This is a genomic window from Saccharospirillum impatiens DSM 12546, from assembly GCF_000423605.1.
In the GTDB taxonomy this organism is placed as follows: Bacteria; Pseudomonadota; Gammaproteobacteria; order Pseudomonadales; family Natronospirillaceae; genus Saccharospirillum; species Saccharospirillum impatiens.
On the sequence record NZ_AUIH01000027.1, the window covers coordinates 1 to 57,189 of the forward strand.

The following is a 57,189-nucleotide window of genomic DNA, read 5'->3' on the forward strand; positions in this document are numbered from 1 at the left end:
ACCCATTGACGTTGCGGTTGGCACCGTGACAAAGGACGAGTTCGTGCTTGCCTGGCGACGTGTAGAATGCTCGACCGGTGCAAGCCATCCCTTTTTGCGCAGGGTATACCGGTAGTTGTAAAGCGCTTCGATACGGATGCTCAATTGTTCGGCCAGTGCTTTGATGGACTGACCATTGGTCTCGGCGTCTTGGAGCTGTTTCAGGTAATACGCTTGCTTGGGGGTCAGAGTGCTTTTACTCATGATAGTCTCCGTTGAATGAACGAAGGCTACGCTATCGCATTAGGCTGAGCTTTTTCAGATGTGGTTTGTGGATCGCTTACAGCTCTGCTGCGGTTTTCCCCGAGGCGGCGAAATGCAGCTTGTTCTGAATAATACGGAAGAACTGAGTGGTCTCCCGGGCCGAAGGTTCATAGTCAGCCGCCAGCATGAATATCTCGCGAACCCGCAGATACATGCGGCGTTCACTGGCCCGAATATCCCGAATGCGTTCCAGTAATTCGTCGAAATAGTCGGGCACCTGGCTCGCACCCGGTACAGGCGGGTTTCGGAGTCGCTCGTCATCCATGACAAAGCCTTTGATCAGGTATTCCTGCAATCGGCTATTGGCCCACCGGCGGAACTGGACGCCCCGGGGTGACCGAACACGAAAGCCCACGGCCAAGATAGCGTCGAGGCTATAGTGCTTGACCTGCCGTTGAACCTGCCTGCTGCCTTCTTGCCGAACTTGTAAGTATTCCTTACAAGTTGCCGCCTCTATCAGCTCACCCTCCTCAAAGAGGGACTTCAGGTGCAAGGTAATGTTCTGGGGCGTTGTGTCGAACAGCTGTGCCATGAGTGCCTGGCTAAGCCAAAGGGTCTCATCCTCAAAGCGGCATTCAACGCGGGTTGAGCCATCTTCAGTGGTATAGAGAATGAACTCGCCAGTCGGTTCGGGGCTATCAGTCATAGTCGGCTTCCTTGATCGATATTGACGGTTCTCGGGCTTTACGGCTCTCAAGAGGCTTCATACGCATCATCCAGCAACGCCAGCATTGCTTTGACCGGCCAGATAACGGCTTTACCCCGGTTCACCGTGCAAGGCCGGTCTGCAAGCCAGGCGCTGGTGCGGTAGGGTGCCAGGTCGGCCACTGAGGCGCGGTCGTACCAGAGCCAATGCTCTAGGTCTTGTGACATGTGATTCATCGTGCCCTGTACCGAGCGGTTGCACTGGCTGTCGCAGCAAAACGCCGCCAGGGAATGCTGCGCGTTTTCCAACTGGCGTTCACTGACCCCTACTTTCAGTAAGGTGTTGATAAAACCGTCGATGAAGTGATGCTCCAGCTCGGAGAAATCCGGTTTGGTCAGGCACGGAACAAAGACGGGAAAGCGGGTGGCATCGTGAACGAACAGCACGCACTGGCGACGTTGCAAGGTGATGAGATTCGCGTGCCAGCCACTCAGCGGGCTTTCTGGTTCATCGTTGGCAGCAATGGGAGTAGGCTTGCTTGCAACCAAGTGACCCACCTTATCCAGCGGCAGTTTGGCGATCAGTTTTTTTGTGCAGTGCAGGCGTATCATGCTTCTGCTAATGCGTCTTCGACGGCGGCTTGGGCATCGGGGATATGTAGTTCGCCGGAGAGGAGTTTGGGGAGGAGCGTGTCTCTGACTTTAGATAAGGCGTTGATTTGTTCCAGATTTTTATCGATTTTACATGCGATTTGGTTTAACTCGCTTTCAATCAGGTTACGACAGTTATCTTGAGGGGTGAGGACTTTGAGATCTTGAAGTACCTTTCTGCTTAGTTCAGTTTGCCCTGTGCTGCCCTCTCCCATCGCCTCAATAGTTGACTCGATAGAAAAAATAAGCCTTCCAAAAGTAAAAGGACGATAAATATTGGGGTTTGGACGAAGTACCGTTACATGTGAATCTACAACGGTTGTTTCAGTAAGTGAGGTCACTTGTGCCACTCTGCCCAACGTGCCTACTCCTGTGGAGTTAATAACTACATCCCCAGTGTTTAGCTCCCGGCCATCGACCTTTTTTTTACATGGATCATTTCTTCGCGCCAGTTCAAAGTTAATAACGTGATTTCGCACACATTTTTGGTTCAGAACACGAACGCCGCCCTCATCGGTGTACGTCGGTGAAATTCCTCTCTTTATGAATTCTGTTATTTCCTCCATCGAACGAATGGCCCATCCCTCAGGCACCCATCCCATTTCGTCCGTAAACTCAAAACGGTTGGGGAAATGTTGGCGAATAGATTCGGGCAAGGGTTTGCGTTGATCGCCCATCGCTGCCCTTGCGTCGGCTTTGGTTTTTAACTCATCGGGAATGGGGCTGCCAGCGGCAAGTGCGTTGTCGATCACTGGGTCGAAATCTACAAACCAGCTTTTGAAGAGTGCTTGTGCTATTGACTCTAGGGTGGAGTTGATCTTGCGGTTTAATTCGATTTTTTCATCGAGAGACCCAAGTATTTGAGCGATTTTCTTTTGCACTACTAGATCAGGTATTTTTATAGGAAAGTTCTTTAAATAAGCTAAGTTGATTTTTGGTACACCAGTAGATTCTGAGTCTTTAAGTATTTTATTGACACTAGCTGTAGACGAAACCAAGTAGTAGACGAACAATGGTATTGCAGAATTAGTATCCACTGTAAGTTTCATTTGGTTTGAGGATAGTAAATATTCGGACTCGTCTTTTAATGGAATAAACCCTGTCTGTCCAAGCGTTCCTTTTTTTGTGAAAATGATATCACCGGCCTTGCATAGACTTCTTGATAGCCGACGAGCCGTTTCTTCAGAAACATAAACAAACTCTCGTGAATTAAACCGTTCTATACCGCGCGATAAGTTGCTTCCTCGTATTACAGGTACGCCTGTAATAGTGTATGAAGATGCAGGAAGATTAGACCCAAAAGGTCCATCAACAAACCCATGACCTCCATGCATAGAAATTTCGCCTAATGTGGTTGTTTGCCACTCACTCTCCATAACCTAACCCCTCCAAATTCCGACGAATCACCGAATCTAATTTCTCCGCCTCCGCCATCTGGCGATACAACATCTGGCTCAGTTCCGTCATCTTTTCTTCGAAGGGAATGCCATCGTCTTCAATGGCCGCCGCACCCACGTAGCGCCCGGGGGTTAATACGTAGTCGTTGGCTTTAATCTCGTCCAGCGTGGCCGCTTTGCAGAAACCTGGGATATCTTCATAGCTACCGTCTTTGGCTTCTCCGCGCCAGGCGTGGTAGGTGCGGGCGATGTGGGCAATGTCGTCTGCGGTCAGTTCTTTGTGGGTGCGGTCGATCATGCTCCCGATGTTGCGGGCATCGATGAACAGGGTTTCGCCTTCGCGATTGCGGTGGTTGCTGTCGGTGTGGCCGGCGATGGTCTGGGCTTTTTTGTTTTTGGTCATAAACCACAGGCAGACCGGGATCTGGGTGGTGTAGAACAATTGGCCGGGCAGGGCGATCATGCAATCGACCAGGTCGTTTTCGATCATTTTCTGGCGAATGGCGCCTTCGCCCTTGGTGTTGGTGCTCATAGATCCGTTGGCCAGTACAAAACCGGCCACACCGGTTTCGCTGAGCTTCGACATCATGTGCAGTATCCAGGCGTAGTTGGCGTTGCCGACCGGGGGTACCTCGTAGCCGGCCCAGCGCGGGTCGTCGGTCAGCTCATCGGCGGCGCGCCACTGGTCGAGGTTGAACGGTGGGTTGGCCAGAATGAAGTCGGCTTTCAGGTCCGGGTGCTGGTCTTTGAAGAAGGTGTCGGCGGGTACGTCGCCCAGGTTGCTGGCAATGCCGCGAATGGCGAGGTTCATTTTGGCCAGTTTATAGGTGGCCCCGGTCTGCTCCTGGCCGTATATGGATATGTCTTTGGTGCTGCCCTGGTGACTTTCCACAAACTTGATGGATTGCACAAACATGCCGCCCGAGCCGCAGCAGGGGTCGTATATTTTACCCTGGAAGGGCTCGATCATTTCGGCGATCAGGTTGACCACGCATTTGGGGGTGTAGAACTCGCCGCCGCCTTTGCCTTCCGTCGCGGCAAATTTCCCCAGGAAGTACTCGTACACCCGGCCAACGACGTCCTGTTCTTTGTCTGCCACGGTGTCGATGTTATCGATCGAGTCAATCAGAGCCGCGAGCTTGCTGCTGTCGAGCCCGAGACGAGAGAAATAGTTGTCAGGCAGGGCACCGCGTAAGGACGGGTTGGTTTTCTCGACTGTGGCCAGCGCGGTATCAATTTTCAGGGCGATGTCGCCTTGCTTGGCGTGCTTTTGAATGTGAGACCAGCGGGCAGGTTCTGGCAGGTAGAACACGTTCTTCATGGTGTAGAACTCGACCATGTCGAGGTAGCCGCCCTTGCCTTCATCGATCAGCACCTGGCGACGTGCCTCGAAGGTATCGCTGACGAATTTCAGAAAGATCAGGCTCAGTACAACGTGTTTGTACTCGGAAGACTCAACGCTGCCCCGCAGTTTGTCGGCCGTATCCCAGAGGTGTTGCTCGAAACTTTTGGTGTTTTTGGGTGTGCGGGACTGCTTAGCCATATACTGCCTATTGTTGGTGAATTGCCAGGCTACCCCCGTGTTCGCTCAGCGTAGTCTCAGTAATTGAGGTTCGAGTATGGATGTACAGGGGAGCTAAAGGGCCAGTATACCTGCGTCAGGATCGTTGTGAACGGGGTTGCTGGCTCTTTAGTAAACTGCTGGTGAAAAGTGAGCAAGTGAACGACCGAGGATCACTCGGGCACCCACCGTTGCCCACGTTCAGCTCTGGTCAGTTGGCTTACGTTCAATCCAAATCCCACTCTGGCGCAAAACTCGGGTTGGCCAGTCTTAAATCGTAGCCCAGGGTGTCGATGCGCGACGACTCTGAGACGGTTAGCTCCAGGTCCATCGCCGCCAGGTTGCTTTGCAGATGTTCGCGCCGGGTCGATGACGGTATGGTGATGATGCCCCGCTGCTTGATCCAGGCCAGCGCAACCTGAGCCGGCTTGACCCCCTTGTTCTCGGCAATGGCATTCAATACCGGGTCATCGTTGACGCGGCCGACGGCCAGCGGCATGTAGCCGGTGACCAGGATGTCACGTTGCTGGCAGTGTTCGACCAGTTTGCGATTGGGCAGGTAGGGGTGAATCTCCACCTGGTTGGTCAACAGGCTGCCGGGGCCGAGTATCTTCAGGGCTTCGTCAATCTGGGCAATGGTGAAATTGGATACCCCGATGTGGCGGGTCAGGCCGTCATCCTGGGCGGCTTTTAGCTCACCCAGGTAATCTGCCATGGGCACATCCCCTTCGGGTGCGGGCCAGTGAATCAGCAGCAGGTCGACCTGTGCCATGTTCAGACGCGCCAGGCTCTGCTCGACACTGCGCCGGAAGGTATCCCGGCTGAGCTGGTCGACCCAGACCTTGGTGGTCACAAACACCTCATCACGACTGACCGGGCTATCGGCAATGGCCTTGCCGACAGCCGCCTCGTTGTCATACATCTGCGCGGTATCGATGGTCCGATAGCCGAGCTCAAGCGCTGTGCTGACTGCCTGATAAGCGACTTCTTCCTTTAACCGGTAAGTCCCCAGGCCCGGGTTGGTCAGAGTTACGTCAGACATAAGCAGTTCTCCAGTGTTTACCATTACAAGACGGTTGGGGTGGTTCGCGTGCGTTAAAGGGGTCGGGTTAACCGGCACTTGATTGGGCGTTTTCACCCGCTGTCACTTTCAGTGTATCGACTTTAGAATAGTGGGCATGAAAAAACTCACGTTATTGACAGTGACGCTCGGTCTGCTGGGTTGCGATACCGCCAGTGAGCCCGAAGTTGCCAAGGGTTCAGCGGCATCCGGCCAGGGTTTGGCCGAGGTGACACTGGACGCCAAACCCGGAACCGGCCGCTGGTACACGCGTGCGCAAGTTGAGCGGGGCCGGGAAACCTTTGGGCAGTATTGTGCGGCTTGTCATGGCGCCAATGCCGAAGCGACTCCCAACTGGCGAACGCTCGATGCCAATGGCCATTATCCGCCACCACCGCTCAACGGCAGCGCACACGCCTGGCATCACCCGCTGGCGGTGTTGTCGATGGTCATAGAGGAGGGTGGCGAACCGCTTGGCGGCGTCATGCCCGCCTGGGGCGATACGCTGAGTGAGGCCGGGATTGTCGAGGTAATCGCCAGTTTTCAAAGCTACTGGTCGGATGAGATTTATCAGCTCTGGCTGGAGCGCGAACGCGCCAGTCGGGGGTTATCCGCAGATTAATGATCGTACGTCAGGCAAAGTGGCCCCGAAAGCAAGGCGTTCGGGGCCGGTTGCGACTTACTGGCGGCTCAGCCAGTCCCGCATTTCACTGATTTCCCGGTTTTGTTCGCGCACCACGGCCTGAGCCATAGTACGCAGCTGGGTGTCATCGCTGTATTCCAGCACAACCTCAGCCATTTCGATGGCCGCCTGGTGATGTGGGATCATGCCGGTGACAAAGCGAGTATTGATGTCCGCATCGCGCTCGCCGTGCATGCCGCCCATCATCGTCATCATGGAGGCCTGATAGGCCCGAATGATCTCAGCGGCTCTGGCGTCGGGCTGGGGTTCCGGGTTGTCTCTCAGCCAGGTTTCCATAAAGGCCATCTCATCGCTTTGCGCCGTTATGATCTCATTGGCCAGTTCAGCCAGTTCCGCATCGGCCTGTCCGGATTCGAGCAGTATCGTCGACATATCCACCGCACCCTGATGATGAGGAATCATGCCGACCACAAAATCGTAGTCAACATCACCGCTGGGTGGGTTGTTGTGCATGTCCTGCATCATGCGGGCATTGGCGGCGGTGAAGGGGTTGTTGCTCATGGCGCTCATTCCGGACATTTGCGAGCCACCCATGGCACCTTGTTCGCCGTCCGCCATGGTTGAGTGCATGGGCATGGAGCAAGCCGAGAGTACCAGTGTACTCAGTGCCAGCGCTGTGGCCGTCTTCAGAGCGCTGAAGCGGATTGTGTAGGGTGCAGTTCGTATTCTGGTTGACTGATTTTTCATGGTCGTTTTCCGTTAATGTGTACCGATCATTGGCCTTGTGGCATCGACAGTGGTGACCACGCAATACTGCGCTTCTGCGACAGTTGCGGCTGGCGATCACCATAAACACAAGGCGTTCAGGACAGAGTGGCAAACATACCGGGTTTCGGGGGCGGGGGTGTCAGGTCAGCCCGCCAGGGTTGCCAGTGAGCGGGCTGTATTTCAGGGGTCAGTGTCACCTCACGCGAGTGCATCGTAAGGCTGTTTGCAGGCAACATAACGCTCAGGCAGTGATCAGCACACAGGTCATGAACGTGAGGCAGGGAAGGGTCACCGGGCGCACTGGCGACTCCGTTGTGGTGTAGGGCCATGGCGGCATGATGCGCTGCGATATCGGTGGCATTCACCCCGGTCAGGGAGTCAGTCGGTGGTGTTGCCATGAGGGCATTGTGCGCACCGGTGAGACCCCAACTGACCAGCAGAAGGGCAATGAGCAGGAACTGAAACCATCCGTTTGCAGACAACCGGGTACTCAGGCTGTTTACACGCCTGGTATCTGGGGTCTGCTTAATGACGGTTTCAGGGTTCATGCCGTTATCCTCAAACGATCCGGTCTGCCGGGCAAGGCGCCATACACAAAGATTACCCGGTGACCGGCCCTCGGTCAGGTCTTATCCCGATCCAGCGCAGCATCCAGCTTAAGTGTGCGCAGCCGCAACGCATTGCCAATTACCGAGACTGACGACAGGCTCATGGCTGCAGCGGCGATCATCGGCGACAGCAAGGCGCCGAAGATCGGGTAAAACAGACCGGCGGCTACTGGCACCCCCAGGCTGTTGTACACAAACGCGAAGAACAGGTTCTGTTTGATGTTGCGCAGTGTGCCCCGGGCCAGGGTGCGTGCGCGCACGATGCCGTTCAGGTCACCTTTAACCAGGGTGATGCCCGCGCTTTCCATCGCCACATCGGCGCCGGTGCCCATGGCTATGCCGACATCGGCGGCGGCCAGTGCCGGGGCGTCGTTGACGCCATCGCCAGCCATGGCCACGATTGCGCCTTGTTCGCGCAGTTCTTCCACCAGTTTTTGCTTGCCTTCAGGTGAGACTCCGGCGCGAACTTCGTCGATGTTCAGTTCGGCTGCGACGGCTTTGGCGGTGGTAGCGTTGTCGCCGGTGGCCATGACCACGCGCATGCCTTGTGCCTGCAGGGCGCGAATGGCGTTGACCGTGGTTTTCTTGATTGGGTCCTGTACCGCGATCAAGCCGGCCAGTTTGCCGTCGACCCCGAGGTACATCACTGTTTTGGCGTCTTTGCGCATTGCATCGGCTTGTTCTTCAACGTCCGATAAACCGATGCCTTTGTCGTCGAACAGGGCGGCATTGCCCATTAACAGGTCGTGCCCATCGACTCGCCCGACAATGCCCTGGCCGGTGACTGAATCGAAGGTCTCGGGTTCCTGCAGTGTGGCTTCCCGTTGCTTGGCTTCGGCTACTATGGCTTCGGCCAGCGGGTGTTCGGAGCTGCGTTCCAGACTGCCGATCCAGCCGAGCAGGGTGGTTTCGTTCAGGTCGTTCAAGGCGACCAGGTCGGTGACTTTGGGTTTGCCTTCGGTCAGGGTGCCGGTTTTATCGACGATCAGGGTATCGACCTTGGCAAACCGCTCCAGTGCTTCGGCATCTTTGATCAGCACACCCGATTGGGCACCGTGACCGGTGGCGGTCATGATCGACATGGGCGTTGCCAGCCCGAGGGCACAGGGGCAGGCGATGATCAGCACGGAGACGGCGGCAACAATGGCGTAAACCATGGCCGGGTCAGGTCCGACCAGCGACCAGATGACGAACGCGACAATGGAGACGAGTACAACCGTGGGCACGAAATAGCTTGCCACCCGATCGGCCAGGCCCTGAATCGGCGCGCGAGAGCGCTGTGCCTGGGCCACCATGGCGACGATCTGTGACAGCACGGTCTCTGATCCGACGCGCTCGGCGGTCATGATCAGTGTGCCCTGCTTGTTCAGGGTGCCGCCGGTCAGCTGATCGCCTTTGGTTTTTTCCACCGGAACCGGTTCACCGCTGATCAGGGATTCATCCACCGACGACTGTCCTTCGGCAACCACCCCATCGACCGGGATGCCGCTGCCGGGTTTGACCCGCAAGCGGTCACCGCTTTGCACCTGGTCGAGCTCAATTTCCTCGTCGTCGCCGTTGTCGTTAATGCGCACGGCGGTTTTGGGCGCCAGATCAAGCAGGGCGCGAATGGCCGAGCCGGTGCGTTCGCGGGCTTTCAGTTCCAGTACCTGGCCGAGAAAGACCAGCGCGACGATGACGGCAGCGGCTTCGAAATACACCGGGACATGGCCCGATTCCATGCGGAAGGCATCCGGAAACACGCCGGGTATTAGCGTGGCGACCAGGCTATAGGCAAAGGCAGCGCCCACCCCCAGGCTGATCAGCGTCCACATGTTGGGGCTGCGGTTGACGATGGAACTCCAGCCGCGCACGAAAAAGGGCTGGGCGGCCCATAGCACCACCGGGGTGGCGAGTATCAGTTCCAGCCAGATGGCGGGGCCTTCCCCCAGCCAACTGCGAAACGGCAGTCCGAGCATCGGGCCCATGGTGATCAGCAGCAAGGGCACTGCGGCGACCACGCTGATCCAGAAACGACGGGTAAAGTCGATTAACTCCGGGCTGGGGCCGGTGTCTTCCAGGGAGGGCGTCATCGGCTCCAGCGCCATGCCGCATTTCGGGCAGGTGCCAGGGCCATCCTGTACGATTTCCGGGTCCATCGGGCAGGTGTACTGAGTGCCTTCGGGCATGGGTTCGGGCGCTTCGCTCGGGTCGAGGAAGCGTTCCGGGTCTTCCTCGAACTTGTGCTGGCAACGCTCCGAGCAGAAATAGTGGGCCTTGCCCTCGTGCCGAGCCATGCCTTTGGGGCGGTCGCGCTGCACGGTCATGCCGCAGACCGGGTCTTTGGCGGTCTCATAAGTTTCGGGGTCATTATCAAATTTGGTTTTGCAGCCGGCGCCGCAGAAATAAAAGTCGTGGCCATCGTGCTCGCTGTGATGCTTGGCGGTCTCGGGCGATACGGTCATACCACAGACCGGGTCGAGCAATTCCACGGTGTTGGTGTGTGCTTGGCTCATGGTCTCTCCTTCAGGATGCATCGTGCACCAGGATGTATGAGACACAGGCTAGACCTTCCAGTCATGGGAAGGTCAAGTAATGATTTGAGTCGGGTTTGAATTAGAGGCATTGGCCCGCAGCGGCTGCCTGGGGTGTCCTTGCGGGGTCGGGCGGAATGCCGCCCACTCAATCCATCCATGGAGCCTAGGCCGCAGGATATGAATCCCATCCATGGGATTCACCCTTCGGGCTCGCTGCGCTCATGCTAAAACGCTCCCGGCGTTTTAGTCCCTGCTGCGGACTACCCCACAAGGACACCCCAGGCAGCCGCTGCTAGTCATTCAGCGAATTCAGGAATTTGCATTCCAGGACGTAACTGCGTGATTAAACAGCTGGCACTGGCCCCGACGCATTACGCTGGTGACTGGCGAACGCCAGATTACGGGCCAGTCGCAGCAGGTGACGGTCACTGCCGGGAGGGCCGATCAGCGAAAAGCCGACCGGGCCGCGGGCATCGCGTAGCCAGGGCAATGACACTTGCGGTAAGCCAGCCACACCCGCCACGGCGGTCAGACACAGGGTTTGTCCGCGAATATAGTCGACCTCTTCAGCGGGTGCAGCAATGGGCAGGGCTGAGGCTGGCACGGTGGGCATGCACCAAATGGTATCGTCGCCGATCAAATCGCGAACGCGCTGGCGCAGTCCATTGAGGTTAGCCTGGGCGGCTTGGGCTTCCTCTGCGGTGATTTTTGCAGCGGCTTCAAAGCGCTCTGCAACGCCAGGCCCAAACGCAGGTGTGTTTGCTGTTATCCATGCACCGTGTGTTTGCCAGGCTTCATAGGCTTGCACCACCTGAAACACCCGCCGGTAACTCTCCAGCGAACCGATCGAGATGGACCGCGATACCGGCAAGCCCAGTGAACGAATGGCACCGCGAGCCTTGTGCGCCATGATGGAATCAACCAGTTCCACGCCATCGCTGAGCAGGGCCACCTGGCTTGGAATCGGGGTGTCGGTTTGGGGTAACAGCGCATCGCCCACGGCCATCAGAATATCCGCGCGCTGAGTTAACCAGCCGACGGTATCGAACTGCGGTGCCAGGCTGCTCACACCGTCCCGGCTGACGGCGCCATGACTGGGGCGCAACCCGTACAGCCCGCAATAGCTGGCAGGAATGCGGATTGAGCCGCCGGTATCGGTGCCAATGGCGAAATCAACCAGGCCCTGAGCCACGGCCGAGGCTGAACCGCTGGACGAGCCACCCGGGGTGGCATCCGGCACCACCGGGTTCGGGGCGATGCCGTAATGGTGGTTGTTGCCCGCCAGGCTGTAGGTGAGCTCGTCGGTCTGGGTTTTGCCAATCAGTTCGGCGCCCTGTGCCAGGCACTGGCTGATGCAGGCGGCATGTTGGTCAGCGACGGGGTGGGTGCTGGCCCACAGGGGGTGGCCCATGCCCATGGTGGTACCGGCCACATCCATCACGTCTTTAACCGCGAAACGCAGACCGGTCAGGGGTCCCGGGTGAGTGGGCGCCGCATGAACGGGGTCTTCAGTAATAATAGCGCTACAACGTTGCATGGCAGGTTCCTCTTAACGATTAAGGGCCAGCTGTAAATTGGGTTTTGGAGTTCGCTGAATGACTAGCAGCGGCTGCCAGGTATGTTCCTGTGGGGGAGTCCGCAACATGGATGTTGCGGCCTAGGCTCCATGGACGGATTCACGCCGACCCCACAGGGACATACCCGGTAGCCGGTGCGGGCCAAAGCCACCCCAGTTGCACTCCGAACTCCGACACTGGAGCTATAACGTAGCCACCAGACCATCGGCTCTGGGGTCCGCCGCCCCTTCAATCACGTCGTCGGGCCGGTGCACCAGGGCACCGGCGTGGCCCAGGGTGTCGCTGAAAGCTTCATCGAGTACTTCGACGTCGTGTCCGGCGTTGCGCAGTTGGTCTACCAGTGCCGGGTCAAACCGGTTTTCCAGTTTCAGGCGGGTGTCGGTGTCGCCCCAGGTTCGGCCCAGCAGCCAGCGTGGTGCTGTTACGGCTTGCTGCAATGATTGCCCGAACATCGCGTATCGACTGAAAATGGCGGCCTGGGTTTGCGGCTGGCCTTCGCCACCCATGGTGCCGTACACCATGGTGCGGCCATCGTCGAACTCGGCCAGTGCCGGGTTCAGGGTGTGAAAGGGGCGGCGGCCCGGGCTGAGCGCGTTGCGCGAGGCCGGGTCGAGTGAAAAGCTGGTACCTCGGTTTTGCCAGGTGACACCGGTGCCCGGCACCACCACGCCCGAACCGAACTCCCAGTAGACGCTTTGAATAAAGCTAACCGCATTGCCAGCCTTGTCGATACAGCCCAGCCAGACGGTGTCACCGGGTTGAGTCGGGTTGGGCCAGGGGCGGGCGCGGGTCATTGAGAGCGTTTTGACTTGTTCGTCCAGTGCCTCGGGCGTGAGCCAGCGTTGCGGCGAGTCCGTTAACCAGTCGGGGTCGATGCAATCGAGATCGCGCACCGTAAAGGCGGCTTTGGTCGCTTCGATCAGGCCGTGCAGGTGATCAAAGCTTTCGTCTTTTGTGACGTTCAGCCGATCGAACAACCCCAGAATGATCAGCGAGGCCAGGCCCTGAGTCGGTGGTGGCAGGTTGTACAGCGTGCTGCCACGCAGCCGGGTATGCAGCGGTTCGACCAGGCGTGCCCGAAAGCCCTCCAGGTCGCCACGGCGTACCGGGCTGCCGAGCGATTCCAGGCCCTGCGCCAGAGTCCGGGCAAGATCACCCCGGTAAAAATCGTCCAGGCCTGCCCGGCTCAGTTGGGCGAGCGTATTGGCCAGGTCAGGCTGGCGCAGCACACTGCCTTCGGCCGGAGCCTGGCCGTTGCTCAGAAACACCTCGGCAAAACCCGGCTGGTGCGCCAGTTGATCGAATTTGTCGCGAGTCAGGGCGGCCTGGCTTTGACTGACCACGATGCCGTCCCGCGCATGCTGTTCTGCGGGCGCCAGCAACCGGGAAACCGGCATATGGCCACCGAGCTGGTGGGCAACCTTCAAGGCCTGCTGCCAGCCGCCAATGGTGCCCGCGACCGTCAGCGCGGCACGCGGGCCACGGCTCGGAATGTGGGTTTCGCCGTCTTGAGTGTAAAAACCGATATCGGCCGCCTGAGCCGCCGGGCCGCAGGCATCAATCGCGATGGGTGTGCCGTTGGCGGGTTTGATCAGCCAGAAGCCATCACCACCCAGGGCGTTCATATGCGGGTACACCACAGCAATGGCCGCTGCAGCGGCCACCATGGCTTCAATGGCGTTGCCGCCTTCGTTCAGGACATCCCGTCCCGCCTGGGCCGCGCTGTGGTGAGGGGCAACACAGGCGCCACCGAGTGTGCGTTTGGTGTGGATCATGGCGTCTACCTTGGTCAGTTAGGGGCGATCATTGCTGCGCACTTTGCGCGCGAAACGCCCAGCCGGTCATGCGTTTTTCAATGATCACGAACAGGGCGTACATCAGCACCCCTTCGATCGCCAGCGCCAGCAAGCCCGCGAACACCAGCGGCACTTCAAAGTTGGCCTGGGCCATTAACATCATGTGGCCGAGTCCGGAGTTGGCGGCCACCGTTTCGGAGACCACAGAACCGACGAAAGCCAGGGTGATGGCGACTTTGAGAGACCCGAAAAAGTGCGGCATGGCGCCGGGTAAACCCACTTTCAGCAGGCGATCGAGCTTGCTGGCGCCCAGGGCACGTAAAATGTCGTCCATCTCCGGCTCGGTGGTGGCCAGGCCGGTGGCGACGTTGACCACAATCGGGAAAAACGAAATCAGAAAAGCGGTGATGATGGCCGGCACCGAACCGATGCCAAACCAAAGCACCAGAATGGGGACCAGGGCGACTTTGGGAACCGAGTTGAAGCCCACCATCAGCGGGTAGAGCCCCCGGTAGAGTCGGCGAGAGCCGCCAACCGCCACGCCGAGAACCAACCCGAACACCACGGCAAAGCCAAACCCGGCCATGGTGGTCCACAGCGTTTGAATGGAATTGATCACCAGTGCGCGCTGAAATTCGACGGCGGCCTGGGCGATCACCGACGGGGGTGGCAGGAAGTAGACGGGCAGCGCAAACAGATGACACGCCGCCTCCCAGACCACAAAAAAGCCGATGATGATCCAGAACGACATGGCCTCTTCGCGGCGAAACCAGCCCAGCCAGTGGCGCAGTCGGGAGGGGCGGCGCGTTTGGCTTGCCGGCGTTGACTGTGTCGTTGCGGTCATTGCGAGGCTCCTGCGGCTGGCTGTTGAACTGCCTGGGCACGGGTGCCGCGAATGTGCTCGCGCAGATCATGCACATGGCTGACAAAGCCGGGTTCAAACCGGATATCAAGGTCTCTGGGCCGCTCAAAATCGATGCTCTGGCGCACCAGCATACGTCCGGGCCGGGCGCTCATCACGTAGACAGTATCGGAGAGATACACCGCTTCAGTGAGGTCGTGAGTGACCATCAGCACGGTAAAGGTACGATGCTGGCGCAGGGTTTGAAGCACAAACCAGAGCTCTTCCTTGGTAAAGGCATCGAGTGCGCCGAAGGGTTCGTCGAGCAACAGCAGGGGCGGCTCGTGAATCATGGCGCGGCACAGGGAGGCGCGCTGGCGCATGCCGCCGGAAAGTTCCCAGGGGTACTTGCTGCCCATGCCTTGCAGCCCGACTGCGGTTAACAGGTCTTCCGCCTGGCGGCGGTACTGGGCTTTGCGATTGCGAAAATCCGATTTGGTCGCTGGTGATACTTCCAGCGGCAGCAGTATGTTGTCGAGCGTGGTGCGCCAGGGCAGCATGATGGCGTTCTGAAACGCCATGCCGACCTGGCTGCGCGGCCCGGTGACCGGTTCATTATCGATCATGATGCGGCCTTCCTGAGGGGTCAGCAAACCGGACAGCAACTTCATAAAGGTCGACTTGCCACAGCCACTCGGGCCGACAATGGCGGCGAATTCGCCGCTGTCGATGTGCAGGTCGATGCCGTCCAGCACTATTTGCTCCGGGGCCATGCCGCCGTAGCCGAGGCGTAAGCCTTCGATGTCAATCACACTCATACTGCGGGCCTGTCCTGAAAGAGGTTCGGGCGCCGAAACGCCCGTTTTTGGGGTGGTTCACACTTACTGCAGCATGCGTTCCGCATCGCTGGGCAGATAGGCATCGGTGAAGATGTCGTCAACTTCGGGTTTGTTGTTGAAACTGTAGGCAATGCCGATCTGATCGATGGCTTCGCGCATCCGCTCGGGGTCGATATCGCCCATACCATTGGCAACAACGGCATCGGTCAGGATGTTGTCGTCAATCGACATGATCAGCCGTTCCAGTTCAACCTCTTTGCGAGCAATGCTGTTGTGGGCCAGTACGTATTCAACCGCCGCTTCCGGGTCGGCGATGGTGTCGCGCCAGCCGCGAATGGTGGCGCGCAGAAAGGCAGTCACGGCTTCCGGGTTTTCCTCGGCAAAAGTCGGGTTGACGATGATGGCGTTGCCGTAGAGCTTCAGGCCATAGTCGGTCATCAGCATCACGGTGATGTCGTCGGCATCCACGCCCTTGGATTTCAGGTTGATGTAGGACGAAAACGAGAAGCCGGTAATGGCGTCGACGTCACCCTGGGCCAGCATGGGCTCGCGCACCGGGAAGCCAACGTTCTCAATGGTGATCTGGTCGGTATCAAGGTCGTTGACCTGAACAAAGGCTGGCCATTGGGCGAAAGCACCGTCGGTAGCCGGGGCGCCCAGCGTTCTGCCTTCAAGGTCGGAAGGTACCTCTACGCCCAGGCTTTTGCGGCCGACAATGGCGAACGGCGGCGCATCGTAAACCATCATGATCGCCTGAACCGGCACATCGCTGTCCTGGTCCCGGAACTTGATCAGTGAGTTAATATCCGCAAAACCCAGTTGATAGGTACCAGACGCAACCCGGGGAATGGCTTCCAGTGAACCGGCGCCGGTATCGATGCTGACGTTCAAGCCTTCCTCTTCGTAATAGCCACGGTCCATGGCCATCAGGTAGGGTGCGGCCGGGCCTTCGAATTTCCAGTCCAGTGCAAATTTGATGTCGGTCGCAGAGACCGTAGTGGCGCTGAGCAGTGCAACGACGCTGGCAAGCAGAGATGCTTTGTTCATGGTGTTCCCCTATGAATGGCTTATGGTTTGGTCTGAGCCGGTACAGGGATATTGCAAAGGGCAGGCCAGTTGACCGAACAATCATTCAAAACGGCGTAAGCCTGAAACAATCGTTTCACAGGTGCAGTATTATGGGGTTTCCGAGCTGTTGCCGGGAGGCGAGGGTTTTAGAGGTGCACCAAGGCGAACGCCCCAAGCTGTTGGCTGCACTGTTTTGGCGCAACCGGGCTTGCACGATGTATTGCTGTACAAACATGCATGCCCAGGCAAAAAGGGTCCACAGCATCGGCGAATCATTCAAATCAGGCTAAACTTAGTCGATAGGTTTCAAAGAACCAATTTCACTCTCAAGATGTTTGTTGGGTTGTATGGCTACAGATGAAAACACCAATCAGTCGTTGGAACAGCTACCGCTGGTAAAAGCGCTGCATTACGAACGACTCAGTCAGATGTTCTGGGCCCTGCAAATTTTCTTGTTGGTAGCCACGGTGCAACGCATGGCGCTGGGGCGGGTAACAGCGGCACTGGCATTGGCGACAACGGCAGCGTTGCTGTTTTTGAGTCTGTGGCTGCTGCGACAGCAACGGTATCAATTGGCCGCGACCTGGATGCTTGGGCTAATGATGGGGCTGTGCTATTACTTTATGTGGCTCAGCGATGGCCTGAGAGATGAAGCGGTGCTGGGTTATCCGGCGATACTGGTTATCGCCAGCATCATTGGTAACCGAAAAATCTTCATCGGATTGCTGGTTGTCATGGTCGTCAGTTTGCTGGTGCTGGGTAGCTTTAATTCATTGGGATGGTATGAAACCCGGCAGGTTGAAAGCAACATCAATGTGGCCATTCTGCTGGTACTGATCCTGCTCATTACGGCCTATTGCATCCGTTTGCTGATCAACGATATTCGCCGCCTGATGACGCAACTCAATGAAGAAAATCAGCGTCGCCGTGATTCCCAGGCACAGGTTGAGGCCCTGGTAAACCACGATGGCCTGACCGGGTTGCCTAATCGCATTCTGGCCGCGGAGCAATTTGACCTCATGCTGCGCCACAGTCAGCGACAGGGACAATCGGTCGCCCTGCTGTTTATTGATCTCGACAATTTCAAGCCCATTAACGATTCGCTCGGTCACAGTGCCGGGGATGAATACCTGATTCAAATTGCCCGGCGACTGGTGGATGAGGTGCGCACATCCGATGCGGTGTCACGCTTTGGCGGCGACGAATTCGTCGTGCTGATGCCCGATCTGCCACCGGATGAGTCGATCATCGGGCGCGCCGATGAGGTGCTGCAAACCTTGCGTGAACCCATGTTGTTGCAAGGTCACGAACTGAGCACGACGGCGTCTATTGGTATCGCCATCGCTCCGGCTGACGGCACTGACTTCGCCACCTTGCTGGGCAAGGCCGACATGGCTATGTACGAATCCAAACGTGCCGGTCGCGATGGCATTCGTTACTACAACACCAGCATGAACAACGACGCTCAGGCTCAGGTCAAACTCATTTCCGACTTGCGTAAGGCGCTGCAAGCCGATGAATTCTCGTTGCACTATCAGCCCAAGATCGATCTGAAATCAGGCGACCTGTGCGGCTGCGAAGCCCTGTTGCGCTGGCAGCACCCAACGCGTGGCAATATACCCCCGGAAGAGTTCATTGGTCTGGCTGAACGCTCGGGTCTGATCGTTGAGATCGGTATGTGGGTGGTGCAGCAGGCGACGGCGGCGCTGAGTCGTTTTGACGCTCAGGGGCTGCCGGAGCTGACCATGGCGGTGAATGTGTCGTCGTTGCAATTCCGGCGCGGTAACCTGGATCGGGTGGTTGAGCAGGCGTTGACGGAATCGGCTATTGCGCCACACCGGCTGGAAATTGAGATTACCGAATCCATGCTGATGGAGCCGGGCGAAGACATCGATCATACGTTTCATCGCCTGCAGGCGCTGGGCGTTACGTTTTCCATCGATGACTTCGGAACCGGCTATTCCAATCTGGGCTATCTGAACAAGATGAAGATTGGCACGCTGAAAATCGACCGGTCGTTTGTCTCCCAACTGCAACTGAGCCCGCAGGACACCGCCATCGTGACCGCCATTATTCAGATGGCCAACAGCCTGAACCTGACCACCGTCGCCGAAGGGGCAGAAACCCAGGCCGAGGCCGAGTTACTGGCCAAGCTCGGCTGCACTCAGGGGCAGGGGTATTATTGGGCCAAACCCATGCCGGAAGAGGCATTCATCACCTTCGCTCAAGCGCGCCAATAATTGACGCCGGTCATGGTTCGGAGCTCGAATTTGTAGGGTGGCTATCGTCCGCGTCGGAGACCGGTTGCGCCTCTGCAGGGTCGGCGTAAATCCATCCCTGGAGCCTAGACCGCAGCATCCATGCTGCGGACTCCCCCTCAGAGGCGCAACCGGCATCCGACGCTCGAATTGTGCGAACTGTGGTACTGAAGCCTAGGGTGGCGAACACTGAAACTCTTCAAGTGTCCGCCACACCAGTTCAGCGATAGCCCGGTAGTCAGCATCATAAGGTTCAAGCGGACTAGCATTGTGACCAGGTTCCTGATGGGAAGGAGCTAGATAAAGCCGGTGCATCAAATTGAAAATAGTAGTTTCGAAACTAGCCCACGAGTCCTCAGCTCTGAAAATTGCCGAAGCCTTTTCGTCGCCGCCCTCCCGATGACAACTACTGCACTTATCAACCAGCAAAGGTTGCGCGACTTCACTGTAATACTCCGCATTGGAAATGCACTGCCCAAATGTGAGGTCACGCTCAAAGGTCACCGTTTTCCAGGTATTTCCTTTAAGGGCCGTCAGTTCAAATCGTTTGGTGCCGCCGGTCTCAATCATCGTTGCAATGGATTGTTCCAGATCGTCTTCGCACAGGATAAAAGCCGGAAACTCAACGCAGGCTTCGCCGGTATCCCAGCTTTTTTGCAGAACGTCGTTCATGTACAGGTCAATCCGGGCTTCAGTCGGCACCTGCACGTCAAGCACCACCTGAGTCGGCCCCGGGTTGGATTGGGTGTAGTTCAGGGTTCTCACCCGCAGCGCCAGCTCAACTGCCCCGCTGTCGTCGGTATCGACCGGGTCGGATACCTCGTCGTCAGTGTCACTGGCGGTATCCGGTTGGCAGCCGCTGACGGTCAGCGCGACCAGCAGAGTGCAAAGGGCCAGCCTGTAAGGGGCCGGTCGAACGAAGAACGCAGGGGTTATCATAGAATCAGTCTGTTGGTGGAGAACCGGTAGAATGGCACGGTGGCGGGCTTACATCTGCGACAGGCGGCACACTTCACTGTTTTTCCCGGGGGTAGTTTGGGGCTGGCTTTGAAATACTCTGTTAACATTCCAGTGCCTCACTGAAGGGCGCGAATGCGTAATGACAACACCTGGCACCATAACGATAAAAAGCCGGAGAAACCGATGGCCGCAACCCCCCTGGCGCATCACATAGCCATCGTCGATGACGACCCGGACATCTTACTGGTACTGACCGACGCCCTAACGCTTGAGGGCTATCGGGTCACGCCGGTACAAACCGGGCAGGCATTGCTTAGCCTGGTCGACACCGACCCGGCTGATCTGATTCTGCTCGATCTGAAGCTCGAGCACGAAAGTGGCTTGCGCGTGGCTCAGGATATCCGCCGGGACTCGGCGGTACCGATCATGATGCTGACCGGTAAGGGCGATGAGACCGATCGCATCCTTGGCCTCGAAGTCGCCGCCGATGACTTTATGATGAAGCCGTTCAATCTGCGCGAGATCATCGCCCGGGTGCGGGCGCTATTGCGACGCAGCACCCAGTTAAGCCAGACCCCGAAATCCCTGGAGCAGCGGGTGTCTGAAGGGCTCGTTTTTGATGGCTGGTGCCTCGATCTGACGCGGCGCACGTTACTGAACCCCGCGGGCAACGCGGTTGATCTGACGTACGGTGAGTTTAATTTGCTTAATGTGTTGCTATCGTCGGCGAACCGGGTGTTAAGTCGCGATTATTTACTGGAAAAAACCCACGGTACTCAGACTGAATCGTTCGATCGGACCATCGATGTGCTGATTCTGCGGTTGCGGCGCAAGCTGGAACCCAACCCGAAGGCCCCGCACTACATTAAAACCGAGCGCGGCATCGGTTATCGGTTTGAGGCGACGGTCAAACGGCTATGAACCCGCTACGCTGGACCTTGCACACCAAAGCACTGGCGGCGTTTGTCGTCGGGCTTGTGCTGCTGCTGACGCTGGTCAGCTTTTCCTGGCGCGGGCTGAGCGAGACCCGGGCGGCGGTGAATGAATTCGAGGGTTTGCTCATTCCGGAGATTCGCACGGCCCTGAGCCTGTCGGATGAGGCCGCGCAGATTGTGGCGCTGGCGCCTTACCTTGCCTCGGCAGGACGGCCGTTTCAACTTCAGGCAGAGCGACAGCGGCTAGAGAGCCGATACCAGCGCGTGTTTGCCCTGTCGCAAAGGCTGCAAAACCCGGATGTTCGCGCCCGGATCCAGGCCATTCTGGCCAATATCAAGACCGATCTTGATGCCCTGACCGAGCGGGTTTACGACGAACTGTTCATACGCGAAGATCTGCTCGCTGCTCAGTTCCAGGTCGACCAGCAAGCCCGCGACAGCACCGATGCCGGTGGTGCCGTAATGATCGAGCCCTGGCTGCCACTGCAACTGTTTTATCGGGCGATTACCGACCCGGCTGATTACAACCGTCAGACCCGTGAGCGGCTGCGCCCGCTGGTGTTGGCGGCGGCCGAACCCGAGGCCTATCTGAACTGGCTCGAACTGGCCACAGCGGAATATCAGACACTGCAGGGCATTCAACAAAACAAGGCGTTTCTGCTGGCCCGATTGCGCGCGCACTCGGAGCGACTTACCGAGCAGACCAACAGTTTTGCCGCCGACATTCAGCAGATGGTGATCGGCCAGCAAACGGCGGTGACCGACCGGGTGAACGCTTCAAGAGTGCTGACGCTGGGTTTGTCGTTGGTGGTGATGTTGGCGTTGCTGGCTTACTACCTGAATAATCGGCGATTGATTCGCGACCTGGGCACGGTCACCGACGATATGATCCAGTTATCGCGGGGCGAAGAATCTCCGGCGCAGATCCGGATACAACGGCACGATGAAATTGGTGATCTGGTGCACGCCTACGATGTGTTTCGGGAGCACGCCTTCCAGGCCGAGCGCACCAGCGCCGAGCTGGATGCTCAAAAGACCCTGCTGGAAACCATACACAACCAGATTCAGGACGGACTCAGCGTGTTCTCACGAGACGACCACCTGGTGATCTGGAACCGGCGTTATCTGGAAATGTTCGGTTTCAGTGACGGGGATCTGCAGCCGGGCATGCCCTTGGACGACGTACAGGCCCTGATGGCCCGCAAAGCCCACCGTAACCTGAATGTGCAGCAGGAAACCGTCGACATGCCGACGATGAACGTGCAGCGACACCAGAGTCAGCAGAACTTTGAACGCCACTACGACGACGGCCAGATCATCGAGTTTCGCAGTCAGCCCATGCCCAATGGCGGCTTTGTCACCCTTTACCGGGACCTGACCGAGCGACGCATGGCCGAGCAACAATTGCAGCAGGCTCAGAAGATGGATGTACTGGGGCATCTGACCGGGGGCGTTGCACACGACTTCAACAACTTGCTGGCGGCCTTGTCGGGAAATCTGCAGTTACTGGAGCACAGTGGCGCAGTCACTGAAACGGGCCAAACGTATCTGCATCGCGCACTGGACGTCAGTGAACGCGGTGCCCAACTGGTGCAACGACTGCTTGCCTTCAGCCGCAAGCAGCAACTCACGCCGGAGGTGGTTGAGCCCGATAGGCTCATCGACGGTTTGGCTGAATTGCTTGAGTATTCCGTACCCGGCCCGGTGTCACTGACACTGGATCTCGGTGCCCCCGGGCGCAGTCTGTACATCGACCCCTCGCAACTGGAAAACGCCTTGCTCAACCTGGTGCTGAACAGCGCGTCAGCCATTCCCGGCAAGGGCGCCATTACTGTGCGCACTCGTTACCTTGAGACTCACGACAGACTGGAATTGACGGTTACCGACTCCGGTCAGGGCATTCCGGTCGACTTGCAAAAGCGTGTCCTGGAACCTTTTTTCAGCACCAAGCCAGTGGGCCAGGGCAGCGGACTGGGGTTATCGACGGTCTACGGCTTTGTGCAGCAGAGCGGTGGCCAGTTCACGTTGAACTCCGCGCCGGGCCAGGGCACAACCGTGTGTATGGACTGGCCGGTGACCGCCGAGTCTGTCACGCCCGGCCCCCGCGCCAGTGAACCTGCGCTGGCGTTCGACGCGAGCCGCACGCTCGTACTGGTCGAAGATGATCGGTCGGTTCGAACGGCCTTTGCCGCTTTATTGCAACAACGGGGCTATCAGGTCATGGCTTTCGAACACGGTGAGCAGTTCATCGACTGGGCGCATCACAGCGATGAATCGGTCGGGCTGGTGCTCTCCGATGTCAATCTCGGCGGCCTGCTGAACGGTCTCGACGTGGTGACCATGGTGCGCGAATACTGGCCCGACGTACCCTGTCTGTTGATGTCTGGCCTGCCCAGAGACCGGCTTGAAGAAGACCTGGGCTTTGCCATTGAGCATCCATTGTTGCAAAAGCCACTGTCTCAGGGGCATATTGACGCCTTGTTTCCGCCCCACACAGCCTCGGCTCAATCGCAGGGTGGAAATAACTGATACCCGGGAAACGCATGGATGATGCCTGCCCGGACGCGAAGGACCCCAAACTGAAGGAGTGGGTAGCACAATGTTGGGTATAACCAGGGCAGGAGGGCGTATCGCCATTGCATTGCTGGTAGCCATAGGGCTACTGCTGTTGGGAGTGGGTATTTACCACAGCGTTAAGCCGCTGCCGGCCGGTCTGAATTATGATGGCCCGTTGCGGCCGGTTGGTGATGTCCGGTTTCTATCCGATACCTCCTATATCGGGCCAGACGACCAGCGCCATCTCGAGCAAAGCATTTTCGATGAAGTGTTCGCCATGATCGGCGCAGCAGAGCGCTTCGTGCTGATCGACATGTTTCTGTTCAATGCCTTTCAGGGCGAAGTACCGGAAGAGCACCGGGCGCTGTCGGCCGAACTGACCGAACGCCTGCTTGCCCAGAAGCGGCGATACCCAGATCTACAGGCTCATCTGATCACCGATCCGATCAATACCGTCTATGGGGGGCAGCGCGCTGTCCATCTGGACCGGCTTGAACAGGCGGGCATCACCGTCACCGTCACCCGACTGGAGGCACTGCGCGACAGCAATCCGCTGTATTCGTCGATTTGGCGCACTTTTTTATCTTACTGGGGTACCGGGACCGGAACGCGGCTTGAAAATCCACTCGGTGATGGCCGGATTTCTCTGCGCAGTTTTCTTATTTTGCCGAATTTTAAAGCCAATCATCGCAAAGTAGTGATCGCGGACCAGGGCGATGGCTTTGCAGCCCTGGTCACCTCGGCCAACCCCCACGATGGCAGCAGCGCTCACGGCAATGTCGCCTTGCGTTTCACCGGGCCCGCCGTTCTGGACCTGCTGACCACAGAGCAAGCTGTTCTGGCGTTTTCCGGTGGGCCAGCAGAGGCCGTCAACCTGCCACCCCAGGCCGCCAGTGAGCCAGCCGGTGCGGGTTTGAGAGTGGTCACCGAACGCGCCATCAAGCAGGCCCTGCTGAGCACCATTAACCGTGTTAACGCCGGAGACCGGCTCGACATAGCCGTGTTCTACCTTTCCGATCGCGACATCGTCAACGCACTGCTGGCCGCACACGACCGCCAGGCTCAATTGCGTCTCCTGCTCGACGCCAACAAAGACGCCTTCGGCCGGGAAAAGAACGGCATCCCCAACCGCCAGACTGCGCTGGAACTGCACCGGGCCGGTATTCCCGTGCGCTGGTGCGAAACCCGGGGCGAACAGTGCCACTCCAAATTCATGCTGGCGCGGCACGCCGACGGACAGGCAACCCTGATCGTCGGCTCGGCCAACTTTACCCGGCGCAACCTGAACAATCTGAACCTCGAAACCAATATGGTACTGACCGGACAGGCATCGCAATTGACTGCCCTGGCTGAAGCTGCCGAGTGGTTCGAACTGCGCTGGTTTAACACCGCAGACAAACGGTTCAGTGTTGATTACCCGGTCTACGCCGATGAACGGCTCTGGCCGCAGGCGTTGTATCGGTTTATGGAAGCGACCGGAATCAGCACTTTTTAAGTAGAGATTCAAAGGTTGCTGAAAAGAAGGGCGCCGACGGTTGTCTAATGGTTTAATTTCGGCTAAACCATTAGATAAGCCCGTCTATTAACAGGAACTGCCATGCCATTCTCCGACGACCACCTCGCTGAGCTGAATTTGCTCACTCAGTTTCGGGCCTCTTCTTTGCAGGAAGGCATCAAAGTACACAGTCATGAGGCCAACCCGGCCCTGGTAGCGGCCGCTGAACGCTTGCACGTAAAGGGCCTGATTACTCACAGAGATGGGGGCTATTTGACCGACCTGGGTATTGAGACCGTTGACCATACCCGCAAGTTGCTCGGTATTCTGGCAAACGAATAAAGCGCCGGTGCAACGACTGGCGCCAGTTGGCTCATCCTATAATTGAACGCAGGCTGCCTAACGTTGCATGGCAGGCCTGCGCGGCTTCCTGTCCTTTTTTCACAAAATGCTCGCGGAAATAGCGCTGGTGCTCTTCGTGCTCGTGAAAATGGTGCGGCGTTAGAACAACGCTGAACACGGGCACGTTGGTATCCAATTGCACCCGCATCAGACCATCAATAACCGCCTGGGCGACAAAGTCGTGCCGGTAAATGCCACCGTCGACCACCAGGCCACAGGCGACAATGGCGTCAAAGCGGCCGCTGTTGGCCAGGTGTTTGGCGTGCAATGGAATTTCATAGGCACCGGGCACTCGAATGTGCTCGACGTCGGCCGTGCTATCAAGAAGCGTCAGTTCAGATTCAAAGGCAGAGCAGGCCTGTCCGACAATGTCGGCATGCCAGGAGGCCGCGATTACGGCGACGCGGGTAGTGCGGTTGGGTGTAGGCTGATTCATGGGTTGCCCTCAAGGTTAGGGTGATTGCCAGAATCAGGGCGCGCGAGTACGCAAAGACGGCCACACAGGTGCAGCCGACATTGGGTGGTTCGCGATCTCTCTCATCCGGACTCTAACCGTCGGCTCTGGTTTCTCACCAGATCTGCTGACCTCGCCTTGAGCAAACGGAGTTAACCGCTGCCAGGGCGAGCGCTCGCGGGCTCCTGAATAACAATCGTGTTGTCCAGATACCGCCGGTGGGGAATTTCACCCCGCCCTGAGAACGCTGCCAGCACGAAAGTGCCGGACGATCGGCAGTATACTGAAAAAACGGGCGAACGCACGGTCGGCGCCGACCTGGGAGCCAGCGTTGCTGAAAATGGCCCGACGTCGCGCGACACAATGGTTCATGCCGGTGGCGGTGCTTTGTTTGTGTCGGAACTCTTGTACAAGCCGGCTGTCAGCATGAATTGCATGGCATCTTCAAACGGCCAGTCGACGTAAATCAGATCTGATCGGCGCACCAGAATCGTTACCCCGGCGATCTGATAACTGACCTGCATGAGCACCGGCACCCAGCCCTCCTGGTCGTGATGTTCGCTCAGAGCCCGGTGCACTGGGCCGGGTACATCGTCGGCGGTGACGAAGCCGACAATGTAGGAATCGTTGGCCTGTTTTATCAGAACGGTTTGTCGCTGCTGCGTTTTTTCGGGGTCGGTGCTGATCAGCGACGCCATGTCTTTAATGGCACCGTATACCGTCTTCAGCAGCGGGAACCGGAGTATCTGATCTTCCAGTCGCTGGTACAGCCAGGCGATCGGGCTGACACTGAACGCCAGACCAATAATCAGCAGCAGGATCAGAATCAGTACAAAGCCACTGCCGGCCCAGGGCTGATTGATACCCACCACGCTCAGCAACGCGAGGCCAAAACTGTTGAGCCCGCCGCCGATCGACCAGAACAGCCATACCGTTAGCGCCAGTGGCAATACTCTGAGAATACCCCGAGTCATTGTTTTTCGCATGTCACACTCCCTTGGTGATGGTTTGTCGCTGTGATCTTTCGTAAAGCGACCGCTTCTATCCAGAGCACAGCCTATCAGAAAGCGCACCGACCACCCGGTGAGACGCCGAAAAGATCGGTGAATGCCCTGTTTGACGGAGTCTGTTGTGCATGAGTCGACGCACCGGAGGCGATGCTTCTTATCCGCTGCCATCTTCCCGGGATGATCCGTTGTATGTCGAAAACCGGTCACGGCCTCTATACTGTGCGCGATATTGAATCCAACCGGTTAACCATGAGCCCCAGTCCTCCGACCCGATTGAACATTGCACTGACGCTGCTGGCCACACTGGCCATCGGTGCCGTGGGTGCGCTGATCTTCAATGCCCTGTCGTGGCCACTGCCGTGGATGCTGGGCAGCCTGACCTCGACGCTGATCGGCAGCTTGCTTGGGTTCAAACCCTTCATTCCAATGAAGCTGTTCACCGCCATGCTGCTCATTCTCGGTATCTACGCCGGTGCAGCACTCGACCCAAGTCTGCTGTTTACCGTCTGGCATTGGCCATTGTCGCTGATTGGCATGGGGGTGCTGGTGGTGGCAACAACGGCGGTGAACCACTGGTATTTTCGGCGGTTTGCCGGGTTCGATAAAACCACGGCGCTGTTTGCATCGGTACCGGGCGCCCAGTCGCTGGTGCTGATCATGAGCGCGCGCAGTGGCGCTGACGAGAAACAGGTACTGATCCCACAAATCACCCGGGTATTGGCAGTTATCTATTTTGTGCCGCTGATCCTGGTTGGGCTCGGGGACTGGACCGGGCTCGACATGGACCGCATTCGGGGCGTACCCGAAGAGGCCTGGTCACTGCCCGACGGGTTGTCGATTCTGTGGTTACTGGTCGCAACCGGCCTGGGCCTTCTGGTTGCCCGGCGCCTGAATTGGCCGCAACCGCTGATGATCGGGCCGCTGGCCGGCGTGGCGTTGATGCAAATAACCGGCCTGACCGATCTGAACATTCCCGGTCAGGCGCTGGTGCCGGTGCAATTTGTGCTTGGCACCTACCTGGGTACCAAGTTCGCCAGAATACGCTGGCGCACGGCGATTATTCTGTCGGGCCACGGTATCGTCGCGCTGGCACTTACCGTCGTGCTGGTGGCACTGATGACGTTACTGCTAACCCTGGTAACCGACATCCCGCCCGCGGCCATCTTCCTGGCGTTTGCCCCCGGTGGCCTGCCGGAAATGGTGCTGATCGCCGCGACGCTCAATGCTGACCCGGCTTTTGTGGTCATCCATCACGTGGTTCGATTTCTGATAATCGCCATTGCTTTGCCCTGGGTGGCCGACAAGATAACGACCGGAGTGCGCTAACTGTGTCGATCAACTGTGTCGACTAAAAGCAGCGTTCCCAACACCCTGCCGAATTTCACAGCGTCTCTTTAAAGTTGGCCTGAAATATATGGCTATCTATTGGTGAAATAGAGAGTATAAGTTTAGTTAACCAGTCAGTTCTGGTCTCTCCAAACGCGCAAACCAAGCGCATTCAGATAATCCTCTGTGTTTCTCGCATTTCTCTGCACCACACCAGGCTTCCGAGAATGAGTACGTATTGCTCACTTCACTTACCGGTTCTGCACCTCAGGTGTTTGGCTGGTTCAAAATAGCAGGCCATATTATGGGTATTCTTCAACGATACTCGAAAACTTTTTTGACTCTATTCGCATCTGTTTCCATCGTAACCTTAGCTGCCTGTGATGGCAGTAATGGTGACCTCGATACCAGTACAACCGTGATCGCTTCGCTGGCGGTAACATCCAGTGCGCCAGCCGCAGCATCCGCAACGGCGGGTACCAACACAAAAGTTGTCGCAGTTTTTAACCGGGCAATGAAATCCGACACGCTGACACAAAACAGTTTTACGCTGCAGGGTGACGGTGAATCGGGGGTTGTCGGTGCGGTAGCGTACAATGCCGATACCAAGGCTGCTACATTTACACCGAATGGCAATCTTACGGCGAGCACGCTCTACACCGCCACCATTACGACAGCGGTTGAAGATGAAACCGATGCGTCGTTATTGAGCGATTTTGTCTGGAGTTTCACGACAGGTTCATCCATTGACGACAGTGTGCCTACGCCAGTCACCATTAGCCCCGCCGACATCGCGATAGACGTACTGCGCAACACCAAAGTTAGCGTAATTTTCAGTGAAGCTATAGACCCGGAAACCCTGACGCCAAACAGCTTTGAGTTAACAACCAATGCGGGCATCGTTGTCGTCTCTGGCGAGTTGCTATATGTGAACCCGAAGACGGTGGTATTTACACCAGATGCAAACCTGGGCGCAAGCGAACTGCATACCCTGACGTTGAGTACGGCCATTCTTGACCTTGCAGGCAATAGCCTTGCACTGTCGGAAACCAGTTTCACAACAGGTACTGAGGTGTCTTCAAGCCCTGCAATTGTAGACCTGGGCACTGCCGGTAACTACGTGATACTTGCCAAAACCGGAATATCCACAACCGGAACAACGCATATTACCGGTGACATAGCCGTCAGCCCTGCATCGCGCACAACGCTGACCGGTTTCGCAGATACACTCGACTCGAGCGGTATGTTCTCTACCTCACCACGGGTAACCGGCGAGTTGTTTGCTTCAAATATGGAAGTACCGACACCGGATGATTTGACCACTGCTGTCAGTGATATGGAAACCGCCTATACCGATGCGGCTGGCCGTGTAACCCCGGACTTTACCGAACTGGGTGCCGGCGAGATCGGTGGCCTGACGCTGGATCCGGGGTTGTACAAGTGGGGCACCGGGGTGCTGGTTACCTCCGATGTAACGCTGAACGGTTCAGCAAACGATGTCTGGATATTCCAGATCGACCAGAACCTGAAGCTGGAAGATGGCAAGGCCGTGGTACTGACCGGTGGCGCACTGCCTGAAAACATATTCTGGCAAGTGGCCGGTGAAGTAACCTTGCAGGCCGGCACCACGTTCAACGGTATTATCCTGACTCAAACCCAGGTTGTGTTTAAGTCTGGTGCCGTACTAAACGGTCGTGCTCTGGCACAAACGGCGGTCACGTTAATCTCCAACGATATTAACGAACCGGCTCAGTAAGTGTTAACACGCTGAACGCATCGGTCGCTGACTAACCTCGGTGGCCGAATGCAAAAAAACCGCGACGTTGATCGCGGTTTTTTTATGGAAGTAGAGTGGAATAAGCGAATTATGTGAGTGACGAGTTCGCTACCCATTGAGTGTCCGGTACCTAGTATACCCGGCACCTGACACACCGACTTCAGGCAATCAACCATCTATCTTATTCAACGAGGCCGCCAGCGCTTCCACCCGCTGATTGGTTTCATCTACCAGCGTATCAATCTCACCGGCCGAGGCACTCGACTTGCTCGCCAGTGTACGCACTTCATCGGCCACGACCGCAAAGCCCCGTCCTGCTTCACCGGCACGCGCTGCTTCAATGGCGGCATTGAGTGCCAGCAAATTGGTCTGGTCTGCAATGGCGTTAATGGTGGAGACGATACCGCTGATCTTGTTGCTGACCTGCAATACCGATTCCATGGCTTCCTGGGTTTCGCTGAGCGCCTGGAACCGGTCAGTGATGTCGATGCCAAACAGCACGTAGCGACGAACGTCGCCGGTGAACGATTTGAGTGCCACGACCTGGTAATCCAGCGCCATCGTTGGAAGACCCGTCAGTTCCACTGAATCCTTGCCGCTGAATTCGCCGCTGCTGCGCAGGGTTTTGATGTTCTCGGCGGTCAGCTTGGACCAGAACGCTTTGGCGACCTGAGCGACCTTGTCTTTATTGCCGTACTTGGCGTGAACCAGCTTATTGGCAGAAATGAAACTGCCATCGGGATTGAATTCCATGGTCACCATCGATCGTTCAATGGCTTCAAGTCGGCGGGTAAAGTCGACGGTTTCCTGTTTGCTCTGAGTAATGTCGGCTTCAACGGAAATGAACCGTTCTATGCGGCCGCGCTCGTCGAACACCGGCGCAATGGACAGTGACACCCAATAGGGTGTGCCATTTTTGTGGTAGTTCAGAATTTCAACGTAGAAGGGTTCCAGCCGGTCGAGGTTCTCTCGAATTTTTTTCACGGTCTCCGGGTCGGTGCCTTCGCCCTGCAACATAGGCCCCGGCTTTTTGCCGCGAGATTCGGCCAGGCTGTAACCGGTCAGTTTTTCAAAACCGGCGTTGATGTATTCTATGCTGCCCTTACTGTCGGTAATGATAATGCCGCTGTTGGCCTGGTCAGCAACCAGCGAGAGCATTTCCATTTTTTCCCGTTTTTCGACTTCTTCCGTCACGTCTTTGATAAAAGCGGTGTAGGTAATGCGCCCGTCAAATTCAATTTTGCTGATCGCGGCCTGGCCCCATAACTCGGTGCCGTCTTTGCGCACAACGGTCAGTTCACGGTAGCTGCCGACGATCCGGTTTTCACCGGTGGTTCGGTTGCGGTTGACGAATCCATCGTGTTGCGACTGTAAGCTTTTGGGCACCAGCATCTTGACGTTGTTGCCCAGCACTTCTGACCGGTCGTAACCCCAAGCCGCTTCGGCAGCCTTGTTGAAGAAGGTGACGTTGTTGTGCTCGTCAATCGACACCACAGCGTCCATGGCCTGCTCCAGTGTCTGGTTCATCATCTCCCGGTCGTAGCGCTCACGGCTGATGTTGCGCACGAAGAGGGTGTGACTGATGCCCTGGCCCGACTTTATGGCCGTTGACTCCAGTTGTACCCATATAGCGTGCCCGTCGGCCGTTTTAATCTGCGTTTCATGGGACACATCGCCTGTGTTGCCCAGGCGTTTAAGACTGTCTTTGGGAAGTAGTTGAGCCGCTGGTTTTGCCAGCACCGCCTCTCGCTTAACCCCCCAAAGCCGTTCCGCTGCTGCATTAAAAAACACAATGGTCTGTTTCGCATCGAGCGTGACAATAGCCTGGGGGGCATGTTCGAGTGCTAAAGCGGACTGGGAACTGGAAAACCAGCGAGTCAAGAAGCGAGCCATGGTGAATGTATCCTCTGGTGGCACCGGCCGGGGCATCATCGATGAACTACCCCGGGGAAAACAGCCTGGAACGAACGTGGCAATAATATACCGTTTCGGCGGACAGGGTCTTTCCTTTAGGACAAAATGATACGAAGGCCGGGTGGTTTTGGGTTTGGCCAGCAGGCGCTACTGTACTGTAACAGACTAAATGTCCTTACCAGCGAGCCGTCAGGCGGCCAGATTATCCGGTTTCATTGCAAAGGTAGGCTATTGGTCTTCAAGTCGACCGGAGAACGGCTTATCGTCTGTCCAGAAACCGGTAGCCGATGCCGGGTTCGGTTTCCAGATAATCCGGATTGGCGGCATCGTCACCCAGTTTTATCCGTAACTGGCGAACCACATTGCGCAAATATTGGCTGTCGTCTTTGTGGCTGCGCCCCCAGATCTTCTCCAGCAGACTGCTCTGGGTAATCAGACGACCGGGTGACTGCACAAGATGCTGCATGACCGCCCACTCCTTGCGGGTCAGGCTGATGGGTTGGTTATCCAGAGTTATTTCATGGCGGTCCGGGTTGATGGTCAGTCGGGCATCTGAATACACCTTTGTAGCCTGCTCCTCCCGGGTACCGGAGCGTGAGGCAAGAATGCGCCGTACCCGGGCCAATAACTCGTTAACACTGAAAGGTTTGACCACATAGTCTTCAGCGCCCATGTCCAGTGCCGCGACTTTTTCCATTTCCGACGAGCGAACGGATAAGACCAGCACCGGTTGTTGACTCTGGGCCATCAACTGGCGCAACACCTCCTTGCCATCCAGATCGGGCAGCCCCAGATCCAGAATAACCAGATCCGGCTGCCCCAGAACAGCCTGTGCCAAGCCCTGAGCGCCAGTTTCCGCCTCAACCACATCGTATCCCTGAGACGCCAGGCTAATGCGCAAAAAGCGACGGATCTGAGCTTCATCGTCAATGATCAGAATTCGGTTCATTGTTGTGGGGCTTCCTGATGGGGCCGGTTTGCGGAATCTGCTCCGGCGGGTGCCTGCGGAAGCGCCAGCCGCAAGCAGAGCGTAAATCCTTCGGGAGGGTCAACAAAAGCCGCTTCGCCGCCGTGTACTCGCATCATCCCCCGGCAAATGGTCAGCCCGAGGCCGGAACCGGTCGAATAGCGGTCACCCCGGCTGAACGAATAAAATTGTCCGAATACGGCGTCCCATTGATCGCGCGGCAAGCCAGGGCCCTGGTCGAGTACATCCAGCCAGACGGTGGTGGCATCGGCGCCGGTGCGAACGGCAACCCAGCCGTCTGGTCCCGATGCTTTGAGCGCGTTGTCGAGCGCGTTAAACAGCGCTTGTTCAACCAGGGCCGCATGCACCCAGACAGAGGGCACTTCTCCGCTGGGATAAAAGCTGACCCGGGGTGACGGCCGTGCAGCGGCCAGGCGCCGAAACACCACGTGGTACAACTCATCCAGGGATATCCACTGGCGATTGAGCGTCAGTTCACCCTGACCCAGCCGGGTCATGTCGAGCAGGTTCTGAATGTACTGCTCCAGGCGCTCACTTTCGAGAATGATGGAGTTCAGTAATTCCTCGCGGTCGTGGTCATTCAGGTCAGCCTGAAGGTCTCGCAATGATGTGGCCGCGCCCATCATGGTGACCAGTGGGGTTTTCAGGTCGTGCGAGACTGATGATAACAGCGCATTACGCAAAGCCTCCTCGTCTGCACGGCGTTCTGCGGCTTTGCGTTGTTGCCGGGCCTCGCGCCGTTCCTGAACCGCTAGCCACTGCTCACCGAGCGCGCGTACCAGCGATTGCCAGCCCTCGGGCAGGTTTTGAGTCAGGTCCGGGTCACTGCTCAGCCCCCGGGCACCGGTTAACGGATCGATAGTGTCGGGGGTCAGTGTCAGCGCCCGGTCATCAATGCGAATATGACGTATAAGGCCGCGGCGACGATTTCCTCAGGCTCGTGCATTTCCAGACTGAACACCGGCTGCGTAAAGGCATAGTTGAATAACAACAGGCCCAGGCCAGCACTGGTCAGCACGCCCCGCCAGTCGGTCAGCAGGGCACTGAGCACCACGGCCATCAGGTACAACAGCAACAAGGTGGTGTGAGCCAGCCAGGGCAGAGGCAGCAACCCGAGGCCGGTAATGCCCAGCGGCACCAGCACATTGCACAGCGGCCACAGCCAGGCCTGTTTCATCGAGAGTCTCCGCTTTCCCATTACCAGCGCCAGAACGCGGGCGTGAATAAAATCAGCAACGCCATATATTCAAGCCTGCCCAGCAGCATGGCAAGGCACAAAATGGCCTTGGCGGTATCGGGCAATGTGGAAAAGTTTCCGGCCGGTCCAATGATGTCTCCAAAGCCTGGGCCGAAGTTCATCAGCGCCGTAAGCGCGGCCGATCCTGCGGTTACCACATCAAGGCCAGTAAGTGTCAGCGCGATCGAAAACAGCAGCAGGCTCATGAGCATGACGAAGAGGTACGCCAGCGATGCCACCAGAACGCCTTCACCCACCGGACGATGGTTATAGGTGCGCTGAAAATGGCCGGACGGGTGTAGGGATTTGAACAGGTTCTCGCGCAGTAACAGCCCCAGTAATTGAAAGCGAAACAACTTGGTGCCCCCGGATGTTGAGCCCGAGCAAGCGCCACTGAACATCAAAAACACAAACAGCATCAGTGAAAAGCTACCCCAGAGCGTATAGTCCTCAGTGGCATAGCCGGTGGTGGTGACGACTGAGGTAATGTTGAATACCGCGTGCGTCAACGCAACGAAAAAGGACTCGCTGGAGCCGGTCAACAGGCGATGTATGGTCATTGCCAGAGCGGTACCGGCAATCAACTTGAACAACAATTGCACCTGGGCGTCGCGTGCGATGTGCCAGGAGCGGTCGTGCAACGACTGCACATACAACAAAAATGGTAAACCGCCCAGCAGCATGAAGCCACTGCCTGCCCAAATCAGCGCCGGGGTATGGAACTGACCGAACGACGCATCCGAGGTTGAATAGCCACCGGTGGCGAGGCTGGTCAGGGCATGGTTCAGGGCATTGAAACCCGTCATTCCCAACGCCCAGAATAACCCGACCGCCAGTGCCGTAAGCAGCATGTAGACCAAGCCAATTTGAGAGGCCACGGTTCGCACCCGGGTATTCTGGATGTCGGACCATTCCGAACTTTCCGTTTTAAACAGCCGCATGCCACCGACTTTCAGGAATGGCAGTACGGCAACGGCCATCAGAATGATGCCGATGCCGCCGACCCACTGCATCAGCGAGCGCCACAGAATCAGAGTGCGGGGGCCTTCGTCCAGCCCGGTCAGAACCGTAGAGCAGTAGTGGTAACGCCTGAGACACTCTCGAACAGCGCATCAATAAAACTGATCTCCGGCCAGCCAAGGTACAGGGGCAAAGCGCCGGTCAGGCACAGCAAGCCCCAGTTAACAGCAGTGACGAGGAACATCGGCTTTGCCTTCATACGAATCGAGGGCCCCCGGGAAAGCAGCAGGCAAACTACGGCCACGGCCAGACACACCAGTGCACTGAGCACCATGGCACGGACTTCCTGCGCTGTTGACCAGTCGGCCAACAGTACGGTCAGACCCATCAGGCACCCCCAGATCAGCATGATGAAGGTGGCTATTTTCAGGGCGGGTTTGACGTTTTTCACAGTGTGTATCCGGCAGTCAAGGTGACACCGGTAAGGGTAAGGATTGCCCTATAACAAAGCTGTAACGCGACCTCGCGCCGCGTAAGAAAACCATAAGGTTTTGCATTAAGTCGTGCGCTGCCATGCCGGTCCAGTCTGCTCAGGAACACAGGTTGTGGAGGGATGATGGCGCAGATCGCAGTGCCCAGATGTGGCGCTCAACGCACAGTCTGCAAACAACCGAAACCTGGAGTGAAGGTCAGCAGATCGACCGGGTGGAAGACACCATCGACCGGGAGCAACTGGATGACCTCGCGCACCAGGTAGAGGTACGGCGCGAGGACAAAGACGATCAAAGTCCGTCGCCTGATCGTTCAGGCGTTAACGTCACGCATTGGTGGCGTCATTGACCGTGTTTTGTGCTTGGCGGCGCTCACGCAACACGTGATGGCGTAACCAGAAGGTTGTCGCCAGACCCAGCAGCCCCAGCCCAAACGCGAACCAGAATGCCAGATGAATGCCGGCGGCGATGGCGGCGGGTGCATCCGGGTTGGAGAACAGGGCGGCGCGGCCACTGAGCACGGTGATCAGCAGGGCGGTGCCGATGGACGCGCCGACCATGCGCAGGGTGTTGTTCATGGCCGCTGCGTGAGCGATCAGGGGTATCGGCAGCGAATTGATGCCGGCGGTGATCAGCGGCATCATCAGCAGGGTTGCGCCCAGCATTTGCGAGATGGAAGCGGCGACGATCCAGGCCGGGTGCACGCTGTCAGGCACGGTCGCCAGAATGAACATGGCCAGAGAGAGCAACACGAACCCGCTGATGGCCAGCACCTGAATGCCGAAGCGGTCGAACAGACGACCCGCCAGCGGTGAGACAATGCCCATCATGACGGCGCCCGGCAGCAGAATCAGGCCCGCATCAAGGGCGCTCATGCCCCGCACACTCTGCACATAGAGTGGAATCATCGTCTGGGTGCCGATGAGCAAGGTAAACACCAGAACCGATAAGAACGTGGTGACGGTAAAGGTGTGGGAGTGAAACACCTTGAAGTCCAGCAACGGTTGTTCAAGGCTTTGTTGGCGGTGAATAAAAGCCGCCAGTGACATTGCGCCCACCAGTAAACTGACCAGCACACTGGCACTGCCCCAGCCAGCCGAACCGGCCATACTGAACCCGAACAATAAGCCGCCCCAGCCAAAACTCGACATGATCACCGACAGGGAATCGATTTTGCTGGCGCGCTGGCGGGTCACGTTCTTCATGAACAACAGTGCCGCCAGAATCACCAGAGCGGCAATCGGCAGAATCAGCACGAACAGATAGCGCCAGGAAAACTGATCCACAACCCAGCCGGATAACGCCGGGCCAATGGCCGGGGCAAACGCCACCACCAGGCCAACCAGGCCCATCGCTGCGCCACGCTTTTCAATCGGGAACATGATCATCATCAGCGTCTGGATCATCGGCATGATGATGCCCGCGGCCGCGCCCTGAATGATCCGCGCGATCAGCAGCATGGTGAACGTCTGCGCAACCGCGCCAAGCAGGGTGCCCAGGGTGAAAATGACCAGGGCGGCAAGGTACAGCGTGCGGCTTGAGTACTTATCCATCAGCGCGGCGGTGATCGGAATCAGCAGGCCACTGGCGAGCATAAAGGCGGTGGTGACCCACTGCGCCAGACTGGCGTTGGCTTCAAAGTCCTGCATGATCGGCGGAATAGCGACCAACATCAGTGTCTGGTTAAGCACCGATACAAAGGCACCGGCGATCAGGATGACGACGATCACTGTCCGGTTGTAGTCAGGAATGCTGTCTGTGGGTGTCTGTGTCGCGTGAGCAGTCATGAGTGTCCATTCATTCTGTTGTTTCAGTGCGTCGGTCGGGTTCGGTCGCAGGCGTCTGAACCGGGTTGCCCGTCGCACTGAGTTTACTGGCCAGTCGATCGATCACCGACAGACAGATGTCGATGTCATTCGGCTCAATGCCATCGAAAATGTCTTCACGCACACTTTCCACCACGGCTTTGATCCGTTCCAGTGAGGGTTTGGCACCGGGTGTCAGGTGAATCGTCTTGCAGCGTTTATCGCCATTGATAGAGCGGCGCTCGACCAGTTGTTCAGTCTCCAGCCAATCCAGGGTACGCACCAGTGTTGGCCCCTGAACGCCCACCAGATCGGCCAATTCTTTTTGTCGCATCGGCGCATCGGCTTTGTGCAGCGTCAACAATAGGCGCCAGCGTGCCTCGGTGAGCCCGTGTGGTGACAGGCGACGGTCGACCTCGGCGCGCCACAGTCGGGCAATTTGCCCGAGGCGGTAACCCAGTCGTTCCCGGTTGTGTTTCAGGTCGTCGGTCATCAGTTGCAGTGTCAGACAATGGACCAGTAATGATACGAGTTTTTAGATAGATAGCTACCTATCTATTGCAACGAAGCGTTACACCGACAGGAGTCCGACAGACTCCTAGGGTTTGGCCACTGTATTTCAATTGTTTCAGTGCGTACTGCCTGCCTGAAATATTTCATTAGTGTGCGTCCGTAGAGTGAGTGAACAGGGCATGGCCAACGCCATGGTTGACCGGACTACCGGCCCCTGATGATCACTCCCTGAACAACAACAAAAGGCAGGACACCCCATGAACGCAGCTCTCAAAACACTCACCGTCGCACTCGGCTTAAGCGTCGCGTCTGGCGCTGCATTGGCCGATGACATTCTGGTCGGCCTGATCACCAAAACCAACACCAACCCCTTCTTCGTCAAAATGAAAGAAGGTGCCGAAGCTCAGGCTGCCCAGCACGGCAACGTTGAGCTGCGCTCGTTCGCTGGTCGGTTCGATGGTGATAATGACTCCCAGGTGCAGGCCATCGAAAACCTGATCTCCGCTGGGGCCAAAGGCATTCTGATTACCCCGAACGATTCCGAAGCCATTGTACCGGCGGTGCAGCAAGCCCGGGACGCCGGCATCGTGGTGATCGCGCTGGATACACCGCTGTCTCCAGCAACCTCGGCCGACGCCACCTTTGCCACCGATAATTTCAAGGCCGGTGAATTGATCGGCCAGTGGGCCCGCGCCAAAGCCGGGAATCCGGACGATGCCAAAATTGCCTTGCTGGATCTGAACTCCTCTGAAATCTCAGTCGATGTGGCCCGTAACCAGGGCTTTTTGCAGGGTTTTGGTATTGATCTGAACGACCCGCAAGACATCGGCGATGAAGATGACGACCGCATTGTCGGCAACGACGTGACCCAGGGCTCCGAAGAAGGCGGTCGCCGGGCGATGGAAAACCTGATGCAGCGCGACCCGAGCGTCAACCTGGTGTACACCATCAATGAACCGGCCGCCGCCGGGGCTTATGAAGCCTTGAAAGCCGTTGGCCTGACTGACCAGGTGAACATTGTGTCGGTCGATGGCGGTTGCCCGGGCGTTGAAAACGTCGCCGCCGGTGTGATTGGCGCCACCTCGATGCAGTTCCCGCTGAAAATGGCCTCGCTGGGTGTAGACGCCATTGTCACCTACGCCGAAACCGGTGTGAAACCGGGCGCGACTCCGGGGCTCGATTTCTTCAACACCGGCGTCACTCTGGTGACCGACCAACCGGTTGACGGCATCGACTCAATCTCGTCCGCAGAAGCACTGGATCAGTGCTGGGGCTGATGCCGGCTGGCGCAGCATTCATGAAATGAACCGCGCAGGTCGCGCCGTCGTCAATAGGCGGTGCGGCCACCGGGAGGCGTTATGACTGAACACACAACACAGGGCTCCCAGCCACCGAATCATTCTACTGGCCAACCCCGAAACTCGACCGACCATGAACGGGTGGCCGAGTCGGTGGGTGGCTCCATGGCGATGCGCAGCGCCGAAGTGCTGGACTGGCCCCGCCGCATCCACCGCTTCTTTCACGCCAACCCAACCGCCGCGCCAGCGATTGTGCTGATCGCCGCGGTGCTGGCGTTCTCCTTTATCGCCGGAGACCGCTTCCTGACGCCCTTTAACCTTTCGTTGGTGCTACAACAGGTCACCATCATCGGTGCCCTGGGCGTCGGCCAGACGCTGATCATCATGACCATGGGCATCGACCTGAGCGTGGGTGCCATCATGGTTCTGTCGAGCGTGGTCATGGGGCGGCTGGCGGTGGATTTTGGCTTGCCACCGTCTATGGCATTGCTATTGGGCCTGGTTTGCGGCGCGGCCTGCGGAGCCATCAACGGCACCCTGGTGACGCGCATCAAACTGCCGCCCTTTATCGTGACACTGGGCACCTGGAACATCTTTTTCTCGTTGAACCTCTGGTACTCCAACAGCCAGACTATTCGTTCACAGGACATCGAATCGATCGCGCCGCTGCTGCAGTGGGCCGGGAACTCCTTCACCTTGTTTGGTGCGCGAATAACCTTCGGCTCGCTGATGATGATCGCCCTGGTTGGGGCGGTCTGGTACGCCCTGAACTGGACGGCCTGGGGCCGCCACGTCTACGCCACCGGCGACGACAAAGACGCCGCCGAACTGGCCGGTATCCGTACCCAGCGTGTGCTGATGTCGGTCTACATCGTCGCCGGGGTGATCTGTGGTCTGGCCGCCTGGCTTATGATCGGCCGCATTGGTTCAGTCAGCCCTCAGGTCGGCACCATGTCGAACCTCGACAGCATTACCGCGGTGGTGATCGGTGGTACGTCGCTGTTCGGCGGGCGTGGCTCGATCGTTGGCACTCTGATCGGCGCGCTGGTCGTGGGCATATTCCGCAATGGTCTGGCACTGGCCGGGGTCGATGTGCTCTGGCAGGAATTCACCGTCGGCTTGCTGATTTTGGTGGCCGTGGGCATTGATCAATGGATACGGAGGGCTTCCGCATGAGTCAGCAAACCCCGGTTTTACAGGCTAAAGGCCTGGTTAAACGCTTCGGTCGGGTGACCGCACTCGACGGAGCCGACTTCGAACTCTACCCCGGCGAAGTGCTGGCGGTGATCGGCGATAACGGCGCGGGCAAGTCTTCGCTGATCAAGGCGCTCTCCGGTGCCCTGGTTCCGGATGCCGGAGAGATCCGCATGAAGGGGGAGGTCGTGCAGTTCAAGAACCCGATGCACGCGCGCAGCCTGGGCATCGAAACCGTCTACCAGACACTGGCGGTCTCGCCGGCGCTGGGCATCGCCGACAACCTCTTTCTCGGCCGCGAACTGCGTAAACCGGGCATACTGGGGTCGGTGTTTCGCATGCTCGACAAAGCCGAGATGCGCCGTCAGGCGACCGAACAGTTGACCCAGTTGGGCCTGCTGACCATCCAGAACATCAACCAGGCGGTGGAAACTCTGTCTGGCGGGCAGCGCCAGGGCGTGGCGGTGGCACGATCGGCCGCTTTCGGAAGCCAGGTGGTGATTCTCGATGAGCCGACGGCGGCGCTGGGCGTGAAAGAATCGCGCCGGGTACTGAACCTGATTCGCGATGTGCGCGATCGGGGTTTGCCCGTGGTGCTGATCAGCCATAACATGCCGCATGTGTTTGAGGTGGCCGATCGCATTCACATTCACCGCCTCGGCAAGCGCGCGGCCATTATTAAACCGGATACCCACAGCATGTCTGATGCGGTGGCGATCATGACCGGTGCAGTAGAGGCCGACACCGCCGCCTGAACGGTGCCCACGGATCCGCATTGAGGAGAAATCGATGAAACGCACGCTGGCAGTGGTGCTGAGCCTCGCAGGACTTTGGCTGGCGAGCGTCTCGATAGTCAGGGCCGACACCCTTCGGGTGGGTGTCAGCCTGGCGGATCTGGGCAACCCTTTTTTCTATGCCCTGGCGCAGCACCTGCAGGATGCCGCCAACGACCAGTCGACGCTGCCGGTCAGCATGACGGTGGTCTCCAGCGCTTATGATCTGCAGCGACAGCAGGCGCAGATTCAGCAATTCATTGATGACCGGGTCGATATCATTCTGCTGTCGGCCGCCGATTCCACGGGCATTGAACCCTCGATTCACCAGGCACGCCAGGCGGGCATTACCGTCACGGCAGTTGATATCGACGCCCAGGGTGCCGACCTGAGTGTCACTACCGACAACGTTCAGGCTGGCATGGTGGCCTGTCGGTATCTGGCCGAGCGCATGGGCGGGACGGGTGACCTGGGCATTATTAACGGGGCCAGTGTGTCCTCGGTTACAGACCGGGTTGCTGGCTGCCGGGCAGTACTGCAGGATTATCCCGACATTCGATTGGTCAGCGACCGGTTCAATGCCGGGGGCACCTTCGGCGGCGGCCTGGAAGCGATGACCTTTTTGCTGAGCCAGCACCCCGCCATAAACGGCGTGTTCGCCATCAACGACCCGAGCGCACTGGGTGCTGCCGAAGCGGCCACCCTGGCGGGGCGCGATGACATACTGATTACCTCGGTCGATGGCTCCGATGACCTGCTGGCTGCACTGGCCAGCGACCACCCAAATCTGATCGGCACCGCCGCCCAATCACCCGAAGAGATGGCGCGGCGAGCTATTGAAGTGAGTCTTGCACACCGTGAGAACCCGCTACAAAGCCCGCAGAGCATTCGAATTCCCACGCATATGATTACCCGGGATTCCCCTACCCGGTTACCCTGACGCAGGGCCCTGCCTGCGCCATCCTCCCAAAGAACGGCATTCCCGGCCCATAAATCGGTTTACAGTATGAAAACATGAATACTGATTCATGTTTTCTGTTCTGGTGTATTGAACAGCAACCGGAAACGACGACCAACCGATGGGAATCCTCAGCATGAAAACAACAATGAAAGGTCTGAGCCTGATCGCTGCCAGTGGCTTGCTGGTAGCATTGGGAGGATGCAACGATGACAGCAAGTCCCCGCCGCCCGACACGGCTCATCCGCCGGCACAGAATACGCTGCCAGCAGCCATCAGCGGCACGGTAATACAGCGCCATTACGACGGCGTCAGCAATGACCTGCTCACCGCCGGGCTGGGTGCTGATGGTCTGGGCAGTGGCACGGCCCCTGCCTTTGCCGACGCGCAGAATCCGACCAGCGATGAGCTGCGCAAACGCGCCATTCATGGCAATTACCGCGCCCTGGTACCCACAGCAGCTGGCAGTGGCTACGGCGAATTCTTTGGGCCGACGGTGGGAACGAGCAGCACCACGGGCATGATCGGCGGTGACGAGTGGTTGGCCCAGGCTAACCTGGCCAGTGGCACCCGGGTTACGGTCATGGTGCAGGTGCCGGACGGGTTCGACCCCGACAATGCGTGCATGGTAACCGCCCCCAGCTCTGGCTCCCGTGGCATTTACGGCGCCATCGGCACGGCGGGAGAATGGGGCCTCAAGCGCGGTTGCGCCGTGGTCTATACCGACAAAGGCACGGGCACAGGCGCGCATAACCTGACGGATAACCGAACCCAGAACCTCGAAGGTCAGTTGGTTTCCGCCAGCGATACCGATGCCCTGTTCCAGGCGGATCTGACCGACCAGGAACGGACGGATTTTCTGGCCGACACGCCCAATCGCTTCGCATTCAAACACGCCCACTCAGAGCAAAACCCGGAAGCGAGCTGGGGCGCCAGTGTTCTGGAGTCAGTGCGATTCGGTTTTTACGTCCTCAATGAGTTGCATGGCGAACAGAACGACGACAATGCAACACTGCTGACCCTGAAACCCGATAATACGCTGGTCATTGCCTCCAGTGTGTCCAATGGCGGCGGCGCTTCGGTACTGGCGGCCGAGCAGGACAGCGAAGGCCTGATCGACGGCATTGCCGTCTCGGAGCCCAACGTAAACCCGGTCGCGAGCGACAGCTTCAGCATTCAACAGGGCAGTGCGACCGCGCTCACCGGCCACAGCCGCAGCCTGCTCGATTACACCACGGCGCTGGCGGTGTATCAGGGTTGCGCTAACCTGGCGCCCAGTATTCGCGATAGCGCGCCGTTGAACGATTTTTTCAACGACTTCGACATCAACGAAAACACCTGCTCGGCGCTCGCCGCCAAGGGCCTGGTTAATGGGGCGGATGTTGATGCCCGGGCAGAACATGCGTTGTCGATCCTGAACGATGAATTTGCCTTTCAGGCTGAGCAGAATCTGGTGCAGCCCGGTAACTATGGCATCAATGTGCCGCAAGGCATTGCCGTGACCTATGCTAACGCCTATGGCCAGTTCAGCGTTGCGGATAACCTGTGCGGCTTTAGCTTCAGTGCACACAGCGCCAACGAGCCTGTCCCATTGGCCGAAGCCGCAGAAAGAGCCCTGTTCTCAAGCAGCAACGGCATTCCGCCAACCGGGGGTGTTGATGTTATTTATAACGATGCCGACGGTGTGCCCACCCAGATGAAAGCAGCCACCTCACCCAGCAGCGGCCTGCAGGATTTCGCACTGGATGGCTTTCTGTGTCTGCGCGGCCTGGCAACCGGAGTTGATCCGCTGACCGGCGATGACCTGACCGGTAACGCCCTGGCGCAATCGCAACAGGTACAGGCAGGTATTGAAGCGGTGCGGGCAACCGGGAATTTGCAGGGTAAGCCCACCGTCTTTGTGACCCCGCGCAACGATCAGATTCTGCCCATCAACCATACGTCGCGCCCCTACGTTGGGCTGAATAAAGTGGTTGAAGGCAGCGCCAGCAAGTTGCATTACTACGAGGTGTTGAACGCCCAGCATCTGGATATTCTGAATGACTTTGCCGGCTACAATGAGCGCTACATCCCGATGCATCATTACTTGTTCGAGGCATTGGATCTGATGTATGCCCACCTCAGCGAAGGCACGGACTTGCCGCCGAGTCAGGTGATCAGAACCACGCCTCGAGGTGCCGGTGCGCCTGCGATCAGTGCTGCAAACTTGCCGGACATCGCGACCGACCCGGCCAATGCCGACCGCATTGAATTCGCCGCATCGGTCTTGTCCATTCCGGACTGATCAGCCGATATTGCCCCGGCTTTCCGCCAACCTGGCGGGCGGGGCAGTGCTCACCCCTGAGGTCGAAGCTCCCAGGCGCGCTGCACGGTTTCGAGCTGGTCGTTGTCCTGCAGCAGGGAGAAGAAAGACTGGTTGGGCATCTCCAGTTCACCGAGATGCGCCCGGTCCCAGTCGACCCAGGTCAGACCTTTGCTGATCTGGTGCGCATGGTGCGTACCTTCCTCGAAGCCGTAGCTGCTCATGCCATCTTGAGTAATTTGGGTAATGCCGCGTACTTCCAGACGGCCCAGTGTCAGTTGGTTGCCCGATTCCATGACCACCACAAAATCACCGGCGCGCATTTGCAGCAGCGACCACAACAGCGAAGGCACACCGCTAAGTGAGCTGGCAGTCTCAGTCCAGCGTTTATCGCGCGCATAGGCGAGGTTGCCACGCACCTGCACCAGCGTCTTGAACTGACGTTCCCAGCCGGGTTTGTCTTTCAGGTATTTTTCCAGGGAACCGATTTCGGCCCACCCGAGGGCGACGCATTGACGGCGTTTCAGTTCATCGTAACTGCAATGCACGCTAGAGGTGATTAACCACCAGAGATTCATAGGCGTGATCCGTGAGTTGTTTTTATTGTTGCCAGGTAAAAAACAGCCAACCTGATTCTCTGTGGAAACCATGCACCTATCTGGGATTTGATGCAATAACAACCTGTCAAAGCGAGCGGCAGGCATGCAAAAACGCCCGGCTAACCGGGCGTTGAGTCAAAGCGTTGGCGCTGAGTTTGGCTCAGGCGGTGGTCATGTCTTTCAGCTTTTTCAGCGGGCGAACTTTTACCGCTGTGCTGGCGGGTTTGGCCGCGATCATGATTTCTTCACCGGTGAAAGGGTTCACACCCGGGCGTGCTTTGCGTGCTGGCTTTTTGACCGACTGAATTTTCATAAGACCAGGCAATACGAACTCGCCGCAAGCGCGCTTTTTCAGGTGGCGTTCCATCAGATCAGACAACTCATCCAACACAGCTTGTACGTCTTTTTTGGTCAGCTCTGTGTTTTCGGCAATTTCGGTGACGATCTGAGTTTTGGTGTAACGGTCTTTGATGGCAGTGGTTTTTTTAGCCATGAATGCATCCTGATAGTGGTTGGAAAAGGTGATCAATACATAATCAATACATAGGTGTCATTAAAGCCGAGGCTCACCGAGCCCTTGGCTGGTGCAAGACTTTAGCGCATTGCCGGGTCATTGAATACGTCGGAAGTGGCTGTTTTTACCGGTTTTTTGCCTGTTAATCGAAGTCGGGAAGCAAAAAAACCATTATTTGGCTAAGGCATGTTTCGCGGGCCATCGATGATTCGAGTTGGGCGGCCAGCCCGGTCGCGATGTGATCAGTCCAATCCGGCTTTCGTGAAGCCGACTGTGACCGGTGATCGGGACCGGGCTGGCCATGCGTCGACTGTCGATTAGACACAGCCTGTTGTCGAGTATTTTTTGGCACAAACCCCTGCTACTTTAGTCGGATTGTTGACGGCACTGCCCCTGCACGTGAACCTCAGGTTACATACCCGGACTGTTTTCCGGGATAATCACTGCTATTCTTAAAAACAGTTTCCGGGTGGCCATAAACCCGGTAAAAGGGAGGGCAATTCGGCTCGATCCTAATCCAGGTGTCTGATAGACCCCTTGAGTCGGTCTGGCCGGAATGAAGCAATACCCGTTTTATGGAGAGTGCAAACACTATGCGTGCTGCGTTAACCCGTGCGTTTTACCTAGGGTTGTATGACGAGCCTTGTTGGTCATGAAAATGCCGTCACGACCCATCACACAGGATGTCGAGCCCTTGTGGGAACATCAGGCGAAGATACACCCGGCTGAATTGATGATCGGGCATTTTGTGGCGCGCATGGATTGTGACTGGAGTGAGTCGCCCTTTCTGATGCAGGGCGTGATGATTGAATCCCCCGACAACAAAGCCTGGTTTGAGCATCATTGTGCCTGGGTCGTGGCTGACCTGAAACGCAGCTTACGCAAAACCCTGGCGCCGCGTCGCCCCCCGTCAATCAGCCCGGGCAAGCCACTGACCGCATCGCTGAATGTATCGGCCGCCGCCTCCAACGCAAAACACCCGATCAATCGATTGCGCCACACCCGGGTCACTCAGCCGGCGATGAAAGCTGCCCTGCGCGGTTACGTCGGGCTTGATCAACAGGCCCGGCGGTTGATTCACACCATTACCCGTGGCGGGCCGCTCGATGTGACCGCCGCTAAGAGTGCGGTCACGGCGCTGGCTACCACACTCGACAACAACCTCTCGGCCCTGGTCTGGCTGACGCGCATTAAGCAGCAAGACAACTACACCGCCCAGCATTGCATCAACGTGGCTATTCTGGCGATGGGTCTGGCGCGTGCGCTGGAATGGGAAGACAAAGACGTTGAACACGCAGGTTTGGCGGGGTTGCTGCACGATCTGGGTAAAATGCGGGTCGATAACGACATACTGAACAAACCCGGTCGGCTGACTCCGGAAGAGTTTGACCACCTGAAACGGCATTCACAGCTGGGTTACGACCTGCTTAAAACCGACAAAGACGTACCAACGGACGTCGCCGCCGCCGTGCTCGACCACCACGAGCGCCCGGACGGCCGCGGTTACCCCAATGGTAAGAAAGCAGGGGAGTACGGCGCTATGGCTGCTTTGGTGGCCGTGGTTGATGCCTACGATGCCATTACCTCCCACCGGATATACGATGCCGCTCGCTCACATCACGAAGCGCTGAGCATTCTCTGGCAACAACGCGAAACCCAGTTTGAAGGCACGGTCGTCGAAGCGTTTATTCAGTTCATGGGCTGGGTGACACCGGGCACGCTGGTGCGCATGACTGACGACACCATTGCCGTGGTGCTTCAAGCCCGAATGGGCCAGCGGTTGTTGCCGGTGGTGCAGATACTGATCGCCAATGACGCTGGCTATCAGCTCGGGCCGCGAGTCGACCTGGCCAAACTGACCGCCGATGAAAACACCGTGCCGCTGCGCATTTCAAAAGTACTGCCAGACGGTGCCGAAGGTGTCGACTTGCAGAGTCTTTCGCTGAGCATGTTGTAGCGGGTCAAGTTTCGGACTTTGCACCATTTGAGCGGCGGATGCCGGTGATGTCTATGCGGGGAAGTCCGCAGCAGGGATGCTGCGGTCTAGGCTCCATGGACGGATTTACGTCGGCCCCGCATAGGTATCACCGGTAGCCGCCGCGGACCAAAGCCAATGATAAGAACTCCGAAACTTGAATTGGCCGTGATTGCTTAATGCAACACCTTGTCCTCAACATAGGGTTGCCAGTGCACGGATTCCAGCCGCCGCCCGCGCAGGATTACCCAGCCTAGAAAGCGCCGGTCGCCCACCGTACTGAATTCAAATTGATACATACGCTGAAAAGCGAACAGGGTGTCTGTAGAGCGGGCGAGCCTCATGCGGTGCAAGTAAATGCTGTCGTCGAGCATTTGTACGCCTTCTTTTTTGGCGGACCGGCGGGCATGAAAGAGGGCGATCTGGCGCAAGCCGAGGTGGTGCCAGATCCAGGCGCCGGCGATGATCACGAACAACAGGATCAGTAGGGATTTGCCGTCCACGTCGGGTCTCTTCTGGTGAGGATGTGGCCTTAAGTATACGGCATCGTCTTCTGTGTTGCTCAGCTCACTCTAACCGTCCAGATGGCGGTAGCGACGTTCCGGTCGTCCGACCGTGCCATAGTTGACCTCGGCGCTGAGCTCACCGGTACTGACCATAAATTCCAGGTAGCGCCGCGCCGTCGTGCGCGACGCCCCAATGCGCTGACCCACGGCGTCGGCACTCCAGTCGCCGGTTTCCACCACCTGCCGGATCTTATCCAGCGTCAGCGCGTCGATGCCTTTGGGCAACCGCACCGGCTCATCGGCGGGCGTTTCGGCGTGACCCCGGGGCAGCAACAGGTCCACCTCTTTCTGAGCGACGTTGTGCAGACTGTCGAGCGTGTTCAGGTGCGCCCGGAAATGATTCAGCGCTTCTTCAAGACGTTCGTACACCAGCGGTTTCAGTATGTAATCGAACACCCCGCCATGCAGCGCGCTGCGCACCGTGTTGACCTCGCGCGCCGCGGTGATAAGGATAATGTCGGTGGAACTGTCTCCGGCACGCAGTTCACGCAGCAGTTCCAGGCCGTTGCCATCGGGGAAATGAACATCGAGCAACACCAGATCTGGTTGAAGCACGTCGATCTGGTCGCGGGCATCGGCCAGAGTGTGAGCAATGCCGACCAGCTCTATGGCGTCCATTCGTTCGATAAACCGGCGCTGGATTTCAGCCACCTGGCGGTCGTCTTCGGCAATCAAGAGCCTGAGTGTTCTCATGATTCGGCTCCGGTCGGGTTGAGCGGCAGTTTAGGCAAGTAGAGTGTAAACCGGCTGCCGCCAGTTGCCAGATTTTCAACGGTGATCGAACCGCCCCAGCGTTCTACAAACTGGCGCACCAGGTACAAACCAAAGCCGTGACCGCTGTCGGTTTTGCTGGTCACGCCTTTGTCGAACATCCGCGCTTCTTCTTCGGCGCTGATGCCTGGCCCCTGGTCTTCCACTTCAAAAATCAGGTCCAGCCCAAGGTCGGTCATGCTCAGTTGCACCTGGCCGCCTTCCCCCTGGTGACGGCGTGTGGCTTCGAGCGCATTGTCGATCAGGTTGCCGAGCGCACTGACTAACTGATCTCTCGGCAACTGGTCCGGTACATCGGCCATGTGACTGTCCGGGTCGATCACCAGTGTCTGCCCCATTTCCCGGGCCCGGTTGTATTTACCCAGAATGCAGCCGGCCAATACCGGGTCTGGTACGGCATCGAGCAGCAGGTGAATCAGGGTTTGGTGGTCGTTCACCTCGCTGCCTATGAGCGCCATGGCTTCATCGGCAGCGCCGATCTGAATCAGCCCGGCGATGGTGTGCAATTTATTCGAGTACTCGTGAGTCTGGCTGCGCAGGGTGTCGGCGTATTGCTGAATGCGGGTCAACTGCCGGCTGACCTGGTCGAGTTCATCGCGTAACCGAAAGCTCGACACCACGCCGATGATGATATTGCCCTGTTTCACCGGGAGCCGGTTAACGATCATATGCCGGCCTTGAAGCCAGATCTCCTGGTCGAACTCGGGCTCACCCCGTTCGAGTGCTGCCATGAGTCCGCTATCTGGCAAGATGTCGGCAATGGGACGCCCCGTCAGTGGTTTGTCTGCTTCCAGGCCCAGGCTATCGACCGCAGTGCGGTTGATGGTGGTGATAACCCCCTCTCGATTGACCGCGATGATGCCCTCGCGCACCGACTGCAAGGTCGCATTCTGCTCCTCAAACAATCGTGCGATTTGCTCCGGCTCCAGGCCGAAAATCGCTCTTTTGAACCGGCCGGCAATAAAGATGGCCACCGAGACACTGCCGACCAGCATCAGCGCCATCACCAGATAGAGCACAATGTTGTAGCGAGCAATGGTCGAGCGTACCTGATCCAGCGAATACCCCACCGAGACGATGCCGATGATCTCCTCACCGGTCATGTCATAAATGGGTGCCTTGCCGCGCATGGACAGCCCCAGGCTGCCCAGTGCCTTGTTGACATAGCCCTGGCCGTCGATCAGCGCAATTGAGCCGTCGTCGCCATCGTCATCGGCCATCGAAAACCCAAGGCGGTCCGGGTTTGGGTGAGCCAGCCGAATGCTGTTGTGGTCGCCAATGACGATGAACAAGGCATTGTTGGTGTTGGCCAGTTTCCGGCTGAGCTGGTTCAGGGAGTCAACATCGCGGGCCTGAACGCCGCGAATGATATCCGGCGTGGCGGCGATGGTTTTAGCCACATTCAGCGCTCTCTGGCCAATCTGTTCATCGAGTGAGGCGCTCAGGTAATACCAGGCAAAACCGCCGATGAAGCCGGTCTGTATGGCACTGACCAGACCCAGCACCAGAATCATTCGGGTCTTGAGTTTCAGTCGTTTAAACACGTGAAGAGGATCTGCCTGCGTATCTGCATGGTCGCACCCGGCGGGCCGGAGGCTGTCGTTTTTATAGTTTCTGCAGTCTCTGACCACAGTGACTATAGCCTAACCGAGCCACCGCCGTATTTCGCGTGATCTTTATGAACAAAAAGCGATTTAAGTGGTTTAAACGCATTACGACCACAAACTGGTCAGGGAACGGGCGCGCGCCTAGCCTCTGCAACTGAACCCGGTCCACTGACACAGTGTGATTGGGTAATCACAGTAGAAAATACAACAACAAAAGCAGAGGAAGACCATCATGAAATTCAAGCAATCCTTGTCTTTGCTGGCCGCTGCGGCGTTCAGTGTATCCGCTATGGCCTGGGAGCCGAGTGGCCGTGTAGAGTGCATCGCGCCGGCTGATCCGGGCGGCGGTTGGGACTTTACCTGCCGCAGCGTGGGTAATGTTATGGAAGAGCTGGGCATGGTCCCGGGCTCGGTACAAACCACCAACATGGCCGGTGCCGGTGGTGGCGTTGCCTTTGCTCACACCGTGAGCAAGCGGAACGACGACAGCAAGCTACTGGTTGCTGCCTCGACAGCCACCACAACACGCCTGGCTCAACAGCAGTTCCCGGGCATGAACGCGGGCATGGTTAAGTGGGTTGGAGCCCTTGGTGCTGATTACGGCATTATTGCCGTCAGTCAGGATTCCGACTACGAAAACCTGAACGATCTGATGGATGCGGTTAAGGCTGACCCACGCAGCGTTAAATTTGCGGGCGGCAGTGCCAACGGCGGTTGGGATCACCTGAAAGTGCTGATCGCGGCCAAAGCAGCCGGTGCCGGCTCATTGCCAAGCATTCCGTATCTTTCGTACAACAACGGCGGCGAAGCCATGACGCAGGTTATCGGTGGTCATGTTGACGCCTTCACCGGCGACATCTCGGAAGCCACAGGCTTTATCGACTCCGGCGACCTGCGCGTTCTTGCCGTTCTGGCCGAAGAGCGTTTGCCAGGCAAGTTCGGTAACATCCCTACCGCGCGTGAACAGGGTATCGAAGCACTGGGTCCAAACTGGCGTGGTTTTTATATGCCAACCAATGCCGATCCCGAAGCGAAAGAATATTGGGTGAACGCCATTGATGAGCTCTATGCCAGCGATGAATGGAAAGCGGTGATGGCACGCAATGGTCTGATCCCCTTCCACCCACCAGCCGATGAGTTTGAAGCCTTCGTAACACAGCAGGTTGACGACATCGAAACCCTGTCACGTGAAATAGGGTTGCTCAGATGACCTCACTTGGAGACCGCATTCTGGGTCTCGCCCTGTTCGTCCTGGCCGTTACCTACGGCTGGGTCGCGCAGCAGTGGCCGCCGCCGTTTGGCGGCCACGAGGCTGTTGGCCCCGAGACATTCCCCACCATACTGGCTGTAATTCTGGCCGGTTCAAGTCTGTACCTGATGTTCAAGCCCGACCCCGATGCCAACTGGCCTGTTGGCCGTACCGCCGGTGAATTGGTCGCGGCTATGGTCATTCTCGTGCTGTACGCCTTTGTACTGGAGCGGCTCGGGTTTGTGATTGCCACTACATTGGCGGTCGGCTCGCTGTGCTGGCGCATGGGCGCGAAACCGAAAATGGCGTTCCTGATCGGTCTGATCAGTGCGGTGTCGGTATTCCTGTTGTTCAACAACCTACTCGAATTAAGCCTGCCCGGTGGCTTGCTGGAGTTTGACTGATGGAAACCCTGCAATTTCTAATGGAAGGCTTTGCCGTCGCCCTGACGCCCACCAACCTGTTGTTGGCCCTGTGCGGCGCTTTTCTCGGCACCCTGATTGGTGCATTACCGGGCCTCGGCCCAGCCAACGGCGTTGCCATTCTTATTCCGCTGGCGTTCACCCTGGGTCTGCCACCTGAATCTGCGATGATTCTGCTGACCTCGGTGTATGCGGGCGCTATGTACGGCGGTCGGATATCCTCGATCCTGCTGAACATCCCCGGTGATGAACCGGCGATGATGACCTGCCTAGACGGCTACCCCATGGCCAAAAACGGCAAAGCCGCCGAAGCCTTGGCGGTATCTGCCATTGCCTCGTTCATCGGTGGCCTGATCGGCACCATCGGGCTGATTCTGCTGGCGCCCATACTGGCGCGATTTGCGCTGACGTTCGGCCCGGCTGAGTATTTCGCTCTGTTTGTACTCGCGTTTGCGACCCTGGGCGGCATTACCGGCAAAAACCCGATGAAGACGGTGGTGGCCGCCACGCTTGGCATTATGATCTCGACCGTCGGTATCGATATTTCAACCGGCACCCAGCGCTACACCTTTGGTGTACTGGAGCTGTACGAAGGCATCGACTTTATTTTGGCGATTGTCGGCCTCTTTGCGATTTCCGAGTTGCTGCTGTTCATTGAAGAACGTGCCGGCAAAGGCCGGGCGCTGATTCAGGTGGGCAAGCTGAAACTGAGCATGAAAGACATCTACAGCATTCTGCCGACGACCTTCCGGGGCGGCATTCTGGGCTTTGTGGCGGGCGTGTTGCCCGGTGCCGGTGCGTCTCTGGGTAGCTTTATTGCCTACACGCTGGAAAAGAAAGCCCTGGGCAAGAAAGGCCGTTTTGGCGAAGGCGACATGCGTGGCGTAGCCGCCCCTGAAGCCGGCAATAACGGCGCCTCCTCCGGCGCGCTGGTGCCGATGCTGACGCTGGGCGTACCCGGCAGTGGCACCACGGCCGTACTGCTGGCGATGCTGATTTCACTCAACATCACACCCGGCCCGCTGATGTTCACCCAGAACGCCGACATCGTGTGGGGCGTGATTGCCGCCCTGCTGATTGGCAACTTGCTGTTGCTGGTGCTGAACATCCCGATGATTGGCGTGTTCGTGAAGGTCCTCTCGGTGCCGCCGATGTACCTGCTGCCGATGGTGACGATGATTGCGTTCGTGGGCATCTATTCCATTAGCCACAGCACCTTCGACCTCTACTTCATGGTGGCCTTCGGTGTGGCGGGGTACATACTGCGCAAGCTCGAGATGCCGCTGGTGCCGATTATTCTGGGCATGTTGCTCGGCCCCGAAATGGAGAAAAACCTTGGCCACGCCATGATCATCTCCGATGGCAACTGGGGCATTCTCTGGGGTACTCCGCTGGCGGTAGGCCTGTGGCTGGTAGCTGGGCTGGGGTTGATCTTGCCTTACCTGATTGGCCCTATTCTGCGCCACCGCATGCGCAACGCCATTAAAGAAGACGCGGTAAGCGACTGAACACTATTCAGACGTGCTGGTAGCAGTGCTTTTGGGCCGTTGGAGCAATCCGCGGCCTTTTTTTGGCGTTAAAAATGAGGGGGAGGGCCTGAAATACCGTGTCAAAAACCTGGCTACAGGCCCGATACAAAATATTACCACCTGACAGAACATTTCCCTTGTCAATGATAATCCTTCGCATTAGTATTCTGTTAACGATACACAACAGGCACAGAGCAAACCGATATGTACGTATGCTTATGCAAAGGCGTGACCGACAGAGACATTGAAGAACAAGCGATACAGGGCGCTGATTACAGCGACGTGCGTCGTGAGTTGGGTGTCGCGACCGACTGCGGTGCCTGCGGCCAGTTGTGCAAATCCCTGTTGCGCCAATACGAAGCCGACGCCGTCGCCAGTGTAGAATTCAGCGCAGCCTGAGCAGGCTGCGTTTTTTCCTTTCAGTCAAAACCGTCAGAACCCAATCCCTCGTCCCTGCATCACCAATTTTAAGTTCAGAGTTAGATGTGCCTGGTAGGCAATGGCCCGCGACACATACCGGGTGTTCCCCTGTGGGGTCGGCGTAGATCCGTCCATGGAGCCTAGACCGCAGCATCCTTGCTGCGGACTACCCCACAGGGGCACACCCGGCACCTGCCGCTAATCACTTGTGGCAACTTGGGTTACAAAATTACGAAAAACACCACCGAGAAGAAATGCAGCACGCTGCCTGCCAGCACAAACAGATGCCAGATCGCGTGGTTGAACGGCCAACTCTTGCGCACATAGAACACCACGCCCAGCGTATAAGACAGCCCGCCAGCAACCAGCAACCAGAGCCCGGTAGATGGCAAGGCTTCCAGCAGCGGCTTCATGGCCAGCACCACCGACCAGCCCATCACCAGATACAACGCCACCATTAACCCGTGAAAACGGCGCAGTTGGGTCAGGTGGATAACCGTACCAAACAGCGTTAACCCCCAGACCACCCCAAACAATGTCCAGCCCCATGGCCCGCGCAGCGTGACCAGGGTGAAGGGTGTGTAGGTGCCGGCAATGAGGTACAAAATGGCGATGTGGTCGAGCCGCTGCATGATGGCGCGAATTTTCGGGCTCTGAATCGCGTGGTAGAGCGTTGAGGCGCTGTACAGCAGGATCAGCGTTGCGCCAAAAATAGCCGAGCTGACGATCTGCCAGGCATCCCCGTACAGGGATGACAGCACCACCATAATCACCAGCGCCGCGACAGACAGCAACGCACCCAGGCCGTGGGTCAGGCTGTTTGCCCATTCTTCCAGTTTCGAATAACGGGGTAATTCCAATGCTGAAGACACGTGAGACATCCAGTTTAATGACACATAGGTTAAGTATAGTTCGAATTACGCATCTATGATGCGGCTGAACGGTGTCGGTGCAATGACAAAATTGTTATTAAAGCCTGCCAGGCAACAATAATGGCTGCAATGTGAGACCTGTGTCCCTGACTCACGAAATGAACAGCGGGCAGAGTCGCTAAAAGGGTTTATAAAAGGGACCGGGACTGCAACAATAGCCGAAATGTAATAAAACAACATAAATCGCTCCCGGTATGGTAACAAAAAGGAGCCCGACGTTTGAGACCCTGCCCTATGAAGCCCATTCTCTGCTTTGGCGAACTGCTGATCGACTTTCTGAACTTCAACACCGCACACGAAGGGGGCTTCGCCCTGCCAGAGTTCCGCCAATACCCCGGGGGCGCTCCGGCCAACGTAGCCGCCGCGGTCGGCCGATTGGGCGCCGCCGCCCGCTTTGTGGGCCAGGTGGGCGATGACCGGTTCGGTCGGTTCCTGACCGACGCCATGAAACAGCTGAACGTAGACATGAGCTACCTGGGCATCCACCCAACCGCCCACACACCTCTGGCTTATGTATTTCTGGATGACAGCGGCGAACGCAGCTTCGAATTCCTGCGCCACAACTCTGCCGACGTCGTGATGACACCATCCGACCTGCCCAGCAAAGCCTTTGAAGGCGCCGGCATCTTCCACTTCTGCTCCAACACCCTAACCGACGAATACATTGCCGAAACCACCCAGGCCGCCATTACCAAGGCTCGTGCCCAGAACGCCGTCATCAGCTTCGACGTTAACCTGCGCCACAACCTCTGGCCCAACCGCCAGGTAGACCCAGCGATGATCCAACGCTTTCTGCGCATGGCCGACATCATCAAGGTATCCAAAGAAGAAGCCGACTGGATCGAAGCTAACGGCTTCGAGCTAGCCGACTGGCTCACCACCGCCCGGGCCATATTCATTACCGACGGTGCCGAAGCCATTGAGATCGTGACCCCCAAAGGGCAATACCGGGTGAACCCGCCCAAAGTAAAAGCCGTGGACACAACAGCCGGCGGCGACGCCTTCACTGGCGGCCTGCTGTTGGCACTGAACGGCCGTAATTTGGACGCCTTCGACGAGAGCGACTGGGAAGCGGCGACGCGTTTTGCGGCGGCCTGTGGCGCCGTGGCGGTAAGCCGCCCAGGGGCCTTACCTGCTTTACCAGAGTGGGCCGACGTACAAGAAGCCTGGCCCTTCGACGAAGCACCGCTGTAAGCACACACCTCCCAACTCGCCCAGTAGGAGGCCAGTCCCCTGGGCGACAGGAAGCAAAACAAACCACAGACCCCACACACCGTTCACCCTGAGCCTGTCGAAGGGTCTTGGTGAGAGAGGGGGCGCAAACGACACCCCTTGAACCATAAATACTTGCCAACCTCGCAACAGGGTGCCATGGTAATCAAACAACCTGTTTTATACCTTGGTGTGCCCTGTAACCGGCCGGGCGGTAGCGAATCTAATCGACATCCACCGGGCTTATCATTCCCCTTTCATGCAAGCCCACCACATGGGTATAAATCTGAGTTGTCTCCAACGAAGAATGCCCCAGAATTTCCTGAATATTGCGTAAATCAGTCCCTTGGCGTAACAGCTCCGTCGCGAACGAATGACGGAAGGTGTGGCAGGTGATTCGTTTGTTGATGCCGGTTTTACGCGCAGCCCAGAAAGATGAGCAATGACCCGTTTAGCCTCGTCTTGCGATAAAACCGTCGGAAGTTTTCTGGGTTTATTAGCCTGCTGAAAGTCCAGATCGCCAATTTCTTGTTTCAAAAATTCCCTGAAGAGAAAAACCAGGGCATTCAAGGCCGTGCGCTGTGTATTGATCGCTGTAAAGCGCTCTATTGCCAGATGGCTTAAGAAAGGCTCTATATGACTGGGTTGCATTTCATCAGGGCTAGAATAACCGTGAAATTTGATGAACCGTTTTATCCACAGGCAATAGGTTTTCTCAGTTCTGTAAGCCAAACCGCGAGAGCGTATGAGCACCGTAACCCTGTCCATGAAACGAGTTGATGTTGAAGAAACGGGCTTGGGGACATCCATGGCTAAGTTCCTAATTGCAATTAACTGTATAAACATACAGCCATCGGCCATCCATGGTTGAGAATTTGATCACATAACAAGCTTTAGTCGCGACGCTGATATCTGGATATGCCTGGGATATGTGTCGTCTAAGACGCTGATCTCTGAAATCGTCGTCTAAAGCGACGGTTTTTCCAGTTTTGATATGCGCTGTGCAACGAGGTGAATATGCCCATCTAGCCCGTTGTTGCTGGGTCTTAGCGGAATGGTGTGGTAGATTAAAAACTAAAATTATCGAAATCAGCGTCGGAAACGACGATGAATAAACTGTTATATTTGCAAACCAACCACCGTGCAAGCCGAACGAAATCATGAAACGGAGAAATAATAAGTAATGATAAAAATAGACGTAACTATTCAGCGTCCAAACCAGTTTCTCGCAGCTTCACCTGAATAAACTCAGGCCACGTACCTGTAAACAAGCACTCTAAAGCCTCACCGACGCCCACCGAGTGCTTTCTGCAGGTTGATAGATAGCTGCGAATACGGCAATAGATTTCAGCGCCCCTCATTGAACGGAAGCAACCCGATACTTTTTGCTGCACCTTAACCATGCGCAGGTCACGCTCTCCCTGGTTGTTAGTGTAGGGGGCCAATGGATCATCCATAAATCGCAGCACATCATCCTCGTAATCACGCAGCCGCTCTAATAAATTCCTCGACTT

The 57,189-nt window shown here is 57.4% G+C and carries 53 protein-coding genes, 1 pseudogene and 1 riboswitch; of the genes and pseudogenes, 20 read left to right on the forward strand and 34 right to left on the reverse strand.

The genetic code is table 11. The annotated features are described in order from the left end of the window. The 6 genes from G565_RS24170 to dkgB form a co-directional block, all read right to left on the reverse strand. On the reverse strand, window positions 1-243 hold a 243-nt coding region (locus G565_RS24170; protein ID WP_037339311.1), incomplete at its 3' end, for a hypothetical protein. Window positions 244-319: 76 nt separating this feature from the next. Beyond that, window positions 320-949, reverse strand: coding sequence for a RhuM family protein (rhuM, locus tag G565_RS24175; RefSeq protein ID WP_037339337.1), 630 nt, complete (start codon window positions 947-949; stop codon window positions 320-322). Window positions 950-996: 47 nt separating this feature from the next. Then, the gene (locus G565_RS24180; protein ID WP_037339314.1) at window positions 997-1,560 is read right to left on the reverse strand and encodes a DUF6933 domain-containing protein; all 564 of its coding nucleotides are present in this window, start codon (window positions 1,558-1,560) and stop codon (window positions 997-999) included. Next, window positions 1,557-2,975, reverse strand: a complete 1,419-nt coding sequence (locus G565_RS24185; RefSeq protein WP_084649391.1) for a restriction endonuclease subunit S — start codon at window positions 2,973-2,975, stop codon at window positions 1,557-1,559. Before G565_RS24185 ends, G565_RS24180 begins: the two co-directional genes overlap by 4 nt. Next, window positions 2,965-4,539, reverse strand: coding sequence for a type I restriction-modification system subunit M (locus tag G565_RS0113770; RefSeq protein WP_028671437.1), 1,575 nt, complete (start codon window positions 4,537-4,539; stop codon window positions 2,965-2,967). Before G565_RS0113770 ends, G565_RS24185 begins: the two co-directional genes overlap by 11 nt. A gap of 244 nt (window positions 4,540-4,783) precedes the next feature. Continuing rightward, a complete protein-coding gene (gene dkgB / locus G565_RS0113775) occupies window positions 4,784-5,599 on the reverse strand; it encodes a 2,5-didehydrogluconate reductase DkgB (protein WP_028671438.1) in 816 nt (271 codons plus the stop codon). A 136-nt stretch (window positions 5,600-5,735) separates the two neighbouring features. Between dkgB and G565_RS0113780 the strand changes: the two genes are divergently transcribed. Further along, entirely contained in the window at window positions 5,736-6,239 is a 504-nt protein-coding gene (locus G565_RS0113780) for a c-type cytochrome (protein ID WP_037339317.1), read from the forward strand. Between the two features lie 57 nt (window positions 6,240-6,296). Here the strand turns inward: G565_RS0113780 and G565_RS26085 are convergent, their stop codons facing one another. From G565_RS26085 to G565_RS0113820, 8 genes are all read right to left on the reverse strand, one after another. Next, window positions 6,297-7,007: a DUF305 domain-containing protein gene (locus tag G565_RS26085; protein ID WP_051207914.1), complete on the reverse strand. Its 711-nt coding sequence runs from the start codon at window positions 7,005-7,007 to the stop codon at window positions 6,297-6,299. 116 nt (window positions 7,008-7,123) lie between these two features. Further along, on the reverse strand, window positions 7,124-7,576 hold the full coding sequence (locus G565_RS0113790) for a hypothetical protein (protein ID WP_028671440.1): 453 nt from the start codon (window positions 7,574-7,576) through the stop codon (window positions 7,124-7,126). A 74-nt stretch (window positions 7,577-7,650) separates the two neighbouring features. Then, on the reverse strand, window positions 7,651-10,131 hold the full coding sequence (locus tag G565_RS24195; protein WP_245584186.1) for a heavy metal translocating P-type ATPase: 2,481 nt from the start codon (window positions 10,129-10,131) through the stop codon (window positions 7,651-7,653). 364 nt (window positions 10,132-10,495) lie between these two features. Continuing rightward, window positions 10,496-11,689, reverse strand: coding sequence for an amidase (locus G565_RS0113800; protein ID WP_051207915.1), 1,194 nt, complete (start codon window positions 11,687-11,689; stop codon window positions 10,496-10,498). Window positions 11,690-11,911: 222 nt separating this feature from the next. Next, complete coding sequence (locus G565_RS0113805; protein WP_028671442.1) at window positions 11,912-13,504, reverse strand: gamma-glutamyltransferase family protein; 1,593 nt, start codon at window positions 13,502-13,504, stop codon at window positions 11,912-11,914. A gap of 28 nt (window positions 13,505-13,532) precedes the next feature. Further along, complete coding sequence (locus G565_RS24200) at window positions 13,533-14,369, reverse strand: ABC transporter permease (protein ID WP_084649392.1); 837 nt, start codon at window positions 14,367-14,369, stop codon at window positions 13,533-13,535. Then, complete coding sequence (locus G565_RS0113815; RefSeq protein ID WP_028671443.1) at window positions 14,366-15,184, reverse strand: ABC transporter ATP-binding protein; 819 nt, start codon at window positions 15,182-15,184, stop codon at window positions 14,366-14,368. Before G565_RS0113815 ends, G565_RS24200 begins: the two co-directional genes overlap by 4 nt. Before the next feature lie 63 nt (window positions 15,185-15,247). Then, on the reverse strand, window positions 15,248-16,252 hold the full coding sequence (locus tag G565_RS0113820; RefSeq protein WP_028671444.1) for an ABC transporter substrate-binding protein: 1,005 nt from the start codon (window positions 16,250-16,252) through the stop codon (window positions 15,248-15,250). A gap of 368 nt (window positions 16,253-16,620) precedes the next feature. On the opposite strand from G565_RS0113820, the gene G565_RS24205 reads away from it, so the two are divergent. Continuing rightward, complete coding sequence (locus G565_RS24205; protein ID WP_051207917.1) at window positions 16,621-18,513, forward strand: putative bifunctional diguanylate cyclase/phosphodiesterase; 1,893 nt, start codon at window positions 16,621-16,623, stop codon at window positions 18,511-18,513. 192 nt (window positions 18,514-18,705) lie between these two features. Here G565_RS24205 and G565_RS0113830 read toward each other — a convergent pair whose 3' ends face one another. Beyond that, window positions 18,706-19,470 (reverse strand): hypothetical protein, encoded by a 765-nt coding sequence (locus tag G565_RS0113830; RefSeq protein ID WP_028671445.1) that lies wholly within the window; start codon window positions 19,468-19,470, stop codon window positions 18,706-18,708. Window positions 19,471-19,674: 204 nt separating this feature from the next. Between G565_RS0113830 and G565_RS0113835 the strand changes: the two genes are divergently transcribed. The 4 genes from G565_RS0113835 to G565_RS0113850 all read left to right on the forward strand — a co-directional run bounded on the left by G565_RS0113835 (window position 19,675) and on the right by G565_RS0113850 (window position 24,819). Continuing rightward, entirely contained in the window at window positions 19,675-20,412 is a 738-nt protein-coding gene (locus G565_RS0113835) for a response regulator (RefSeq protein WP_028671446.1), read from the forward strand. Beyond that, window positions 20,409-22,955: a PAS-domain containing protein gene (locus G565_RS24210; RefSeq protein ID WP_051207919.1), complete on the forward strand. Its 2,547-nt coding sequence runs from the start codon at window positions 20,409-20,411 to the stop codon at window positions 22,953-22,955. Before G565_RS0113835 ends, G565_RS24210 begins: the two co-directional genes overlap by 4 nt. Window positions 22,956-23,025: 70 nt before the next feature. Further along, window positions 23,026-24,477 carry a phospholipase D-like domain-containing protein gene (locus tag G565_RS0113845; RefSeq protein WP_037339323.1) on the forward strand — a complete coding sequence of 484 codons (1,452 nt, stop codon included), beginning with the start codon at window positions 23,026-23,028 and terminating at the stop codon, window positions 24,475-24,477. 102 nt (window positions 24,478-24,579) lie between these two features. Beyond that, window positions 24,580-24,819: a TIGR02647 family protein gene (locus tag G565_RS0113850; protein ID WP_028671448.1), complete on the forward strand. Its 240-nt coding sequence runs from the start codon at window positions 24,580-24,582 to the stop codon at window positions 24,817-24,819. A gap of 31 nt (window positions 24,820-24,850) precedes the next feature. Here G565_RS0113850 and G565_RS0113855 read toward each other — a convergent pair whose 3' ends face one another. Continuing rightward, a complete protein-coding gene (locus G565_RS0113855) occupies window positions 24,851-25,315 on the reverse strand; it encodes a 6,7-dimethyl-8-ribityllumazine synthase (RefSeq protein WP_028671449.1) in 465 nt (154 codons plus the stop codon). Window positions 25,316-25,404: 89 nt separating this feature from the next. Then, window positions 25,405-25,583: riboswitch (FMN riboswitch) on the reverse strand. A gap of 118 nt (window positions 25,584-25,701) precedes the next feature. Then, window positions 25,702-26,319 (reverse strand): DUF502 domain-containing protein, encoded by a 618-nt coding sequence (locus G565_RS0113860; protein ID WP_028671450.1) that lies wholly within the window; start codon window positions 26,317-26,319, stop codon window positions 25,702-25,704. A 213-nt stretch (window positions 26,320-26,532) separates the two neighbouring features. Between G565_RS0113860 and G565_RS0113865 the strand changes: the two genes are divergently transcribed. Continuing rightward, on the forward strand, window positions 26,533-27,669 hold the full coding sequence (locus tag G565_RS0113865; RefSeq protein WP_169579655.1) for an AbrB family transcriptional regulator: 1,137 nt from the start codon (window positions 26,533-26,535) through the stop codon (window positions 27,667-27,669). A 337-nt stretch (window positions 27,670-28,006) separates the two neighbouring features. Continuing rightward, window positions 28,007-29,425, forward strand: coding sequence for an ice-binding family protein (locus G565_RS0113870; protein ID WP_169579656.1), 1,419 nt, complete (start codon window positions 28,007-28,009; stop codon window positions 29,423-29,425). 189 nt (window positions 29,426-29,614) lie between these two features. Here G565_RS0113870 and G565_RS27625 read toward each other — a convergent pair whose 3' ends face one another. The 6 genes from G565_RS27625 to G565_RS26090 form a co-directional block, all read right to left on the reverse strand. Then, window positions 29,615-31,339, reverse strand: a complete 1,725-nt coding sequence (locus G565_RS27625; protein WP_028671453.1) for a PAS domain S-box protein — start codon at window positions 31,337-31,339, stop codon at window positions 29,615-29,617. Window positions 31,340-31,619: 280 nt separating this feature from the next. Continuing rightward, a complete protein-coding gene (locus G565_RS0113880) occupies window positions 31,620-32,309 on the reverse strand; it encodes a response regulator (protein WP_028671454.1) in 690 nt (229 codons plus the stop codon). Then, window positions 32,306-33,031 carry a sensor histidine kinase gene (locus G565_RS24215; RefSeq protein ID WP_028671455.1) on the reverse strand — a complete coding sequence of 242 codons (726 nt, stop codon included), beginning with the start codon at window positions 33,029-33,031 and terminating at the stop codon, window positions 32,306-32,308. The genes G565_RS0113880 and G565_RS24215 overlap by 4 nt, the downstream gene beginning before the upstream one ends. Before the next feature lie 194 nt (window positions 33,032-33,225). Further along, window positions 33,226-33,525 (reverse strand): DUF4118 domain-containing protein, encoded by a 300-nt coding sequence (locus G565_RS0113890; RefSeq protein ID WP_028671456.1) that lies wholly within the window; start codon window positions 33,523-33,525, stop codon window positions 33,226-33,228. A gap of 20 nt (window positions 33,526-33,545) precedes the next feature. After that, window positions 33,546-34,598: a TrkH family potassium uptake protein gene (locus tag G565_RS24220; protein ID WP_051207920.1), complete on the reverse strand. Its 1,053-nt coding sequence runs from the start codon at window positions 34,596-34,598 to the stop codon at window positions 33,546-33,548. 47 nt (window positions 34,599-34,645) lie between these two features. Then, window positions 34,646-34,996, reverse strand: coding sequence for a hypothetical protein (locus G565_RS26090; protein ID WP_051207922.1), 351 nt, complete (start codon window positions 34,994-34,996; stop codon window positions 34,646-34,648). Window positions 34,997-35,148: 152 nt separating this feature from the next. Here G565_RS26090 and G565_RS0113900 point away from each other — a divergent pair, with 152 nt between their 5' ends. Beyond that, window positions 35,149-35,385: a hypothetical protein gene (locus tag G565_RS0113900; protein WP_028671457.1), complete on the forward strand. Its 237-nt coding sequence runs from the start codon at window positions 35,149-35,151 to the stop codon at window positions 35,383-35,385. Here the strand turns inward: G565_RS0113900 and G565_RS0113905 are convergent. Beyond that, window positions 35,363-36,823 (reverse strand): DHA2 family efflux MFS transporter permease subunit, encoded by a 1,461-nt coding sequence (locus tag G565_RS0113905; RefSeq protein ID WP_051207924.1) that lies wholly within the window; start codon window positions 36,821-36,823, stop codon window positions 35,363-35,365. The two genes, G565_RS0113900 and G565_RS0113905, sit on opposite strands and share 23 nt — an antisense overlap. A 10-nt stretch (window positions 36,824-36,833) precedes the next feature. Next, entirely contained in the window at window positions 36,834-37,334 is a 501-nt protein-coding gene (locus G565_RS0113910) for a MarR family transcriptional regulator (protein WP_028671459.1), read from the reverse strand. Window positions 37,335-37,611: 277 nt separating this feature from the next. Here G565_RS0113910 and G565_RS0113915 point away from each other — a divergent pair, with 277 nt between their 5' ends. The 5 genes from G565_RS0113915 (at window position 37,612) to G565_RS0113935 (ending at window position 43,861) form a co-directional block, all read left to right on the forward strand. Beyond that, window positions 37,612-38,631, forward strand: a complete 1,020-nt coding sequence (locus tag G565_RS0113915) for a sugar ABC transporter substrate-binding protein (RefSeq protein WP_028671460.1) — start codon at window positions 37,612-37,614, stop codon at window positions 38,629-38,631. A gap of 81 nt (window positions 38,632-38,712) precedes the next feature. Beyond that, window positions 38,713-39,828: an ABC transporter permease gene (locus G565_RS0113920; protein WP_051207926.1), complete on the forward strand. Its 1,116-nt coding sequence runs from the start codon at window positions 38,713-38,715 to the stop codon at window positions 39,826-39,828. Then, the gene (locus G565_RS0113925) at window positions 39,825-40,601 is read left to right on the forward strand and encodes an ATP-binding cassette domain-containing protein (RefSeq protein WP_037339328.1); all 777 of its coding nucleotides are present in this window, start codon (window positions 39,825-39,827) and stop codon (window positions 40,599-40,601) included. Before G565_RS0113920 ends, G565_RS0113925 begins: the two co-directional genes overlap by 4 nt. A 34-nt stretch (window positions 40,602-40,635) precedes the next feature. Next, entirely contained in the window at window positions 40,636-41,559 is a 924-nt protein-coding gene (locus G565_RS0113930; protein ID WP_028671463.1) for a substrate-binding domain-containing protein, read from the forward strand. A 154-nt stretch (window positions 41,560-41,713) separates the two neighbouring features. Beyond that, window positions 41,714-43,861 (forward strand): 3-hydroxybutyrate oligomer hydrolase family protein, encoded by a 2,148-nt coding sequence (locus tag G565_RS0113935; RefSeq protein ID WP_028671464.1) that lies wholly within the window; start codon window positions 41,714-41,716, stop codon window positions 43,859-43,861. 50 nt (window positions 43,862-43,911) lie between these two features. Here G565_RS0113935 and G565_RS0113940 read toward each other — a convergent pair whose 3' ends face one another. Both G565_RS0113940 and G565_RS0113945 read right to left on the reverse strand, forming a co-directional pair. Further along, window positions 43,912-44,457 (reverse strand): hypothetical protein, encoded by a 546-nt coding sequence (locus G565_RS0113940; protein ID WP_028671465.1) that lies wholly within the window; start codon window positions 44,455-44,457, stop codon window positions 43,912-43,914. Window positions 44,458-44,638: 181 nt separating this feature from the next. After that, on the reverse strand, window positions 44,639-44,971 hold the full coding sequence (locus G565_RS0113945) for an HU family DNA-binding protein (RefSeq protein ID WP_028671466.1): 333 nt from the start codon (window positions 44,969-44,971) through the stop codon (window positions 44,639-44,641). A gap of 673 nt (window positions 44,972-45,644) precedes the next feature. Between G565_RS0113945 and G565_RS0113950 the strand changes: the two genes are divergently transcribed. After that, window positions 45,645-46,949, forward strand: coding sequence for an HD-GYP domain-containing protein (locus G565_RS0113950; protein WP_084649396.1), 1,305 nt, complete (start codon window positions 45,645-45,647; stop codon window positions 46,947-46,949). Window positions 46,950-47,143: 194 nt separating this feature from the next. Here G565_RS0113950 and G565_RS0113955 read toward each other — a convergent pair whose 3' ends face one another. From G565_RS0113955 to G565_RS0113965, 3 genes are all read right to left on the reverse strand, one after another. Continuing rightward, a complete protein-coding gene (locus G565_RS0113955) occupies window positions 47,144-47,470 on the reverse strand; it encodes a DUF3301 domain-containing protein (protein ID WP_051207930.1) in 327 nt (108 codons plus the stop codon). A 69-nt stretch (window positions 47,471-47,539) separates the two neighbouring features. Continuing rightward, window positions 47,540-48,226, reverse strand: a complete 687-nt coding sequence (locus G565_RS0113960; protein ID WP_028671469.1) for a response regulator — start codon at window positions 48,224-48,226, stop codon at window positions 47,540-47,542. After that, on the reverse strand, window positions 48,223-49,848 hold the full coding sequence (locus G565_RS0113965; protein WP_028671470.1) for an ATP-binding protein: 1,626 nt from the start codon (window positions 49,846-49,848) through the stop codon (window positions 48,223-48,225). The genes G565_RS0113960 and G565_RS0113965 overlap by 4 nt, the downstream gene beginning before the upstream one ends. Window positions 49,849-50,143: 295 nt before the next feature. Here G565_RS0113965 and G565_RS0113970 point away from each other — a divergent pair, with 295 nt between their 5' ends. The 4 genes from G565_RS0113970 (at window position 50,144) to G565_RS0113990 (ending at window position 53,510) form a co-directional block, all read left to right on the forward strand. Then, window positions 50,144-51,121, forward strand: coding sequence for a Bug family tripartite tricarboxylate transporter substrate binding protein (locus G565_RS0113970; RefSeq protein WP_028671471.1), 978 nt, complete (start codon window positions 50,144-50,146; stop codon window positions 51,119-51,121). Then, window positions 51,118-51,564, forward strand: coding sequence for a tripartite tricarboxylate transporter TctB family protein (locus tag G565_RS0113975; RefSeq protein ID WP_028671472.1), 447 nt, complete (start codon window positions 51,118-51,120; stop codon window positions 51,562-51,564). Before G565_RS0113970 ends, G565_RS0113975 begins: the two co-directional genes overlap by 4 nt. Beyond that, on the forward strand, window positions 51,564-53,090 hold the full coding sequence (locus G565_RS0113980; protein ID WP_028671473.1) for a tripartite tricarboxylate transporter permease: 1,527 nt from the start codon (window positions 51,564-51,566) through the stop codon (window positions 53,088-53,090). Before G565_RS0113975 ends, G565_RS0113980 begins: the two co-directional genes overlap by 1 nt. A gap of 225 nt (window positions 53,091-53,315) precedes the next feature. Beyond that, entirely contained in the window at window positions 53,316-53,510 is a 195-nt protein-coding gene (locus G565_RS0113990) for a (2Fe-2S)-binding protein (protein WP_028671474.1), read from the forward strand. A 242-nt stretch (window positions 53,511-53,752) separates the two neighbouring features. On the opposite strand, the gene trhA is transcribed toward G565_RS0113990, so the two are convergent. Next, complete coding sequence (gene trhA / locus G565_RS0113995; protein WP_028671475.1) at window positions 53,753-54,403, reverse strand: PAQR family membrane homeostasis protein TrhA; 651 nt, start codon at window positions 54,401-54,403, stop codon at window positions 53,753-53,755. Between the two features lie 294 nt (window positions 54,404-54,697). Between trhA and G565_RS24225 the strand changes: the two genes are divergently transcribed. Then, a complete protein-coding gene (locus tag G565_RS24225; RefSeq protein WP_037339334.1) occupies window positions 54,698-55,657 on the forward strand; it encodes a carbohydrate kinase family protein in 960 nt (319 codons plus the stop codon). A 241-nt stretch (window positions 55,658-55,898) separates the two neighbouring features. On the opposite strand, the gene G565_RS27010 is transcribed toward G565_RS24225, so the two are convergent. From G565_RS27010 to G565_RS24230, 3 genes and pseudogenes are all read right to left on the reverse strand, one after another. Further along, window positions 55,899-56,084: a tyrosine-type recombinase/integrase gene (locus tag G565_RS27010; RefSeq protein WP_169579657.1), complete on the reverse strand. Its 186-nt coding sequence runs from the start codon at window positions 56,082-56,084 to the stop codon at window positions 55,899-55,901. Between the two features lie 170 nt (window positions 56,085-56,254). Beyond that, window positions 56,255-56,536: pseudogene (locus G565_RS27490) on the reverse strand (site-specific integrase); the annotation flags it as partial. 341 nt (window positions 56,537-56,877) lie between these two features. Further along, the coding region (locus G565_RS24230) for an IS66 family transposase (protein WP_157600090.1) at window positions 56,878-57,189 on the reverse strand (312 nt) is incomplete at its 5' end.

Coding starts and splice junctions, on each gene's coding strand:
- G565_RS24200 (WP_084649392.1), bottom strand. CDS start 14,369: ATGACCGCAACGACACAGTCAACGCCGGCAAGCCAAACGCGCCGCCCC.
- G565_RS0113865 (WP_169579655.1), top strand. CDS start 26,533: ATGTCGAAAACCGGTCACGGCCTCTATACTGTGCGCGATATTGAATCC.
- G565_RS0113975 (WP_028671472.1), top strand. CDS start 51,118: ATGACCTCACTTGGAGACCGCATTCTGGGTCTCGCCCTGTTCGTCCTG.
- G565_RS0113930 (WP_028671463.1), top strand. CDS start 40,636: ATGAAACGCACGCTGGCAGTGGTGCTGAGCCTCGCAGGACTTTGGCTG.
- G565_RS0113790 (WP_028671440.1), bottom strand. CDS start 7,576: ATGAACCCTGAAACCGTCATTAAGCAGACCCCAGATACCAGGCGTGTA.
- G565_RS24195 (WP_245584186.1), bottom strand. CDS start 10,131: ATGAGCCAAGCACACACCAACACCGTGGAATTGCTCGACCCGGTCTGT.
- G565_RS0113970 (WP_028671471.1), top strand. CDS start 50,144: ATGAAATTCAAGCAATCCTTGTCTTTGCTGGCCGCTGCGGCGTTCAGT.
- G565_RS0113805 (WP_028671442.1), bottom strand. CDS start 13,504: ATGATCCACACCAAACGCACACTCGGTGGCGCCTGTGTTGCCCCTCAC.
- G565_RS0113920 (WP_051207926.1), top strand. CDS start 38,713: ATGACTGAACACACAACACAGGGCTCCCAGCCACCGAATCATTCTACT.
- G565_RS24210 (WP_051207919.1), top strand. CDS start 20,409: ATGAACCCGCTACGCTGGACCTTGCACACCAAAGCACTGGCGGCGTTT.
- G565_RS26085 (WP_051207914.1), bottom strand. CDS start 7,007: ATGAAAAATCAGTCAACCAGAATACGAACTGCACCCTACACAATCCGC.
- G565_RS0113905 (WP_051207924.1), bottom strand. CDS start 36,823: ATGACTGCTCACGCGACACAGACACCCACAGACAGCATTCCTGACTAC.
- G565_RS0113820 (WP_028671444.1), bottom strand. CDS start 16,252: ATGAACAAAGCATCTCTGCTTGCCAGCGTCGTTGCACTGCTCAGCGCC.
- G565_RS24220 (WP_051207920.1), bottom strand. CDS start 34,598: ATGCAGTGGGTCGGCGGCATCGGCATCATTCTGATGGCCGTTGCCGTA.
- G565_RS24205 (WP_051207917.1), top strand. CDS start 16,621: ATGGCTACAGATGAAAACACCAATCAGTCGTTGGAACAGCTACCGCTG.
- G565_RS0113780 (WP_037339317.1), top strand. CDS start 5,736: ATGAAAAAACTCACGTTATTGACAGTGACGCTCGGTCTGCTGGGTTGC.
- G565_RS0113815 (WP_028671443.1), bottom strand. CDS start 15,184: ATGAGTGTGATTGACATCGAAGGCTTACGCCTCGGCTACGGCGGCATG.
- G565_RS0113835 (WP_028671446.1), top strand. CDS start 19,675: ATGGCCGCAACCCCCCTGGCGCATCACATAGCCATCGTCGATGACGAC.
- G565_RS0113830 (WP_028671445.1), bottom strand. CDS start 19,470: ATGATAACCCCTGCGTTCTTCGTTCGACCGGCCCCTTACAGGCTGGCC.
- G565_RS0113940 (WP_028671465.1), bottom strand. CDS start 44,457: ATGAATCTCTGGTGGTTAATCACCTCTAGCGTGCATTGCAGTTACGAT.
- G565_RS0113935 (WP_028671464.1), top strand. CDS start 41,714: ATGAAAACAACAATGAAAGGTCTGAGCCTGATCGCTGCCAGTGGCTTG.
- G565_RS0113845 (WP_037339323.1), top strand. CDS start 23,026: ATGTTGGGTATAACCAGGGCAGGAGGGCGTATCGCCATTGCATTGCTG.
- G565_RS24180 (WP_037339314.1), bottom strand. CDS start 1,560: ATGATACGCCTGCACTGCACAAAAAAACTGATCGCCAAACTGCCGCTG.
- G565_RS0113860 (WP_028671450.1), bottom strand. CDS start 26,319: ATGCGAAAAACAATGACTCGGGGTATTCTCAGAGTATTGCCACTGGCG.
- G565_RS0113990 (WP_028671474.1), top strand. CDS start 53,316: ATGTACGTATGCTTATGCAAAGGCGTGACCGACAGAGACATTGAAGAA.
- G565_RS0113960 (WP_028671469.1), bottom strand. CDS start 48,226: ATGAGAACACTCAGGCTCTTGATTGCCGAAGACGACCGCCAGGTGGCT.
- rhuM (WP_037339337.1), bottom strand. CDS start 949: ATGACTGATAGCCCCGAACCGACTGGCGAGTTCATTCTCTATACCACT.
- G565_RS0113915 (WP_028671460.1), top strand. CDS start 37,612: ATGAACGCAGCTCTCAAAACACTCACCGTCGCACTCGGCTTAAGCGTC.
- G565_RS0113770 (WP_028671437.1), bottom strand. CDS start 4,539: ATGGCTAAGCAGTCCCGCACACCCAAAAACACCAAAAGTTTCGAGCAA.
- G565_RS0113925 (WP_037339328.1), top strand. CDS start 39,825: ATGAGTCAGCAAACCCCGGTTTTACAGGCTAAAGGCCTGGTTAAACGC.
- G565_RS0113980 (WP_028671473.1), top strand. CDS start 51,564: ATGGAAACCCTGCAATTTCTAATGGAAGGCTTTGCCGTCGCCCTGACG.
- dkgB (WP_028671438.1), bottom strand. CDS start 5,599: ATGTCTGACGTAACTCTGACCAACCCGGGCCTGGGGACTTACCGGTTA.
- G565_RS0113855 (WP_028671449.1), bottom strand. CDS start 25,315: ATGAATCAGCCTACACCCAACCGCACTACCCGCGTCGCCGTAATCGCG.
- G565_RS0113850 (WP_028671448.1), top strand. CDS start 24,580: ATGCCATTCTCCGACGACCACCTCGCTGAGCTGAATTTGCTCACTCAG.
- G565_RS0113910 (WP_028671459.1), bottom strand. CDS start 37,334: ATGACCGACGACCTGAAACACAACCGGGAACGACTGGGTTACCGCCTC.
- G565_RS24225 (WP_037339334.1), top strand. CDS start 54,698: ATGAAGCCCATTCTCTGCTTTGGCGAACTGCTGATCGACTTTCTGAAC.
- G565_RS0113890 (WP_028671456.1), bottom strand. CDS start 33,525: ATGAAACAGGCCTGGCTGTGGCCGCTGTGCAATGTGCTGGTGCCGCTG.
- G565_RS24185 (WP_084649391.1), bottom strand. CDS start 2,975: ATGGAGAGTGAGTGGCAAACAACCACATTAGGCGAAATTTCTATGCAT.
- G565_RS0113950 (WP_084649396.1), top strand. CDS start 45,645: ATGAAAATGCCGTCACGACCCATCACACAGGATGTCGAGCCCTTGTGG.
- G565_RS0113945 (WP_028671466.1), bottom strand. CDS start 44,971: ATGGCTAAAAAAACCACTGCCATCAAAGACCGTTACACCAAAACTCAG.
- G565_RS0113880 (WP_028671454.1), bottom strand. CDS start 32,309: ATGAACCGAATTCTGATCATTGACGATGAAGCTCAGATCCGTCGCTTT.
- G565_RS0113800 (WP_051207915.1), bottom strand. CDS start 11,689: ATGCAACGTTGTAGCGCTATTATTACTGAAGACCCCGTTCATGCGGCG.
- G565_RS27625 (WP_028671453.1), bottom strand. CDS start 31,339: ATGGCTCGCTTCTTGACTCGCTGGTTTTCCAGTTCCCAGTCCGCTTTA.